General features: G+C 71.0%; 52 protein-coding genes and 2 riboswitches (1 of these 54 cut by a window edge). Of the genes, 39 read left to right on the top strand and 13 right to left on the bottom strand.

Going from position 1 to position 56,812, the window contains the following annotated elements; all coding sequences use genetic code 11:
- On the bottom strand, positions 1–157 hold the start of the coding sequence (locus tag AB0B72_RS32960) for an aspartate aminotransferase family protein (protein ID WP_367743227.1). The gene continues 1,217 nt to the left of window position 1, outside the view; the window shows 157 of its 1,374 coding nt (coding positions 1–157); it begins with the start codon at positions 155–157; its stop codon lies off the left edge, out of view.
- Positions 158–264: 107 nt separating this feature from the next.
- On the opposite strand from AB0B72_RS32960, the gene AB0B72_RS32955 reads away from it, so the two are divergent.
- Complete coding sequence (locus AB0B72_RS32955) at positions 265–996, top strand: hypothetical protein (RefSeq protein ID WP_367743224.1); 732 nt, start codon at positions 265–267, stop codon at positions 994–996.
- A gap of 24 nt (positions 997–1,020) precedes the next feature.
- Here AB0B72_RS32955 and AB0B72_RS32950 read toward each other — a convergent pair whose 3' ends face one another.
- Entirely contained in the window at positions 1,021–4,260 is a 3,240-nt protein-coding gene (locus tag AB0B72_RS32950) for an amidase family protein (RefSeq protein WP_367743223.1), read from the bottom strand.
- A 182-nt stretch (positions 4,261–4,442) separates the two neighbouring features.
- On the bottom strand, positions 4,443–5,315 hold the full coding sequence (locus AB0B72_RS32945) for an SDR family oxidoreductase (protein WP_367743221.1): 873 nt from the start codon (positions 5,313–5,315) through the stop codon (positions 4,443–4,445).
- A 118-nt stretch (positions 5,316–5,433) separates the two neighbouring features.
- On the opposite strand from AB0B72_RS32945, the gene AB0B72_RS32940 reads away from it, so the two are divergent.
- Both AB0B72_RS32940 and AB0B72_RS32935 read left to right on the top strand, forming a co-directional pair.
- The gene (locus tag AB0B72_RS32940) at positions 5,434–5,835 is read left to right on the top strand and encodes a winged helix-turn-helix transcriptional regulator (RefSeq protein WP_367743220.1); all 402 of its coding nucleotides are present in this window, start codon (positions 5,434–5,436) and stop codon (positions 5,833–5,835) included.
- Positions 5,836–6,378: 543 nt separating this feature from the next.
- Entirely contained in the window at positions 6,379–8,358 is a 1,980-nt protein-coding gene (locus AB0B72_RS32935) for an alpha-L-fucosidase (RefSeq protein ID WP_367743219.1), read from the top strand.
- Between the two features lie 103 nt (positions 8,359–8,461).
- Here AB0B72_RS32935 and AB0B72_RS32930 read toward each other — a convergent pair whose 3' ends face one another.
- Positions 8,462–9,055: a TetR/AcrR family transcriptional regulator gene (locus AB0B72_RS32930; RefSeq protein ID WP_367743218.1), complete on the bottom strand. Its 594-nt coding sequence runs from the start codon at positions 9,053–9,055 to the stop codon at positions 8,462–8,464.
- An 84-nt stretch (positions 9,056–9,139) separates the two neighbouring features.
- Between AB0B72_RS32930 and AB0B72_RS32925 the strand changes: the two genes are divergently transcribed.
- From AB0B72_RS32925 to AB0B72_RS32910, 4 genes are all read left to right on the top strand, one after another.
- Positions 9,140–10,189 carry an aldo/keto reductase gene (locus AB0B72_RS32925; RefSeq protein WP_367743217.1) on the top strand — a complete coding sequence of 350 codons (1,050 nt, stop codon included), beginning with the start codon at positions 9,140–9,142 and terminating at the stop codon, positions 10,187–10,189.
- 4 nt (positions 10,190–10,193) lie between these two features.
- The gene (locus AB0B72_RS32920; RefSeq protein ID WP_367743216.1) at positions 10,194–11,066 is read left to right on the top strand and encodes an NAD-dependent epimerase/dehydratase family protein; all 873 of its coding nucleotides are present in this window, start codon (positions 10,194–10,196) and stop codon (positions 11,064–11,066) included.
- 306 nt (positions 11,067–11,372) lie between these two features.
- On the top strand, positions 11,373–11,771 hold the full coding sequence (locus tag AB0B72_RS32915; protein WP_367743215.1) for a hypothetical protein: 399 nt from the start codon (positions 11,373–11,375) through the stop codon (positions 11,769–11,771).
- Between the two features lie 318 nt (positions 11,772–12,089).
- Positions 12,090–12,866, top strand: a complete 777-nt coding sequence (locus AB0B72_RS32910) for a trypsin-like serine protease (protein WP_367743214.1) — start codon at positions 12,090–12,092, stop codon at positions 12,864–12,866.
- 3 nt (positions 12,867–12,869) lie between these two features.
- Here AB0B72_RS32910 and AB0B72_RS32905 read toward each other — a convergent pair whose 3' ends face one another.
- Positions 12,870–13,343 carry a MarR family winged helix-turn-helix transcriptional regulator gene (locus AB0B72_RS32905; RefSeq protein ID WP_367743212.1) on the bottom strand — a complete coding sequence of 158 codons (474 nt, stop codon included), beginning with the start codon at positions 13,341–13,343 and terminating at the stop codon, positions 12,870–12,872.
- Between the two features lie 136 nt (positions 13,344–13,479).
- On the opposite strand from AB0B72_RS32905, the gene AB0B72_RS32900 reads away from it, so the two are divergent.
- Together AB0B72_RS32900 and AB0B72_RS32895 are read left to right on the top strand one after the other, a co-directional pair.
- Positions 13,480–14,250 (top strand): pirin family protein, encoded by a 771-nt coding sequence (locus AB0B72_RS32900; protein ID WP_367743211.1) that lies wholly within the window; start codon positions 13,480–13,482, stop codon positions 14,248–14,250.
- Positions 14,251–14,515: 265 nt separating this feature from the next.
- A complete protein-coding gene (locus tag AB0B72_RS32895; RefSeq protein WP_367743210.1) occupies positions 14,516–15,241 on the top strand; it encodes a GNAT family N-acetyltransferase in 726 nt (241 codons plus the stop codon).
- 25 nt (positions 15,242–15,266) lie between these two features.
- Here AB0B72_RS32895 and AB0B72_RS32890 read toward each other — a convergent pair whose 3' ends face one another.
- Complete coding sequence (locus AB0B72_RS32890) at positions 15,267–16,382, bottom strand: alpha/beta hydrolase (RefSeq protein WP_367743209.1); 1,116 nt, start codon at positions 16,380–16,382, stop codon at positions 15,267–15,269.
- Between the two features lie 339 nt (positions 16,383–16,721).
- Here AB0B72_RS32890 and AB0B72_RS32885 point away from each other — a divergent pair, with 339 nt between their 5' ends.
- The 5 genes from AB0B72_RS32885 to AB0B72_RS32865 all read left to right on the top strand — a co-directional run bounded on the left by AB0B72_RS32885 (position 16,722) and on the right by AB0B72_RS32865 (position 23,181).
- The gene (locus AB0B72_RS32885) at positions 16,722–16,925 is read left to right on the top strand and encodes a hypothetical protein (RefSeq protein ID WP_367743208.1); all 204 of its coding nucleotides are present in this window, start codon (positions 16,722–16,724) and stop codon (positions 16,923–16,925) included.
- Positions 16,926–17,102: 177 nt separating this feature from the next.
- Entirely contained in the window at positions 17,103–18,707 is a 1,605-nt protein-coding gene (locus AB0B72_RS32880; protein WP_367743207.1) for an ABC-F family ATP-binding cassette domain-containing protein, read from the top strand.
- A 127-nt stretch (positions 18,708–18,834) separates the two neighbouring features.
- Positions 18,835–19,611, top strand: coding sequence for a hypothetical protein (locus AB0B72_RS32875; RefSeq protein WP_367743206.1), 777 nt, complete (start codon positions 18,835–18,837; stop codon positions 19,609–19,611).
- 73 nt (positions 19,612–19,684) lie between these two features.
- Positions 19,685–20,788, top strand: a complete 1,104-nt coding sequence (locus AB0B72_RS32870) for a trans-acting enoyl reductase family protein (RefSeq protein WP_367743205.1) — start codon at positions 19,685–19,687, stop codon at positions 20,786–20,788.
- A 167-nt stretch (positions 20,789–20,955) separates the two neighbouring features.
- Complete coding sequence (locus AB0B72_RS32865; RefSeq protein WP_367743204.1) at positions 20,956–23,181, top strand: sigma factor; 2,226 nt, start codon at positions 20,956–20,958, stop codon at positions 23,179–23,181.
- Positions 23,182–23,237: 56 nt separating this feature from the next.
- On the opposite strand, the gene AB0B72_RS32860 is transcribed toward AB0B72_RS32865, so the two are convergent.
- Complete coding sequence (locus AB0B72_RS32860; RefSeq protein ID WP_367743203.1) at positions 23,238–23,687, bottom strand: iron chaperone; 450 nt, start codon at positions 23,685–23,687, stop codon at positions 23,238–23,240.
- 155 nt (positions 23,688–23,842) lie between these two features.
- Here AB0B72_RS32860 and AB0B72_RS32855 point away from each other — a divergent pair, with 155 nt between their 5' ends.
- Positions 23,843–24,451: a TetR/AcrR family transcriptional regulator gene (locus tag AB0B72_RS32855; RefSeq protein WP_367743202.1), complete on the top strand. Its 609-nt coding sequence runs from the start codon at positions 23,843–23,845 to the stop codon at positions 24,449–24,451.
- 181 nt (positions 24,452–24,632) lie between these two features.
- On the top strand, positions 24,633–25,895 hold the full coding sequence (locus AB0B72_RS32850; protein ID WP_367743201.1) for an NlpC/P60 family protein: 1,263 nt from the start codon (positions 24,633–24,635) through the stop codon (positions 25,893–25,895).
- 3 nt (positions 25,896–25,898) lie between these two features.
- Here AB0B72_RS32850 and AB0B72_RS32845 read toward each other — a convergent pair whose 3' ends face one another.
- The gene (locus AB0B72_RS32845) at positions 25,899–26,429 is read right to left on the bottom strand and encodes an inorganic diphosphatase (protein ID WP_367743200.1); all 531 of its coding nucleotides are present in this window, start codon (positions 26,427–26,429) and stop codon (positions 25,899–25,901) included.
- Positions 26,430–26,515: 86 nt separating this feature from the next.
- Here AB0B72_RS32845 and dacB point away from each other — a divergent pair, with 86 nt between their 5' ends.
- The 11 genes from dacB (at position 26,516) to AB0B72_RS32790 (ending at position 36,339) form a co-directional block, all read left to right on the top strand.
- Entirely contained in the window at positions 26,516–27,910 is a 1,395-nt protein-coding gene (dacB, locus tag AB0B72_RS32840; RefSeq protein ID WP_367743199.1) for a D-alanyl-D-alanine carboxypeptidase/D-alanyl-D-alanine-endopeptidase, read from the top strand.
- A 59-nt stretch (positions 27,911–27,969) separates the two neighbouring features.
- The gene (locus AB0B72_RS32835) at positions 27,970–29,019 is read left to right on the top strand and encodes a zinc-dependent metalloprotease (RefSeq protein ID WP_367743197.1); all 1,050 of its coding nucleotides are present in this window, start codon (positions 27,970–27,972) and stop codon (positions 29,017–29,019) included.
- Positions 29,020–29,063: 44 nt separating this feature from the next.
- Positions 29,064–30,050: a tRNA lysidine(34) synthetase TilS gene (tilS, locus tag AB0B72_RS32830; protein WP_367743196.1), complete on the top strand. Its 987-nt coding sequence runs from the start codon at positions 29,064–29,066 to the stop codon at positions 30,048–30,050.
- Positions 30,051–30,062: 12 nt separating this feature from the next.
- On the top strand, positions 30,063–30,620 hold the full coding sequence (gene hpt, locus AB0B72_RS32825; protein ID WP_367743195.1) for a hypoxanthine phosphoribosyltransferase: 558 nt from the start codon (positions 30,063–30,065) through the stop codon (positions 30,618–30,620).
- Positions 30,621–30,887: 267 nt separating this feature from the next.
- Positions 30,888–32,897, top strand: coding sequence for an ATP-dependent zinc metalloprotease FtsH (gene ftsH / locus AB0B72_RS32820; RefSeq protein WP_367743194.1), 2,010 nt, complete (start codon positions 30,888–30,890; stop codon positions 32,895–32,897).
- A gap of 5 nt (positions 32,898–32,902) precedes the next feature.
- Positions 32,903–33,484 (top strand): GTP cyclohydrolase I FolE, encoded by a 582-nt coding sequence (gene folE / locus AB0B72_RS32815; RefSeq protein ID WP_367743193.1) that lies wholly within the window; start codon positions 32,903–32,905, stop codon positions 33,482–33,484.
- 160 nt (positions 33,485–33,644) lie between these two features.
- Positions 33,645–34,517, top strand: coding sequence for a dihydropteroate synthase (gene folP, locus AB0B72_RS32810; RefSeq protein ID WP_367743192.1), 873 nt, complete (start codon positions 33,645–33,647; stop codon positions 34,515–34,517).
- Between the two features lie 23 nt (positions 34,518–34,540).
- Positions 34,541–34,969 carry a nuclear transport factor 2 family protein gene (locus AB0B72_RS32805; protein ID WP_367743191.1) on the top strand — a complete coding sequence of 143 codons (429 nt, stop codon included), beginning with the start codon at positions 34,541–34,543 and terminating at the stop codon, positions 34,967–34,969.
- Positions 34,966–35,373 (top strand): dihydroneopterin aldolase, encoded by a 408-nt coding sequence (gene folB / locus AB0B72_RS32800; protein WP_367743190.1) that lies wholly within the window; start codon positions 34,966–34,968, stop codon positions 35,371–35,373. Before AB0B72_RS32805 ends, folB begins: the two co-directional genes overlap by 4 nt.
- Positions 35,370–35,870: a 2-amino-4-hydroxy-6-hydroxymethyldihydropteridine diphosphokinase gene (gene folK, locus AB0B72_RS32795; RefSeq protein WP_367743189.1), complete on the top strand. Its 501-nt coding sequence runs from the start codon at positions 35,370–35,372 to the stop codon at positions 35,868–35,870. The genes folB and folK overlap by 4 nt, the downstream gene beginning before the upstream one ends.
- A gap of 19 nt (positions 35,871–35,889) precedes the next feature.
- Positions 35,890–36,339 (top strand): DUF3180 domain-containing protein, encoded by a 450-nt coding sequence (locus AB0B72_RS32790; protein WP_367743187.1) that lies wholly within the window; start codon positions 35,890–35,892, stop codon positions 36,337–36,339.
- A 6-nt stretch (positions 36,340–36,345) separates the two neighbouring features.
- Here AB0B72_RS32790 and AB0B72_RS32785 read toward each other — a convergent pair whose 3' ends face one another.
- A complete protein-coding gene (locus AB0B72_RS32785; RefSeq protein WP_367743264.1) occupies positions 36,346–37,527 on the bottom strand; it encodes an NADH-quinone oxidoreductase subunit D in 1,182 nt (393 codons plus the stop codon).
- A 115-nt stretch (positions 37,528–37,642) separates the two neighbouring features.
- Complete coding sequence (locus tag AB0B72_RS32780) at positions 37,643–38,878, bottom strand: aminotransferase class V-fold PLP-dependent enzyme (RefSeq protein WP_367743186.1); 1,236 nt, start codon at positions 38,876–38,878, stop codon at positions 37,643–37,645.
- Positions 38,879–39,099: 221 nt separating this feature from the next.
- Positions 39,100–39,215: riboswitch (SAM riboswitch) on the bottom strand.
- Between the two features lie 110 nt (positions 39,216–39,325).
- Here AB0B72_RS32780 and AB0B72_RS32775 point away from each other — a divergent pair.
- Positions 39,326–40,525, top strand: a complete 1,200-nt coding sequence (locus AB0B72_RS32775; RefSeq protein ID WP_367743185.1) for a cytochrome P450 — start codon at positions 39,326–39,328, stop codon at positions 40,523–40,525.
- 4 nt (positions 40,526–40,529) lie between these two features.
- Here AB0B72_RS32775 and AB0B72_RS32770 read toward each other — a convergent pair whose 3' ends face one another.
- Positions 40,530–41,525, bottom strand: coding sequence for an SAM-dependent methyltransferase (locus AB0B72_RS32770; protein WP_367743184.1), 996 nt, complete (start codon positions 41,523–41,525; stop codon positions 40,530–40,532).
- 155 nt (positions 41,526–41,680) lie between these two features.
- On the opposite strand from AB0B72_RS32770, the gene AB0B72_RS32765 reads away from it, so the two are divergent.
- The 6 genes from AB0B72_RS32765 to lysX all read left to right on the top strand — a co-directional run bounded on the left by AB0B72_RS32765 (position 41,681) and on the right by lysX (position 50,199).
- On the top strand, positions 41,681–42,571 hold the full coding sequence (locus AB0B72_RS32765; protein ID WP_367743183.1) for a Rossmann-like and DUF2520 domain-containing protein: 891 nt from the start codon (positions 41,681–41,683) through the stop codon (positions 42,569–42,571).
- Positions 42,562–43,410 carry a pantoate--beta-alanine ligase gene (gene panC, locus AB0B72_RS32760; RefSeq protein WP_367743182.1) on the top strand — a complete coding sequence of 283 codons (849 nt, stop codon included), beginning with the start codon at positions 42,562–42,564 and terminating at the stop codon, positions 43,408–43,410. The genes AB0B72_RS32765 and panC overlap by 10 nt, the downstream gene beginning before the upstream one ends.
- A gap of 163 nt (positions 43,411–43,573) precedes the next feature.
- Positions 43,574–46,171, top strand: coding sequence for an L-aspartate oxidase (locus AB0B72_RS32755; protein WP_367743181.1), 2,598 nt, complete (start codon positions 43,574–43,576; stop codon positions 46,169–46,171).
- Between the two features lie 7 nt (positions 46,172–46,178).
- On the top strand, positions 46,179–46,961 hold the full coding sequence (locus tag AB0B72_RS32750) for a type III pantothenate kinase (protein ID WP_367743180.1): 783 nt from the start codon (positions 46,179–46,181) through the stop codon (positions 46,959–46,961).
- Positions 46,962–47,022: 61 nt separating this feature from the next.
- The gene (gene lysS / locus AB0B72_RS32745) at positions 47,023–48,699 is read left to right on the top strand and encodes a lysine--tRNA ligase (protein WP_367743178.1); all 1,677 of its coding nucleotides are present in this window, start codon (positions 47,023–47,025) and stop codon (positions 48,697–48,699) included.
- Positions 48,700–48,720: 21 nt separating this feature from the next.
- Positions 48,721–50,199: a bifunctional lysylphosphatidylglycerol synthetase/lysine--tRNA ligase LysX gene (gene lysX / locus AB0B72_RS32740; RefSeq protein ID WP_367743177.1), complete on the top strand. Its 1,479-nt coding sequence runs from the start codon at positions 48,721–48,723 to the stop codon at positions 50,197–50,199.
- 42 nt (positions 50,200–50,241) lie between these two features.
- Here lysX and AB0B72_RS32735 read toward each other — a convergent pair whose 3' ends face one another.
- Positions 50,242–51,192, bottom strand: a complete 951-nt coding sequence (locus AB0B72_RS32735) for an NADP-dependent oxidoreductase (protein ID WP_367743176.1) — start codon at positions 51,190–51,192, stop codon at positions 50,242–50,244.
- 108 nt (positions 51,193–51,300) lie between these two features.
- On the opposite strand from AB0B72_RS32735, the gene AB0B72_RS32730 reads away from it, so the two are divergent.
- Complete coding sequence (locus tag AB0B72_RS32730; protein ID WP_367743175.1) at positions 51,301–51,702, top strand: winged helix-turn-helix transcriptional regulator; 402 nt, start codon at positions 51,301–51,303, stop codon at positions 51,700–51,702.
- A 108-nt stretch (positions 51,703–51,810) separates the two neighbouring features.
- Complete coding sequence (locus AB0B72_RS32725; RefSeq protein ID WP_367743174.1) at positions 51,811–52,059, top strand: LuxR C-terminal-related transcriptional regulator; 249 nt, start codon at positions 51,811–51,813, stop codon at positions 52,057–52,059.
- A gap of 118 nt (positions 52,060–52,177) precedes the next feature.
- On the opposite strand, the gene AB0B72_RS32720 is transcribed toward AB0B72_RS32725, so the two are convergent.
- Positions 52,178–53,218: an NlpC/P60 family protein gene (locus AB0B72_RS32720; RefSeq protein ID WP_367743173.1), complete on the bottom strand. Its 1,041-nt coding sequence runs from the start codon at positions 53,216–53,218 to the stop codon at positions 52,178–52,180.
- A gap of 79 nt (positions 53,219–53,297) precedes the next feature.
- Positions 53,298–53,457, bottom strand: a riboswitch (cyclic di-AMP (ydaO/yuaA leader).
- Between the two features lie 381 nt (positions 53,458–53,838).
- Here AB0B72_RS32720 and AB0B72_RS32715 point away from each other — a divergent pair.
- From AB0B72_RS32715 to AB0B72_RS32705, 3 genes are all read left to right on the top strand, one after another.
- On the top strand, positions 53,839–54,393 hold the full coding sequence (locus AB0B72_RS32715; RefSeq protein ID WP_367743263.1) for an amino-acid N-acetyltransferase: 555 nt from the start codon (positions 53,839–53,841) through the stop codon (positions 54,391–54,393).
- A 114-nt stretch (positions 54,394–54,507) separates the two neighbouring features.
- Entirely contained in the window at positions 54,508–55,857 is a 1,350-nt protein-coding gene (locus AB0B72_RS32710) for an RDD family protein (protein ID WP_367743172.1), read from the top strand.
- Between the two features lie 165 nt (positions 55,858–56,022).
- On the top strand, positions 56,023–56,673 hold the full coding sequence (locus AB0B72_RS32705; RefSeq protein ID WP_367743171.1) for an RDD family protein: 651 nt from the start codon (positions 56,023–56,025) through the stop codon (positions 56,671–56,673).
- Positions 56,674–56,812: the final 139 nt, after the last annotated feature.

The following is a 56,812-nucleotide window of genomic DNA, read 5'->3' as shown; positions in this document are numbered from 1 at the left end:
TCAGCACCTGCTCCGGTGGCATGGGGGTGGAGGGCAACGGGCCGGAGAACGCGTCGGCCAACCCGCCCTGGTCGCTCGACGCTCCGACCGGCCGGTCAGGCAACGACCGCCGGTAGTCGGATGCACAGTCGGCGGCCAAACGGAACAAACGACTCATATCCTCCACCGGGGCACCTTATCCCGGAGGTCCTCGGCCGCCATCTCGACCAGGGGCGAGCGCGCACCAGGCGCCGTTCACGTCGTCGATCCGCGAGGATGATCTGTATGGGAACGGAGGCGGCGGGGGCGTTCGCCGCACTGCTGGACCGTTCGCTCGTCCAGATGGCGGAGGCGTCAGCGGACGCCCGGACCTACGATCGCAAGGCCATTTACACGGTCGCCGACGTGTGGGACAACAACACCTTCCCCTTGTTCCGCGCGATGGCCGCACGTACATCGTGGGGCCGTGAGCGGCGGGCACGTGCCGCTCTGAAGTGGATGGCCGATCTCGGCGCGGAGCGGCGGACGTGGATGGTGGAGCAGTCCGCGATCGCCGGGTACCGGCTTGAGCCGTTGCTGCCACCACAGGTGAAACGCGACCGCGGCCCGCGCGAGCCGTCTCGCCGGAGACGCCCGCGGCGACAGCCGGAGCCGCTGGAGGACGTCGCGTTGGTGGCCGCGACGATCCTTCACGGAGTGATGATGGAGATCCGCATGGTGCGCCACGCCGCCTATGCCGGGCGGACAGATGTCCGGCCCCTGTGCCTGGCGCTTGCCGGTGCGGGGGAGGCCATCTTGGCCGCGAGCACTCATGGCCGCGCGAGCCGGCGTGAAGCGGCCTTCCGTCACATGGTCGAGCACTGGGTGCGGGAGGGGGAGCTTGAGCGGGCTCCCTGGTTCGCGGGCCGCCTGCGTGGTCTCGCCGACGCGACCGGCGGCGCCACTCGTGAGTGGGTCGGATCGCTGATCCCGCCGCTGGAAGGGGGCGGCGAGCGGGAAGGGGCCCGCGCCGGGTGACGGCGCGGGCCCTGGAGGATGGGGTCAGCGGCGGGATTCGAGGAGACGGTCGCCGGGGTTGCACAGCTCCCCGGTGAAGAACGTGCTGCCGGGCACGCACCGCCACATGCTCGGGTTGGTGTAACTGGGCGCGAGGCGGACGTTCGTCGCCTGCTCCAGGGCGTAGCCGTCGGCGAGGAGGGTGGACTCGCTGAAGGCCGTGCCGACGAGGGTGACGCCGACAGGGTTGTGGCCCGAGGAGCTGGCGGTCGCGCCGTACCCGGCGGGGAGCGTCAGCGCCGGATAGCCGGCGCGGTCGGCGTAACCGATGAGCGGGCTGCCGCCCGGCACCATGACGGCGTCGAAGTCGTCCGACTTGTCGTCCGGCGTCCCGTTGGTGAGGACGTTGTCGATGAGCGCCCGGCTCGACGACCTGCCCGCATCGAGGTCGGCCTTGTACGCCGCGCCGGTGGCGGGGTCGGACAGGTCGACGGCCTGGGCGGCGAGAAGCTGGCCCTGCTGGTACTTCAGCCCTTCCACGGGGTTGGCGTTGTTGTAGTCGATGACGGCCTGGAGCGACCGGGCTCCCGGACCGCGCCGGATGCCGGACAGGTAGATGTTCAGGTCGCGCTTGAACTCGCTCGGCACGATGCTCGCCGGGTCGGGGTTCGGCGTGCCGATCGTCACCTGCGTCGCCGTGGTCCCGAGCGCCTGCAGGGCCGTCACCGCCGCGGCGTACGGCACTGCCGCGTTGTCCACGATGGCGATCTTCTTGCCCTTGAGCGCGGTCGGGGACAGACCCGCCGTGTAGTCCTTGACGGGCGCTCCCGCCGTCGCAGGGTCGGCCTTGTCCGGTCCGGCGATCACCGTGAGCGCGCTCGCGGCGTCGTAGACGGTGCGGCTGATCGGCCCGGGAGCGTCCTGCGACCGGGCGACCGGAAGGACTCCGGTGCGGCTGACCAGGCCGACCGTCGGCTTCAGGCCGACGACGCCGGCCGCGTCTGCGGGGGCGACGAGCTGGGCCGAGTCGGTCGACGTCTCCATGCCGACGGTGAACGCCGCCAGCCCGGAGGCCGTCGCCGCCGCCGAACCGGCGGACGAACCGGCCGGGGTCTTGTCGGTGTCGGACGGCAGGAGCACCTGACCGGCGAGTGAGGAGTATCCCTTCGGCATGTTCGCGTCGAAGACGCCGTTCAGCTCGGAGATGTTCGTCTTGCCGAGGATGATGGCTCCGGCCGCCTTGAGCTTGGCCGCCACCGTCGAGTCGCGGCCCGGCTGGAGGTCCTGCAGGGCGATCGAGCCACCCGTCGTCGCCAGCGATTCGACGTCGAACCCGTCGTTGAGCAGGACGGGCAGGCCGTACAAGGGACCGCGCGGATGCTTGTTGTCCTTCTTGTTCCGATCCTTGTCGAGCGCGCGGGCCTCCTTGACGGCGTCCGGATTGATCGAGCGGACCGCCTGGGTGGCCGGCCCCTCGGCGTTGGTCAGCGCGATCCGGTAGAGGTAGGCCTTGACGAGGTCCTCCGAGCTCAGCGTGCCGGCGGCGAGCCGGGCGCTGAGGCTCTGAGCCGACTCGGTCTCCAGCGAGAACGGCAGCGGCCGGGGGGCTTGGCCGATCATGTGCATGATCGTGTCGTAGTCGGGGTTGCAGTGGCCGCGCCCGGCGAAGGGCTCGGCGGGGACCGTCTTCGCGCAGCGGTACATGCTCGGGTTCACCGAACCGGCCGTCTGGCGCAGGTGGGTGGCCTGCTCGATGACGTACCCGACGCCGATCAGGTTGTACTCGTCGTACGCGTTGCCGTGGACCTGCACGTTGACCGCGCGGCGGGTCGTGGCGGCGTATCCCATGGGGATCGTGATCGAGGGGTATCCGGCCTGCGGCGCGTTGGGAACGCTGCCGAGGATCGCGATCACGGGGTCCGCCGGCTGGGCCGGGTCGGAGTTGGTGTAGGTCATCATGTCGTCGATGGCCTTGTGCCAGGCGGCCTTGCGTACGGGCAGGTTCGCCCGGTACGCGGTCTCGTTGGCCCCGCCGGGGGTGATGTCGGCGAGCCCCGCGCTGACGTGGTTGGCGTTGCCGAACTTCAGGGCCTGCTGGGCGTTGGCCTGGTTGTCGGTGATCTCCTGGGCCAGCGACTGGATCGGCGCCTGCGGGCCGAGGCGCTTGTAGTACTCGTCGATGGTCTTGTGCTGCTCGTATCCGGCGGGCAGCGCCGGCAGGGTGCCGATGGTCGTCGTCGGCCGCGGCACCATGATCGCGCCCGCGGCGGTCAGCGCGTCGTACGCGGCCTTGAGCGGGCTGCCGTCGGTGAGCGTGCCGTTGAAGCCGATCTTCTTGCCCTTGACGAAGCCGGTGTCGAGGGCCGCCATGTAGTCCGGCACCTGCGCGGGCGGCGTGGGGATGACGCCGGTGGCGAGGTAGTCGGGCCCGAAGATCGCGCTGTACTCCGCGTCGCTGCCCGGGTCGGGCCCGGCGATCGATGCGAGCGTCATCGCGGCGTCCGAGACGCTGCGGACCATCGGGCCCGCCGTGTCCTGCGACGCGCTGATCGGCGCGATGCCGTAGCCCGGCACGAGCCCGACGGTCGGCCGCAGGCCGACGAGGCTCTGCGTGCTCGACGGGCTGATGATCGAGCCCGACGTCTCCGTGCCGATGCCCAGTGTGGACATGGCCGCCGCCATGGCGGCGCCGGTTCCGGACGACGAGCCGCTGGGGTTCTGGTCGGCGTCGATGCCGTTGATGACCTGTCCGGTGAGGTTGCTGAAACCGGACGGCTGGTTGCCGAAGCTGTTGGCGAACTCCGACAGGCCCAGCTTGCCGAGGATCACGACCCCGTGCTCGCGCAGCTTCTTCGTGATGCCCGCGTCCGTCGCCGGATACGACTTGCGCAGCGAGTAGTTGCCGGCCGAGGTGTACATGCCGGCGACGTCGACGAGGTCCTTCATGAGGATCGGCAGCCCGTGCGCCGGCCCGAGGACGTGCCCGGCCGCCCGCTGCCGGTCGGCCTGCGCCGCTTCCTTCAGCGCGTCCGCGTTGAGCTGCGTCACGGCGTTCAGCCCCGGGCCGCGCTTGTTCAGCGCCGCGATCCGGTCGAGGTAGGCCTGGGTCAGCTCGACGGAGGTGAGCTGGCCCTTGGCCATCATGGCCTCGGCCTGGGCGCCGGTCAGGGTTTCCAGATCCAGTACGGGAGGCCGATGGGGCTTGGCCAGGGCCACCGCCGGCGTCAGGGGGATGGTGAGAGAAACGGTGAAAAGAGCAGTGAGGGTGAATCGGACTTTGTGCACCAAGCGCTCCTTGTGGAACCCGGTAATGCACGCGACCGTATAGACGATCAGTTACAGGGAGATGTCCGTGATGTTCCTAGCCCGATATTGGGCACACAGGGGGTCCGAATCCCGATGTGGGCTGCTCGTCCCGTGATGGGCGTCTCCGTTCGCCTTTGTGTGAGCGTTGAGGGCCGGACGCCTCAGGATGACGCGGACGTCAGCGCCTCGGCGATCGAGTCCGCGATGGGGGTCGTCGGGCGGCCGATGAGTCGCGACAGGTCGCCCGGTGTCGCGGACAGCGCTCCCCGGCCGATGGCCTCGTCCACGTCCACGAGGATCTCGGCGAAGGCGGCGGGGACGCCCGCGCCGGTGAGGATCGCCTTGCGTTCGGCGGCGGTGACGGAGGTGTGGACGACGGTCCTTCCGGTCTGCCGCGTGACCTCCTCGGCGAACTCCTCGAACGACCACGCCGAGTCGCCGCCCAGCTCGTACGCCGTGTTCAGATGCCCGTCCTCACGCATGACCACGGCGGCGGCCGCGGCGTAGTCCCTGCGCGGAGCGGTGGCGATGCGGCTTCCCGGGGCGACGTTGGTGACGACGGCGCCACGCTCGACGATGCCGGCCAGGTCGCCGAGGTACATCTCCGAGTACCAGTTGTCGCGCAGGAAGGTGTAGGGCAGGCCGGAGTCGAGGATCAGCTGCTCGGTCGCGCGGTGCTCGTCGCCCAGCAGGAAGTCCGCCTTGGGGCCGCCGAAGATGCCGACGTACGCGAGCTGGGCCACGCCCGCCGCCTTCGCCGCGTCGATGACCGCGGAGTGCTGCGCCGTGCGCCGGCCGATGTCGGTGCCGGAGACGAGCAGCACGCGGTCGCCGGCCCGGAACGCCCCGGCGAACGTGTCCGGCTGGTCGTAGTCGGCGATGTGCACCTGAACGCCCCGCGCCGCCAGGTCGGCGGCCTTCTCCTTGTCGCGCGCGACGGCCGTGATCTCGCCCGCCGGCACCCCGGCGGCCAGCAGCTCCGCGATGACGATACGGCCGAGCTGTCCGGTGGCCCCGGTGATGATGATGCTCATAGGTGTCCCTATCCCGTTGACGTGATGACGTGTGTCAGGAGCGCGGGTCGCGCCGGAGCTCACCGTACGAGCGGTACATCCCTTCCCGTAAGTACCTACTTTTGAGTAAGGTACTGGCGTGGACGTAAGGGTGAGCCCGGAAGCCGGGATGCGGGAGCTGTGGCCGGACGTCAGCCGTGCGGGGTGCCCGTCACGGGTGGTGCTGGAACATGTGACCAGCCGCTGGGGCGTGCTGGTCCTGATCGCGTTGCTGGGGCGCTCGTACCGTTTCAGCGAGCTGCGCCGCAAGGTCGGCGGCGTGAGCGAGAAGATGCTCGCGCAGACTCTCCAGGCACTCGAACGCGACGGCTTCGTCCACCGCGACGCCAAGCCCGTCATCCCCCCGCGCGTCGACTACTCGCTGACGCCCATGGGCCACGAGGTCGCGGGGCGCGTATGGGAGCTGACCCGGTGGGTCGAAAGCAGCCTCGACGAGGTCTTCGAGGCGCGGGACGCCTACGACGCGGCGCGGGAGTCCTGAGCCTGAGCCGCCGTCCGCTCCCGCGACCCGCGGATGCGCCGAACACAGTTGATCGGATGACTTAACCGGTTGATACGTGTATTTCAGGCATAGACCGGGCGGACGGGTAGCGATGCCTCGGTACGGCGAGAGGCCGTACGCGGTTGATCTTCGCCTGCCGCGCTGGGTGCGCCGGGCGGAAGTGTCCAGAATGAAACTTTCATCACGACCTCATCCCGGTAGGTGTGACCGCCGCAGGGGAGAGGCGTGGGGCTCTGACAGGGGCGGGGAGGCGATGAGGCCGACCTTGACGGGGCCTGCCGGGTCGTATTTGCTTTCGCCGCATCGCCAATTCGATGACTTCACCCGATGAGACCTCCCTTCCGGCCGACGAGGAATGTTATCGATAACAATGATCGGATCAGTGGGGACCGCGGACCATCCGGTCCTCGACGATCCGTGGACATGTGCGCACGACATCCACTCAGCGCACGGCCGGCGAGGCCGGCCGCGCCGGCGGTGCAGTGACCTAGAAGGATTCCCCCCAGTCTCGAAAGGTTCTCCATGTCGGCATCCTCGTACCAGTTCAGCCGCCGTACACTGCTCGCCGGGGCCGGAGGCGTCGCGGCCGCCGGCCTGCTGGGAGTCCGCACCGCCTGGGCGACCGAAGGCCCGCAGAGCTACAGCGCGAGCTGGACGTCGGTCGATCAGCACCCGCCGGCCGCCGAGTGGTTCCAGGATGCCAAGTTCGGCATCTACTACCACTGGGGAGTGTTCAGCGTCCCCGCGTACGCCAACGAGTGGTACCCCCGCAACATGTACAACAACGGCTCGAACGAGAACAATCACCACAAGAGCGTCTACGGTGATCCCTCGGTGTGGCCGTATCACAACTTCATCAACGGCGCGCGGGACAAGGCCGGCAACTGGGTGCAGTTCGCGCCCAAGCTGAAGTCCGCCGGCGGCAACTTCGACCCCAACGAGTGGGCGCAGCTCTTCGTCGACGCGGGCGCCAAGTTCGCCGGCCCGGTGGCCGAGCACCACGACGGCTACTCGATGTGGAACAGCTCGGCGAACGAGTGGAACTCCGTCGCCACGGGCCCCAGGCTCGACCTGCTGCGGCTGCACGCCGACGCCATCCGGGCCAAGGGCCTGAAGCTGCTGGCCTCCCTGCACCACGCGTACAACTTCACCGGCTTCTACGAATGGGTGCCGGCGCAGTCGACCGCCACGCTCAGGAAGCTGTACGGCCAGCTCGGCGCCGCCGCGCACCAGCAACTGTGGTACGACAAGCTCCGCGAGGTGATCGACGGCTACCAGCCCGACATCATCTGGCAGGACTTCAACCTGTCCCAGCTGCCCGAATCGCGGCGGCTGGACTTCCTGTCGTACTACTACAACCGCGCGGTCGCCTGGAACAAGGACGTCGTCGCCACCTACAAGGACGGCTTCAACACCAGGGGCGAGGTCGTCGACTACGAGCGCGGCGGGCCGGCCGGCATCCAGACCCCCTACTGGCTGACCGACGACAGCATCTCCAGTTCGAGCTGGTGCTACACCGTCGGCATCGGCTACTACTCGCTCAACGCCATGTTGCACTCGCTGATCGACCGGGTCAGCAAGAACGGCACCATGCTGCTGAACATCGCCCCCATGGCCGACGGCACCATCCCCTCCGGGCAGCGGACGGTGCTGCTGGGCATCGGCGACTACCTCAAGCGCTTCGGCGAGTCCATCTACTCCACCCGGGCCTGGTCGGTCTTCGGTGAGGGCCCCACGCAGATGGGCGGCGGCTCCTTCACCACGCCGCGGGCAGGCACCAACACCGACATCCGGTTCACCCGCAACAAGGCCGGCACGGTGCTGTACGCGACCGTGATGGGCTGGCCGGGCAGCACGCTGAACATCACGACCCTGGGCTCAGGCCGGATCAATCTGGGCACGCTGGCCTCGGTGCAGCTGCTGGGCTCCTCCGCGGGGCAGTACATCGACCTGCCCACCCGCACGCAGGACGGTTCCGCTCTGCACATCACGATGCCCTCGTCCAACGCCCCGTTCAGCGCCCCGGCGTACGTGGTCAAGCTGACCTTCAACGGGCAGATCCCCACCCTGGGCGGGAGCACCGTCCCGACGGGCTGGGCGCGGATACTCAACGCCGCCACCGGCCTCGCCCTGGACAGCGGCGGGAACGTCGCCTCGGCGTCGCCGCTCAAGCAGTGGAACTACGACGGCAGCACCAACCTGCAGTGGCAGCTGGTGAGCCTGGGCAGCGGCTGGTACCGCATCGTCAACCGCACCAACGGCATGGTCGCCGACAGCTGGGGCAACACCGCCAACGGGGCCAACTGCCTGCAGACGACCTGGAACGGCGGCAACAACCAGCAGTGGCGGCTCAACAGCATGGGCAACGGCCGCTACCAGATCATCAACCGCGGCACCGGCACCGCGCTGGACGGCGCCGGCCTCACCACGGTCGGCTCCGCCGTGCAGATGTGGGCTCCGAACGCCAGCACCAACAACCAGTGGACCATCGCCAACGCCTGACCGGCTCCGCCGTCCGGCCCGCCATGGACGGCGGGCCGGGCGGTCATGACGGCGGGCCGCGAGCCAGGGGTGACCGGCGCCCCGGCCGGCGGAAAGAGGCCTGTCACCGCTCCCGGTGAGGGCGGAAGCCGTCGAAGAGCAGTGCCAGCGCGCTCGATTGCAGGCCGGCGGACCACTGGTTGCGTTCGGCGGCCATGCAGACGGCGCTCAGCAGGGCGAGGACCTCGGGCATGTCGAGGTCGTCGCGTACGGTGCCGGACCGCTGGGCGCGGGTGAGCAGGGCTCTGATGGCGTCGCGCATCTCGCGGCGGATGCCGGACAGGCCGGTCTTGTGGTCGACGCCCGCGTCGGCCAGCCCGTCCGCCAGGGCCTTCTTCTGCTTGGCGTTGTCCACGATGCGGGTGAGAAACAGGAAGAAGGCCGCCCCCGGGTCGTCCGAGGCGCCCAGCGCGTCCGCCTCGGCGATGAGCCTGCGCATGCGTTCGATGATGATGGCCTGGTAGAGCGCCTCCTGTGTGGGGAAGTGCCGGTAGATCGTGCCGAGGCCCACCCCCGCCTGCTGGGCGATCGCGCGCATCGAGGCCGACAGGCCGTCGCGGGCCAGGACCACCTCGGCCGCTTCCAGCACGCGGACCTGATTGCGCCGGGCGTCGGCACGCAACGGCTTGGCGTCGCCGCTCATCGTCGTCCCTTCCATCGGGCATTGACATACGGAACACCTGTTCCGTATGTTCACCGGAACGCTTGTTCCGATTATATCTGGAATGGAAGGACATTCTCGATGGACTACCGGACGCTGGGCCGCTCGGGCCTGCGGGTCTCCGCGGCCTGCCTGGGGACGATGAACTTCGGCACCGGAGGCGGCGTGGGCAGTTGTGACGAGCCCGAGGCCAGGCGCGTCGTCGACGCCTTCCTCGACCTCGGGCACAACTTCGTCGACACCGCCGACGTCTACACCGGCGGTCAGTCGGAAGAGATCCTGGGCCGCGCCATCAGCGGCAAAAGGGCCTCGGTCGTGCTCGCCACCAAGGCGTTCCTTCCCGCAGGCCCCGGCCCGAACGACCGCGGGCTGTCGCGCGCCCACCTGACGAGGGCGCTTGAGGCCAGCCTGCGCAGGCTCGGCACCGACTACATCGATCTCTACCAGTGCCACCAGTGGGACCCGCACACTCCTGTCGAGGAGACCCTCGCCACGCTTGACGGATTCGTGCGCGCGGGCAAGGTCCGCTACATCGGCTGCTCCAACTTCACGGCCAGTCAGATCGTGGAATCCCGCTGGGCCGCCGAGCGTCTCGGTGTTACCCCCTTCATCAGCCTCCAGCCGCAGTACTCGCTGGTGGCCAGGGCCGTCGAGGCGGAGATCCTGCCCGCCTGCCGGCGGCACGGCCTGGGGACGATGGTCTGGTCGCCACTGGCCGGTGGGGTGCTCACCGGACGATACGCCCAGGTCGCCGCCCCGGACGCCGACAGCAGGATGGGCCGGCTGCTGGCCTCGCCCGCGCCGATGGCCCGCGCCTGGGCCGGCGGGCTGCTCAACGAGCGCGCGCTGCGCATCGCCGGCGAGGTCGGCAAGGTCGCGACCGACCTCGGCACGACCCCCACCGCCGTCGCCATCGCCTGGGTGCGTCAGCGGCCGGGGGTCACCTCCGTCATCATCGGCCCGCGCAACCTGGACCAGCTGCACGGCAACCTGGCCGGATTCGCCCTCGACCTTCCGCCGCAGGCGACGGGCCCTCTCGACGACGTCTCCTGGTCTCCCGCCGTCACCCCGGTCACCGGTATGACAGCGCAGCCCTCCTTGTCCGCGAGCTCGCCGGAGCCGCGAAGATAGGGGAATGTCCGAAATCATCTGTGTCACCGGAGCCGCCGGCATGGTGGGCGGCGCGGTCGTCGGCGAGCTGCTCGACCATGGCCACCGTGTCGTCGCCACCGACGTCGTCCCGCACCCGGCGACGCTGCCCGCCCAGTGGTCGCGGCCCGACTTCCAGTACACGCGGGCCGACCTCACCGACTACGGCGATGTGGTCGAGGTGCTGACCGGAGCCGACGCGGTCGTCCACATCGCCAACATCCCCGCTCCGACGCTGGTCCCGCCCGCCCGTACGCTGGCCGCCAACACGACGATGAACGGCAACGTGTTCCTGGCCGCCGCGACTCTGGGGCTGCGACGGGTGGTCTACGCGTCCAGTGAGACGACGCTCGGCCTGGAGTTCGACGTCCCACCCCGCTACGTGCCGCTGGACGAGGACCACTACCCTCACCCCACCACGACGTACGCGTTGTCGAAGGTGCTCACCGAGACCATGGCGGAGCACATCTCGGGCTGGAGCGGCATCCCGTTCGTCGGGCTGCGCCTGTCCAACGTCATCACGCCCGCCGGCTACGAGCGCTTCCCCTCGTTCTGGGACGACCCGTCACTGCGCAAGTTCAACCTCTGGAGCTACGTGGACGTGCGCGACTGCGCGCTGGCCGCCCGGCTCGCGCTGGACGCCGACGTCACCGGTCATGACAGCGTCATCATCGCGGCGGCCGACACGGTCATGACGACCCCCTCGGCCCGGCTCATGGCCGAGGTCTTCCCCGACGTGAAGATCACAAAGGAGCTCGGCGAGTTCGAGGCCCTGATGAGCGTCGACAGGGCCAGGGCCGTGCTCGGCTTCGAGCCCCGGCACACCTGGCGCGACCACGTCGCGGCCCCGCCCGCCTGACCGGTGGCCCTTCCGGCCGCACCCGTCTCAGGACGCCGGGGGGCCGGCTTGCCCGCCCGATGCTGATGACCTTGTCGGCGGACGACCTCGCCGGTTCCGTCTGCCGGGCTCCTGAGGGGAGTAGGGCGGCGGTAGATCGAGAACCCCGCCCTCCGACCCGTTCCGGATATATGCCTTCATGCACTGGAATGGAGTCCAGGTCGCGAACCCAATAGTCGGTCAACTCGTCTAGACGCGCCGCGATTTCGCTGCCGAAGATGGATTCGAATCGTATTCGCCTTGCGAATGCGGAGAGAGGAGCCGCTTATGTACGGCAAGCGACTGACACTGCCGCTCGGCGCAGCCCTCCTGGCAGCCCTGACCTTCGGGCCAGGTCAGGCATCTCAAGCATCCGCAGCCTCCGGCACCCACACGGCGGCGGTCAGCACCGCGACGACGAACATCGCCCAGCCGCCTCCGGGCCCCGACCGCGGGCGTGACCGTGACCGGTACGGCCGGGAGCACGACCGCTACGGCCGGGGCCACGACCGCTACGGGCGGGAGCACGACCGCTACGGCAGGGAACACGACCGCTACGGCCGGGAGGAGCGCGGACGCGACCGCTACGACAGGGAACGTCACCAGCGTCACGAGAGGATGGGCCGGCATCACCGTCACGAGAGGATGAGCCGGCATCACCGGGAGTTCCGGAGGATGATCGGCTGACATAGCCGGCGAACGCCCGGGGAACGCTGCTCCCAGGGCGGCCGAAAAGAGCCACGCATAATGGCTGGAGCCATTGTGCGTGGCTTTTCTGTCCGCCGGGAATTCGGCCGGGAAATGCTCATGGAGACTGCCGGCGCTATTGCGCGCCCGGCGTATGGGCGGCGATTTCCAGACGTCCCGAAATGTCTCGACGCGCCCCGTCCTGCAACGCCGAGCCGCAGGGCCGCACCTCGCCGCGACCTCGTCCGCCGACAATGATGGAGTAGATCTTTCCGGCGGAAGTGGGTGCCCGGCCCCAAGGGCGATTACAGTTCGTGGATGCGTTTTGTCCCCTTTGTCGTGATTTTGACAGCACTCGTCGCGGCTGTCGCCTCTCCCGCGTGGGCCATCACCAACGGCTCCCTGGACGGAGTGGACCACCCGGAGGTGGGGGCCCTCATCGCCGACAAGCCGCTGGGCGACGGCACCTGGTCGTACTGCACCGGCACCCTCATCTCGCCGACCGTCTTCCTGACCGCGGCCCATTGCGGGGAGCGGGGGCAGAAGACCGCGCGGGTGTCGTTCTCCAGCCACTACGGGCCGGGGGACGCCGTCTACACGGGACGCTACGTGCCCGACGAGCGATACGACGACAAGGCGGATCCGTACGACATGGCTGTGGTCGTCTTCGACGCGGCCGTGCCCGGAATCAAGCCCGCCACCTTGCCCGCCGAGGGCATGCTCGACAGGCTCAAGGCCGACGGCAGCCTGGAGACGGCGCGGTTCACCCCCGTCGGGTACGGCGCGCAGGCCCCGACGAAGAGCAGGCACGGATGGAAGTTCACCTACACCGACACCCGTAACCAGGCCTCCATCTCCTTCGAGTCCCTGTCGCGTGGATGGCTCAAGCTGTCGGTCAACCCCTTCAAGGGCGACGGCGGGACCTGCTACGGAGACTCCGGCGGCCCCAACTTCCTCGGCGGGCCCGCCTCCGACGTGCTCGTGGCCACCACGATCAGCGGCGACGACGACGCCTGCAAGGCGACCAACTACGACTACCGCCTGGACACCCCCGCCGCGCGGCACTTCCTCGGCAGGTTCGTCACGCTTCCCTGAGCGTCACGCGGGCGGCTCTTCACCGGGGTCGAGCCGGTCGAGCACCCGCGCCGACAGCCGTTCCAGCGTCGCGACCTGCTCGGCGTCGAGGCCGTCGAAGAACAGCCGCCGTACGGTTTCCACGTGGCCGGGCGCGGCGGCGACGATGGCGTCGCGGCCGGCGTCCGTGAGCACGACGAAGGCCCCGCGGCCGTCGTCGGCGCACTCCTCGCGCACGACCAGGCCTCGGCGCTGCATCCGGGTCAGATGGTGCGACAGGCGGCTCTGCTCCCACTGCAGGTCCCGCTGGAGCTCGAAGGGCCGCAGGCGCCCGTCCGGGGTGTCGGTGAGCTGCACCAGCACGTCGTAGTCCGCGAGGGACAGGCCCGAGTCGGCCTGCAGCTGACGGTTGAGCCGGGCCGTGAGCCGCGCCTGCATCCGCAGATACGACCGCCATGCGCGCTGCTCGTCGTCGTCGAGCCATCGAGGGCCGGTCATGCCCCGAGTCTACCCAGGTGAATGACGCATCATCTAATTCGGGAATGAATGACATGTCATGTAGGTTGGGCGAGTCGTACACGGGCGCCACCGAACTCCGGATCCGCGCCCCGGTCGTTTCCGGAAGGGGCATCTCATGACCACGCGCCAGCTCTCTCCCAGCGTGGACGTCCGCCGCGCCGACGAGCGCTTCAAGACCGACATCGGCTGGCTCGACTCCAAGCACTCCTTCTCGTTCGGGGGCCACTACGACGCCGCCAACACCCACCACGGGTTGCTGCTGGTGAACAACGACGACATCGTCAACGCGGGCACCGGGTTCGAGACCCATCCCCACAGGGACATGGAGATCGTCACGTGGGTGCTGCGGGGCTCCCTGGTCCACCAGGACTCCGAGGGGCACAACGGGGTCATCTACCCCGGTCTCGCCCAGCGGATGAGCGCCGGGACCGGCATCCTGCACTCGGAGAAGAACGACTCCTGGCGGCTCCAGGGCGGCGCCGCCCACAAGGACCCGGTGCACTTCGTGCAGATGTGGGTGGTTCCCGACGAGGCCGGCATCGACCCCGGCTACGAGCAGCTGGAGATCGAGGGCGAGCTGCTGTCGGGCGGCCTGGTCCCGGTCGCGTCCGGTATGGCCAAGCACGAGGGCGCCGCGGCCATCCACATCAAAAACCGCTACGCCGCGCTGTACGCCGCCCGGCTCCAGCCGGGCCAGAGCGTGGAGCTGCCCGAGGCGCCGTTCCTGCACCTGTTCGTCCCCCGTGGGGCGGTCACCCTCGAAGGCGCCGGCACGCTGAGCGCCGGTGACGCCGTGCGCTTCACCGCGACCGGCGGGCAGAAGGTCACCGCGACCGAGGCCGCCGAGATCCTCGTGTGGGAGATGCACGCCACCATCGCCGCCTGACGACGCGCGAAAAATCTGGCAGGTGGGGAACAACGAGACGGGGTGTGTGGTTACATCTCACGTGGCCGGTGTGCAGGTGTCCCCGGGCCTCACCTAATTTAGCCTTCGTGGACTACCGTTCGGCTGGAGCCACGTTGTGCCTTTCGCCGAGAGGCGACCCGGCACCGGCCTGCGTGAAAGACCCCGTCAGGAGCACGCTCCTGACGGGGTCTTTCATTGGAAAACGGTTTGCCCCTCGCGCCACGGCCGGGCCACCCTTCCAGGGATGAACGAGGAACGACAGGTCAGAGCCGGCCCGGACGGCGTCCCGGCGATCACCTTCATCGAGGACGTCCGCGACGGCCTCCCATGGGCCGACCTGGTCGAGGTGATCGGCCCCGCACCCGCCGACGTGATCTTCTCCGAGCTGCGGGGCTGGGCGGTCTCCGCACCCCCGGCGCTGGGGGAGGAGCTGGTCCGCCGGGGCGCCCGCCTCGTCCGGCACGCCCACGAGATGGCCTGCGACCTGCGCGCCGTCCCCATCGCGGCGGGCGAGCCCCCGGAGGGGTTCAGGTTCGTGCCCTGCGACCGGCCCGCCGAGCAGGTGTTCCCGGCGTGGCGGGCCGCCTACCCGCCCGGCCATCCCGACCACCATCCCCGCGACGAGGCGAAGGCCCTCCACGAGGAGCTGGCCCCGCTGCTCGGCGGAAGGATCATCGGGCGGCTGCTTCCGTGCAGTGTGCTCGCCGTGGACCGCGGCGACGAGGTGGTGGCGGGCGTGCTGATCACCGACAGGGACGGCACGCCCTGGGTGCCCGAGGTCTTCCGCCACCCGGCCCGCTCACCGCGCGGTCTCGGCGGGCTCCTGCTCGCCGGCGCGCAGGCGCGAGCGGTGGCGGACGGGCTGACCACGCTGGGCCTGGCCGTCACCGAGGGGAACCCGGCCAGGCGCCTCTACGAGCGGCTCGGCTTCACGGTCGTACGCACCGCGATGACCGTGATCGTGCCGTGAGCCGCCCGACGCGGCGGGACGCGGCCTACAGCGACGACACGAAGGTCTTGAGCGCGCTCTCGTAACGGGCCTGGTCGACGTTCCAGGATCCGGTGTGCCCGCCGCCGTCGGTGCGCACCAGGGTGACCAGATCGGGCCTGGCCTTGGCGAACTCCAGCGCCGGGCCCACCGGCACGGTCGCGTCCGACGAGTCGACGAAGATCAGGGCGGGGGTCTTGAAATCGCGCGCGTGCCGTACCTGGTCGAGGTCGTCGAAGGACAGGCCGGTGCGCCGCTCGATCACCCATTCGCCCACCGTGACCAGGAAGTGCGGCACGCCCATCTGCTCCGCGCCGAGGGCGATGGGCGCTCTCCAGTCCATTACGGGGCTGTCCAGGATCATGCCCTTGACCGGGGCGTCCGGCACCTTCCGCACGGTCATGGGGACGATCCCGCCGCCCATCGACCAGCCGTAGAGGACCACGCCGGTGGCGCCGTTCGCCTTGGCGTAGGTGATGGCCGCCGCGACGTCCTCCCACTCGGTGGCGCCGAGGTGGAACTTCCCGTCAGGGCTCGCGGGCGCGCCCTCGTCGTTGCGGTAGGTGATGCCGAGCACCGGCATCCCCAGCTTGTGGAAGACGGGCAGCACGCGCAGCGCCTCGGCCGGGTTCGCGTTCCGTCCGTGTACGGCGATCACCCACGTCGGCGAGGTGCCCTCGGTCCGCCACGCCGGGAGGTCGCCGAGCGATGAGGGGATCTTCACGTCCGTGTACGGCACCCCCGCGGCCGACGGGTTCCCGTGCCCCCACAGCCACCGGTCCAGATAGGCGTGCAGGCCGGGGCGCAGGTCGCCCCGCACCACCTTCGTGACCTTCCTGGTCACGGTGCCGGCCCCGGTGGCGACCGCCGGGCCGAGGAGCGCGTTCCCGTCCTCCCAGGTCAGGCCGTACGTGCCGGGGGCGGCGGTGTCCGAGCCGCCCTTGAGTGTGACCTGGTCCCCGTTCACGGCCGTGACGGTGAGGGGGTAGTCAGAGGCATGGACCGGGTCGATGACGAGCCCGGAGTAGTACCACCCCGCGCCGCCCACCGCGATCAGTCCGAGGGACGCGATGACCGCGACCGACCACACGAGACGGCGCCGCCAGGGGGAGTTCTCACGCATGGCCCAGAATCTAATACTGGTAAATCACCTTTTAGCAGCTTGAGAACCACCTCGTCGGTGAGGATCCGCAGGTTGTGCGCCCGGCCCGCTCCCGGACGGGCGAGTGCCGCAACGGGGAATCAACGACTCATCGCGCTGACTCGCTCGCTCCAGCCGAGGAGCGCAGCCGCGGTCGCGGAACGATCAGGACCTGTGAATCGGTCCCTCAGCCTGTACCATCTGCTTGCGTGACGTCCGGGCAGAGTCCGGCGCCCGCGCTACCCCGCGACAGAAGGAACCTGGGGTCTGCGTGCGCACCGCTGTCCGACTCACCCTGAGGATGGAGAGGGGGTGAGCCGTATGACCGGAACCCTCCTGAACGCCGGTGACGAGGTCACTGTCGTCGTCAAGTCCGCCAAGCCGTTCGGGCTCTTCGTCGAGTCTGATTCCGGTGTGCAAGGGCTCGTTCGCGGTGGCGGTGCCGCGGTCGGCGCGACGGTCCGTGTGCGCGTGATCGAGTTCGACGCGGCGGAGTCGCGATTCAGCGCGATGCTCGTCGACTGACGAGTCGGCCCGGTCGGCTTCACGGGCCGGCCGGGCCGCCTTCGCTGACCGAACGCACGGGGGCCACTGCGGTCCCCGCTCCGCGCGGGACATCACGTTTATCCAGTGGCCAGATCTTCGTTCCCGTCCCTACGCTGGCCGAATGTCCATCGCCGTCGACTTTGCTATGTGGGTTCCATGATAAACGTGAGCCATCTGACCTATGTCCTGCCTGATGGCAGGCCGCTTCTGAACGACGTCTCGTTCCGGATCGGCGAGGGGGTCAAGGCCGCGCTCGTCGGGCCCAACGGGGCGGGCAAGACGACGTTGATGCGCCTGGTCGCGGGTGATCTCCAGCCGGTGGAGGGCTCGGTCGCCCACTCCGGCGGCCTGGGAGTCATGCGGCAGTTCATCGGCAGCATCCGCGACCGCCGTACGGTCCACGACCTGCTGCTGAGCGTCGCGCCCCCCGGCGTCAGGCAGGCGGCGGCCCGGCTGAACGACGCCGAGATGGCGATGATGGAGCGCGACGACGAGAAGGCCCAGATGCGGTACGCGCAGGCCATCACCGACTACACCGACGCCGGCGGCTACGACATCGAGGTGCTCTGGGACACCTGTACGACGGCCGCCCTGGGAGCGCCGTACGACAACGTGAAGTATCGCGAGGTCAACACGCTGTCCGGGGGTGAGCAGAAGCGGCTCGTGCTTGAGGCGCTGCTGCGCGGCCCGGACCAGACGCTCCTGCTGGACGAGCCCGACAACTACCTCGACGTGCCCGGGAAGATCTGGCTGGAACAGGCGCTGCGGGAGACGCAGAAGACCGTGCTGCTGGTCTCCCACGACAGGCAGCTGCTGGCGAACGCGGCCGACCGGATCGTCACCGTCGAGTCCGGGAACATCTGGATCCACGGCGGCGGCTTCGCCACCTACACGCAGGCGCGCAAGGAGCGCAACGAACGCCTCGACGAGCTGCGCCGCCGGTGGGACGAAGAACACGCCAAGATCAAGCGGCTGGTCGTCATGCTCAAGCAGAAGGCGGCCTACAACGACGGGATGGCCGCGCCCTACCACGCGGCCGTGACGCGGCTGCGCAAGTTCGAGGAGGCCGGGCCGCCGGAGCTCGCGCCGAAGGACCAGCTCATCAGCATGCGCCTGCGCGGCGGCCGCACCGGCAAGCGGGCCGTGATCTGCGAGGGCCTGGAGCTGACCGGCCTGATGAAGCCGTTCGACCTGGAGATCTGGTACGGCGAGCGGGTCGCCGTGCTCGGCTCGAACGGGTCGGGCAAGTCGCACTTCCTGCGGCTGGTCGCGGGGGATGACGTACGGCACACCGGGACGGCCAGGCTGGGGGCGCGGGTGGTGCCGGGGCACTTCGCCCAGACCCACGCCCATCCCGAGCTGTTCAAGCGGACGCCCTGCGAGATCGTCATGAGCGAGCACGCCCGGCTCAAGAACGAGGCGATGAAGGCCCTGGCCCGCTACGAGCTGGCCGGGAACACCGCCGAGCAGCGATTCGAGACGCTGTCGGGAGGCCAGCAGGCGCGGCTGCAGATCCTGCTGCTGGAGTTGTCGGGCGCGACGCTGCTGCTGCTCGACGAGCCGACCGACAACCTCGACCTGGCCAGCGCCGAGGCGCTGCAGCAGGGCCTGGACGCCTTCGACGGCACCGTTCTCGCGGTGACCCACGACCGCTGGTTCGCCGCGGACTTCGACCGCTATCTCGTCTTCGGGGCGGACGGCCGCGTCTACGAGGCGCCCGAGCCGGTCTGGGACGAGGGCCGCGTGGCCCGTCAGCGATGAATCCGAATTGAGGCGAAAAAGCCTTTCGGTGACGATGGGAGAGTAAAAATAGCGCACGAGGCGCGCGTGTCATAGCTCAGCCGTCCCATTCAGCGGTTATGACGGCTAAGTGACGCGACGTTGCCAAATGACGATCGCCCTCGCCCTCGCCGTATCGGTGATGGCGGCGTGCGCGAGCGAAGACAAGGAGCCGGGCCTCCGGCCACTCGCCCTCAAGGAGCAGGCATCCGGGGTCGTGCGCTCCGGCGCCGACTATGTGGTGACCTGGGCGGGCGTGCTCACCAACCCGAACCGGTGGCATTTCGGCGAGAACGCGGTCGCCGTGATCAGCGCCGTGGACGCCGCCGGCAAGGAGGTGGTCCACATGGAGCAGCCGCTCGACGCGGTGCCCCCCGGGCGGCCGCTGGCCTTCAGCGGCCAGGCCGTCACGGGGGCCAAGCCGGTCAAGGTGAAGATCGAGCACCGGCCGGCGTCCTGGCGGGAGGCGTCGCGGATCCCGTCGGCCTTCCTGCGTTTCCCGGTGTCCGACGTGCTCACCGAGCGGCTGCCGAACGGCTCCTACCTGGTCACCGGCTACGTCCTCGACCCGTTCCGCAAGGCGGTGGGCAACCTCGCGGTGACCGCCCTGCTCAGGGACGCCGGTGGGAAGCTGCTCGGCGGCGCCACCTCCTACGTCGAGGACGTGCGGGCGAACGTCAGGCGCCGCTTCGTCATCACGGTGGACGGCGTGAACGGGGGCAAGGTCGCCAGGACCGACATCGAGGCCGGGACGTGGGGGACGACGGCCAAGCCGTACGAGGACCTGGTGAAGGGCGGGGCCGCTCCCATGCACACCGTCCTGCCGACGACCGAGCCGTTCATGAAGGACCGCGGCTATCAACCGGCCACCGACCGCCGGCAGTGAGCGGCCGGGCGGCGGCGCCCAAGCCGCCGCCCCGCTGCCGATCTTGACCTCCGAGGCAGGTTACCGTAACGGGATGACGACTCCCAGGATCGTGCTCTTCGGGGCCACCGGGTTCACCGGACGGCTCACGGCCGAGGCGCTCGTCACAGGCGGAGCCCGGCCGCTGCTCGCCGGCCGCGACCCGGAGAAGCTGGCCGGCCTCGCCGAGTCGCTGGGCGGCGGCCTGCCGACCGCGGTCGCCGACGTGAGCCGTCCCGAGTCGGTACGCAGGATCGTCGCGCCGGGCGACGTGCTGGTCTCCACCGTCGGGCCGTTCCTGCGATGGGGGGAGGCCGCCGTCACCGCCGCCACCGAGGCCGGGGCCGTCTACCTGGACAGCACGGGTGAGCCCACGTTCATCAAGCGGATCTTCCAGCGGTACGGCCCGGCGGCGGCGGCCCGCGGGAGCGCCCTGATCACGGCTTTCGGGTACGACTACGTGCCCGGCAACCTGGCCGCCTCCCTCGCCCTGCGCAAGGCCGGCCCCGAGGCGGCGCGCGTCGACATCGGATACTTCGTGCGGGGCGACATGGCCCGCCGCTCGAGCGCCGGGACTCGCGCGTCCGCGCTCGGCATGGTGCTGGAGCCGATGTACGGCTTCCGTGAGGGGCGCATCACCCGGGAGCACGGCCGGACCCGCCCCTTCGCCGTGGACGGCCGCCGGAGGCAGGGCCTGTCGATGGGGGCGTCGGAGCACTTCACACTGCCGCCGGTCCATCAGGGCCTGCGCGAGGTCAACGTGTACCTCGGCTGGCTGGGCGGGCTGACCAGGGCGGCGGGGGTGGTGGCTCGGGCGACGCCGGTGCTCGCCGCGCTCCCCGGCGTCAGGCGGGCGACCGAGGCGCTGGCCGACCGGGTGCTCCGGTCGGGCACCCGCACCCCACCTCCCGGCTCGGGCATCTCCTCGCAGACCATCGCCGAGGCGTACGACGGGGGAGGCCGCCTGCTGGCCTCCGTACGGCTGGACGGGGGCGACCCGTACGACTTCACCGCGCGAGTCCTGGCGTGGGCGGCGACGACCGCGCTGGCGGACGGCGTGCGTGGCGCGGGGGCGCTCGGGCCGGTCGACGCGTTCGGCCTCGACGGCCTGCTCCAGGGGTGTGCCACCGCGGGCCTCGCGCCCCGCGACGCCCGCTGAATATGGCGAAATAACCTTCATAGGCGTTTGTTTACGATAAGCCGGTATTCGTGGATCTATCTCCTGGATATGTGCTGAGGTCGTACCCGTAAATGTTCTCGATGTAGTTACGTGACTTCGCGGGAAACGGTAGAGCAGGTAGTTACCAAGCATTTACCCTCAGTTACATGGACAACGGCGTTCTGGTCGAGGCGTTGCGGGCCCGCGATCCCGGGGCGCTGGCGGCGCTCTACGACACCCACGCGGAGAGCGTCTACCGGTACTGCCGGGCGATGCTGGCGAACCCCGACAGCGCCCAGGTGGCGCTGCGCGACACGCTGATCGCCGCCGAGGCCCTCGTCGGATCTCTCGCCGAGCCCGGTCGCTTCCGGCCGTGGCTGTACGCCCTGGCCCGTGGGGAGTGCCTGCGCCGCCGGCTGCCCGGCGAGCCGCCGCGTGCCGACGGGACGCCCGCGCCGCCCGCCACGGCGCCCATCCCCGATCTCTCCACGGCCGACCCCGCCACCCCCGCCGACAGCACCGACGCCGAGCTGCGGGCGGTGGCGCAGAGCACCGTGGCGGGGCTCGCCCCGGATGACCGGGAGGTCCTGGAGCTCACGGCGCGGCACCACATGTCGGCGGCCGACGTCGCCGGGGTGCTGGGGACGGGGCAGCGCTACGCCGAAGGCCTGGTCGAAGCCGCCACCGACCGTCTGCGGGGCGCACTCACGGTCGAGATCCTCGCCAGGCGGAGCGCGCACGGCTGCGAGCGGGTGGCGCGGATGCTCGAAGGGCACTCCGATGACATCCCGCAGGACGTGCGGGCCGAGCTGATCAAGCACGCGGCGCGATGCGAGACCTGCTCCCCGCACCGGGTGAGGCAGGTCTCCCCGGCCAAGGTCTTCGGCCTGCTGCCGCCGGTGGTGCTGCCGGACACGCTGCGGGTCCGCGTGCTCAGCAGCTTCATCGACCCGGAGCTCGTCCCCTACCGCCGGTTCGTCGCCAGGCGGGTCGGGCCGCTCGACGCCTCGGGATTCCCGAGAGCGCGGGTCCGCCGCGAGGGCCGCCTCGCCCAGGCCGTGGCCGGCGCGGTGGCGACGGTGGCCGCCGTCGCCGCGATCGCGCTCGCGTTCGCCCAGTTCTCCGGTGACGTGCGTGAACAGGCCGATGGAGCCTCACGCGGGCTGCCGCTCTCCATCAGGCCTCCCGCCGGCACGGTGAGCGCTCCGTCGGTGTCGACCCCGGCCGGCCTCGACTCGATCAACGGCCGCTCTCCGCTGCCGCCAGCCTCCCGCGTCCCGGCCTCCCCCGATCTGGTCGAGCCGGTCGTGCCCGCTCTGCCGGACCGGCCGGCCCCGGTGCCGAACCCCCCACCACGTCCCCAACCGTCGCGATCGGTCACTCAGCCGCCCCCGGCGACGGTGCCTCCGTCCTCCGGCGGCCCCAGCGCCGAGCCGTCGGCCACGCCGACCTCCGGGGCGACGGGCGAGCCGTCGGGAGGGCCGTCGGGAGAGCCGACCTCGCTGCCGAGCGGAGACCCGGAGCCGTCGCCGAGCCGGCCCCCGGGCGGGCCGCCCCCCGCGCACTGGCCGGGACATCACTCCCGGCCGCCGCGTCAGGGGCTGCCCCCCGGGCACGAGCACCAGCACCGGCCGCGCAGGTGGCCGGAGCCCGGCGCTTCCGGCGCCCCGCAGCCCCCCACGCAGCAACCCCCCACACACCAGCCCTCCGCCCCGCCGTCCGCAGGTCATGGTGGCGGGCACGCGGGCGGGTGGGGAGGCCATGTCAGGGAACGGCGAGGGGGTGCGGGACGCCAGGGGCACGGCTCCGAGGGGCGACGCGAGCGCGGGTGGGGAGGCCACACCGCCGAAGGCGAGCGGCAGCGGTCCGGCCGCCGAGCCGCCGGCCGGGAGCACGGGTCCGATCGTGAGCCGGGAGGCCGCACGGCCGAGGGCGACCGCCGGGAGCCGGGAGGCCGCACCGGGGAGGGTGGCAACCGACGGTCGGGAGGCCGTACGCGGGAGGGCGGGTCCGAAGGCCGTGCTCCGGAAGGCCGAAACGAGCGGGGGTTCGAGCGGCGCCACACCCGGTCGGCCGTCGGCGCCTCCAGCGGCTTCCCCGGCCGCGCCGGCCGCAGGTCCGAGGGCGGATCGCAGCCTGGCCGCAGGTCCGAGGGCGCGTCGGGGTCCGGTCGTGAATCTGGCGGCGGGTCGCAGCCCGGCCGTGTATCTGGCGGCGGGTCGCGGCCCGGCCGGTGGTCCGAGGGCGCGCCGGGGTCCGGTCGCGACCGCGATTCGAGGTCCGGTCGTGAGCCCGATGGCGGGTCGCAGTCCCATCGCCCCGATGGACTACCGGCTGCCCGGCCTCCGGGCCGCGTGGCGGGGGCCCGGCGAGGCGTTCGCCTACCTGGTTGAACAGGTACGCGGACACAGCAGTCGACCGGCACACGGCCCGGCGGGAGGCGCGGGCCTCAGCTCACCGCCTGCTTCACGAGCGCATCGATCCGCGCCTCCACCTCGGGGGTCACCTCGGTCAGGGCGAACCCGGCCGCCCACATCGTGCCCTCGTCCAGACGCGCCTGGTCGCTGAACCCGAGCGTCGCGTACCGCGCCTTGAACTTCTCCGCGCTCTGGAAGAAGCAGACGATCTTTCCGTCAAGCGCGTAGGCGGGCATCCCGTACCAGAGCTTCGGCGCCAGGACCGGGGCGCCGGCCATGATGACGGCATGGACGCGCTCGGCCATGATCCGGTCCGAGTCCCGCATCTCGGCGATCTTGGTGAGTACGTCCCGCTCCGCCTCCGCCGCCTTCTCCGCCGCCTTGCCCGGGCGCGCGCTGCGGCGCGCCGCCGTCTTCATCTCCTGCGCGTGGTCCTTCATCGCGGCCCGCTCCTCGGCCGTGAACCCCTCGTATGTGCTCATGGCGGTTCTCCCCTTGTGGATCTGATGTGGCGCACTTGTGGGCGCGTCAACGGCGACACCCCCTCCATCGGCACGCATCGTGCCGATGGAAGCCCAATAGTGCACGCGGCCTCGGCGGCTGTCAACGGCACGCTGCGTGCCGATAGGCTGGTGTCATGACCGACACGCCGGCCACGCCACGGCGCCGAGGCGCCGCGCGTACGGAAGAGCTGCTGCGAGTGACCCTCGATCTGGCCGCGGAGGCCGGTTACGCGGGCCTGAGCGTCGAGGCGGTGGCCAGGCGGGCCGGGGTCGGGAAGCACACGATCTACCGGCGCTGGCCGTCCATGGCGGCGCTCCTGCTCGACGCGCTCAGCTTCGTGTGGGTCAGCGACCTGGACTATCGCGACGCCGGCGGCGTCCGCGCGGATCTGCGCGAACAGTTCCTGCGCTCGAGCCGCGCCCTGTCCAGCCCGCCGATCGGCCCCGTCTACCGCGCGGTGATCGCCGAGGCGCAGGCCGATTCCACGCTGCGGGCGACCCTGCACGAACGATTCCTGGTCACCGTCGAGCGAAGCACCCTCGACCGGATCACCCGCGCCCAGCGCGCCGGTGAACTGGTCGCGGAGACGAATCTGGAGTTCGCCGCCGAGGTGCTGTGCGGCACTCTGTACTACCGCCACCTCCTGTCGACCCGCCCCGTCGACGAGAGCGCGGTCGACGGGCTGCTGGACATGTTCATGGCCGCGTACGGCACGTCCCGGCCCGGAGACGTACCTGACTGAACCCGGCCGCACAGGGCCATCCCCGGGCAATCTCCGGCTAGAGATCTCCCCGTTTGGAGTCCCTTTTGTTCAGGGCGTACTGGGACGATCCACCACATAGGCCGATTACTGTGCGTGTCTTCAATGTGTACGGAGAGTAGCCATTGGGAACTGAGGGGAGGGGATCAGGGAAGGGGATGGAATGCCACTCCTCAGAGCATCCGGGCTGGTCGCCGGGCTCGGTTCGGGTCTGGTGCTCACGCTCGGGGGACCGGCGTGCGCTGACCCGAAACCGTCGGTAGGGGACGTTTCGAGCGCGCGGCAGGAGGCCCAGGATCGGGCGCAGGAGCTGGACAGGGCCGAGGCGCGGCTCGCCGACGCGCAGGCCCGCCAGGACGAGCTGGCCGCCGACGCCGAGCGGCTGGTCGAGGCGTACAACGGGGAGCTCGTCCGGCTGGAGACGGCGCGGGCGGACTACGAGCGTGCGGCGCAGCGGGCCCGTGAAGCCGCCGAGCAGTACGACACGGTGCGCGACGAGCTGGCGGAGCAGGCGGCCGCCCAGTACGGCGGAGTGAGGCTGAACTCCGACGCCGCGGCCGTGCTGGGCGGGTGGGGCGACGTCGGAAGCTTTCTGCGGAGGGCGGGTGTGCTTGCCCAGATGGGGGAGGAGCAGGCCGCGACCCTGCGACGGCTCCGCGACACCCAGAAGGTGTACGAGATCCTGCGGGACCAGGCGGCCCAGGCCTACAACGCGCAGGTCCAGACGGCCGAGCAGGTACGGCTCGCGCGGGACGCGGCCCGGGGGGCCGTCGACCGGCAGCTGAGCCAGACGCGGGAGATCGAGCGGCAGAGGGCCGAGATCTCGGCGAGGCTTGACGCGGCCCGGTCCCTCGTGGACCAGCTCCAGGCCCGGGACCAGACGCGAGAACAGTCCCGGGACGGAGCCCGAGAACAGAACCGGGCGCACGCCAGGGAGCAGGCGCGAAAACGGGCCAGGCAGCAGGCGCGGAGACAGAGCCGCCAGCGGATCGGGATCCGCCGCGCAGGAGCCGCCCGCACGAGCATGGCCATCCCCTCCTGGGCGGGCCGCCTGGCCACGGGCCCCGGCGGGCAGGCGGCCCAGTGGGCACTCAAACAGCTCGGCAAACCGTACGTGTGGGCGGCGGCCGGCCCGTCCGGATTCGACTGCTCGGGGCTGACGATGCGCGCCTGGCAGCGAGCGGGGATCGCGCTGGATCACTGGACCGGCACTCAGTGGAGCTCCGGCCGGCACGTCTCCGTCAAGGAGTTGCACAGCGGTGATCTGGTGTTCTACGGACGCCTGAGCCGTAACCCCGGCACCATCCACCACGTCGGCATCTACATCGGCCGCGGCCTGATGGTCCACGCCCCCCAGACGGGGGACGTGGTGCGCATCTCGACGATCTGGCGCCGCGACCTCATCGGCGCCACCCGGCCCGGGTAGGGCTCAGTGCTCCTCTTCCCCAGTCTCCTGGGCATGCTCGATCGACGCTTCCTCGTCGTCCCGGGCCCGCTTGATCGAGTTGAGGATCTCGGCTTCGGCCTCCGTACGGCCCACCCAGTTGGCGCCCTCGACCGACTTGCCGGGCTCCAGGTCCTTGTAGACCTCGAAGAAGTGCTGGATCTCCAGCCGGTCGAACTCGCCGACGTGGTGGATGTCGCGGATGTGCTCCATCCTGGGGTCGGTGGCGGGGACGCACAGCACCTTGTCGTCGCCGCCCTTCTCGTCCGTCATCCGGAACATGCCGACGGCGCGGCACTTGATCAGGCAGCCGGGGAAGGTCGGCTCCTGGAGCAGCACGAGGGCGTCGAGCGGGTCACCGTCCTCACCGAGGGTGTTCTCGATGAACCCGTAGTCGGCGGGGTACTGGGTCGAGGTGAACAGCAGCCGGTCCAGCCGGATGCGACCGGTCTTGTGGTCCACCTCGTACTTGTTCCGTTGTCCCTTGGGAATCTCAACGACAACGTCGAACTCCACTCGTTCCTCCGCTCGAGCCCCCGGGTGTCCCGGGCTGGCGTTAATGTCTCGTAAGCGTGTTCCGGCCGGCGCGAAATGAGGGTGACGTGGTGCGACGAGAGCGGTGGATGGTGCTGGCCACCCTCGCCCTGTTGCAGATCTTCGTCGTCGTCGCGGGCGGCTACGTCATCCTCCACGACGCCGCCAGGACGCCGGCTCCGATCGCGTCTCCGGAACCGACCCCGACCCCCATCGTCACCGCGGGCCCGGTTCTGGCCGCGGCGGAGGACGGGGCTCTTCCCGCCAAGGGTACTTTGACCGCGCTGCTCGCCGACGCCATGAAGGCCCCGGCCCTCGGAGGGCGGGTGGCGGGCGTCGTCCTCGACGCGCGGACCGGGGGCGCGCTGTTCGACGGCGGCTCCGGCACGCCGATCAAGCCCGCCTCCACGACGAAGGTCGTCACGGCCGTGGCGGTGCTCGCCTCGGCCGGCCCCGACGCCCGTCTCGCCACGCGCGTGGTCAAGGGGAAGGGGCCGGGCGACATCGTCCTCGTCGGAGGCGGCGACCCCACCCTCGCCGGGCCCAAGGCGGGGGCCGACGCCGAGTGGTCGAAGGACACCGTCTACCCGCGGCCGGCGTCGCTCGCCCAGCTCGCCTCCCGTACGGCGAAGGCGCTCAAAGCGGCGAACGTCACATCGGTGAATCTGGCCTACGACTCCTCGCTGTTCTCCGGCCCGGTGACCGCTCCCGGCTGGAAGCCGACGTACATCCCCGAGGGCAGCGTCGCCCCTGTCGCGGCGCTGACGATGGACGAGGGACGGTCGGCCGGCGGGGGACGGTTCGCCGACCCGCCCAGGTCGACCGCCGACGCCTTCGCCGCCCTTCTCAAGAGGTACGGCGTCAAGGTGGGCAAGGACATCGCCGCGGGCGACGCGCCGGGCGGGGCCCAGGAGCTGGCCCGGGTGGAGTCGCCGCCCCTTTACGCCCTCGTCGAGCGGATGCTCACCCTGAGCGACAACGACCTGGCGGAGGCGCTGTCGCGCCAGGTGGCGATCAAGGCGGGTCTTCCGCACACCTTCCTCGGGGAGGCGGAGGCCGTGCAGCGCGTCCTGCGCGGCCTCAAGGCGGACCAGGGCATCGAGGTCCACGACGGCAGCGGCCTGTCCACCCGCAACCGCATCACGCCCGCCGCGCTCGCCCGCCTGCTGGCCGTGGCGGCCTCCCCCGAGCACCCCGAACTGCACTCGCTGATCAGCGGCCTGCCGGTGGCCGGGTTCACCGGCACGTTGCACAACCGGTACGACAAAGGCGATTCACAGGCCGGCGCCGGATTGGTCCGCGCCAAGACGGGCACGCTCACGGGCGTGAACACCCTGGCGGGCATCGCGTACACGAACGACGGGCGACTGCTTTCCTTCGCATTCATGGCCGACGACGTGGCCGACCCCACAGGGGCGATGGCCGCGCTCGACAAGATGGCCACGATCGTCTCGCAGAGCTGACCGTGGTCCTCCCGCGCTCACTCGCGCGGCGGATGCGCGGAGAACGTACGGTGGTGGGTATGCAGGTGATCGACTGGGATCTGGCCGTCGCGACCGGTGTCCGCCTCGTGCGGCCCGGGCCGCAGGTGAGCCGAGAGGAGGCCAGGCATGCGGTCGCCGAGCTCAGGCGCCTTTCTCAGGACGCCGAGGCGCACGTGCGCGATTTCACACGCATCGACTCGGCGCCCCCCGAGGCCGCGACCGTCGTGGACCGCCCCGGGTGGATCCGCGCCAACGTCGACGGGTTCCGCATCGTGCTGGAGCCCCTGACGCAGAAGATGTCCAACATGCCGGCGATCGTGGGCGCCGTGGGCTCCCGCATCACCGGTCTCGAGGTCGGCGCCGTGCTGGCCTTCCTCGCCTCCCGGGTGCTGGGGCAGTACGAGCTGTTCCTCCCGCCCGACCCGTCGGGGAACCTCCCGATGGGCCGGCTGACTCTGGTCGCCCCCAACATCGTCCACGCCGAGCGCGAGCTTTCCGTGGACCCCCGCGACTTCCGGCTGTGGGTGTGCCTGCACGAGGAGACCCACCGCGTGCAGTTCACCGGCGTGCCCTGGCTGCGGGGGTACGTCCAGTCCCAGATGACCGAGTTCCTGCTCGCCTCCGAGATGGACCTGACGACGCTGCTCGAACGCCTGCGCGCCGCCTCCGACGCGGTCGCCGACGCTTTCAGGGGCGGTGAGGGCAACCTCATCGAGGCCATCCAGACCCCCGAGCAGAAGGCCGTGCTCGACCGGGTCACCGCCGTGATGACGCTGGTCGAGGGGCACGGCGACTACGTCATGGACGCCGTCGGCCCGTCGGTCGTGCCGTCGGTGGCCGACATCCGGTCGAAGTTCCAGCGCCGCCGGGAGGGCGGGTCCCGCATGGACCAGCTCATCCGCCGCCTCCTGGGCATCGAGCTCAAGATGAAGCAGTACGCCGAGGGCTCCCGATTCGTCCGGACGGTGGTGGACGAGGCGGGGATGGAGGCGTTCAACAAGGTGTGGACCTCCCCGGAGACCCTGCCCGACCGCCTGGAGATCGCCGACCCCCACGCCTGGATGTCCCGGGTCCTCACCGCCGCCTAGCCGCGCGTACCGGCCGGGCGGCGTGAGCGGCCACAATGGGCGCCATGGGCCCGCATCCCGCCGTCGCCGACGTCCGCCGCGCCGTACGGCTGTCGCTCGCGGACGTGCCCGCCGGCGCGCTGGTGCTGGTGGCGTGCAGCGGCGGCGCCGACTCCCTCGCCCTCGCCGCCGCCACGGGGTTCGCCGCGCCCCGCCTCGGGTTGCGTGCCGGGCTGCTCACGGTGGATCACGGCCTCCAGGAGGGATCCCCCGAGCGTGCCCGCGATCTCGTACGGCTCGCCCCCGAGCTGGGCCTGGACCCGGCCGAGGCGCTGACGGTCACGGTGGGAACCGCCGGCGGCCCGGAGGCGGCCGCCAGGGACGCACGCTACGCGGCCCTGTCCGAGGCCGCCGGGAGACTGGGGGCGGCCGCGGTGCTGCTCGGCCACACGATGGACGACCAGGCGGAGACCGTGCTGCTGCGCCTGGCGCGCGGCAGCGGCACCCGGTCCCTGTCCGGCATGCCGGAGGCGACCGGCGTCTACCGCCGCCCCCTGCTCGGCCTCCCCCGCGCCAGAACGCGCGAGGCCTGCGCGGCGCTCGGCCTGCGGCCCTGGGACGACCCCCACAACGCCGACCCCGCGTACGGCCGGGTGCGGGTGCGGCACGAGGTGCTCCCCGTCCTGCGGACGGCGCTGGGACCGGGCGTGGCCGAGGCGCTCGCCCGCACGGCCCGTCTGTGCCGGGACGACGCGGACGCCCTCGACGAGTGGGCGGCGGCGGTCCACGCGACGTCGCGCGGGCCGGGCGGCGAGCTGGCGGTGGGGCCGCTCGAAGGAGTGCCGGGCGCCGTGCGGCGGCGGGTGATCCAGCGGGCGGCCGTGGAGGCGGGCTCACCCGCGCCGGCGCTGGCGGCCGTCCACATCGAGGCCGTCGAGCGGCTGGTCACGGCGTGGCACGGGCAGAAGGCCGTGTGCCTACCCGGGGGGGTGGGGGTGACGAGGCGCTGTGGCACCCTGGTGTTCGCCGTGGACAACCTCTCGCTCTCGTAAGGAAAACCCCAGGTGGATGCAGCCGACATGGGTCAGGACCTCTCCAGCGTCCTCATCCCGGAACCCGAGCTCCAAGCGAAGATCAAGGAGCTTGCCGGCCAGATCGACGCCGACTACGCGGGCAAGGAGCTGCTGATCGTCGGCGTGCTCAAGGGCGCGGTGATGGTCATGGCCGACCTCGCCCGTGCCCTGCACGTCCCGGTGCAGATGGACTGGATGGCCGTGTCGTCCTACGGCGCGGGGACCAAGTCCTCCGGCGTGGTCCGGGTGCTCAAGGACCTCGACACCGACATCGCCGGCCGGCACGTGCTCGTCGTCGAGGACATCATCGACTCCGGGCTGACGCTGTCGTGGCTCATGAACAATCTCAAGTCGCGCAACCCGGCCTCGGTGGAAATCTGCACGCTCCTGCGCAAGCCGGACGCCGTGAAGGTGCCCCTTGAGGTGCGGTACGTCGGTTTCGACATCCCGAACGAGTTCGTGATCGGATTCGGGCTCGATTACGCGGAACGGTACCGCAACCTCCCCTTCATTGGGACCCTTGCGCCACATGTGTACGGAGGGGAGTAAGCCCTGAGCGAAGTGCCCCCGGCAATCTTGGGTTATTCGCTCCCTGGTCGGGGAACACGGACTTGCCTGACGTACGTTGGAAGGGCAAAGCCGGAGCCGCGCGGGCAGTTACCCCCTGCGGCGGCCGGGTGTACCTTCGGATATCCGTGGGCCGCCGAAAGGTGACCGGCGGATAACTGAAGGAGCGGTAAGGGATGCCGCGACCCCGGGTTCTCCCGGGGCAGGCCTTGGTCAGAAAGGGACGGGCCCGCCGGGGTTCCGCAACGGATGGATCTCAAGCGATTTACACGTGGCCCACTGCTGTGGATCCTGGGCATCGTTTTGCTTCTCCTGCTCGTGAGCACGATGTTCAGCGGAGACGGCAACTACACCACCGCCGACACCTCAACGGTCGTCCAGCAGATCCAGCAGGGCAATGTCAAGAACGCGACCGTGGTCGACAAGGACCAGCGGATCGAGCTCACCCTTAACAGCCCCATCGAGGTCGCGGGCAAGTCGACCGACCGCATCCAGGCGCCCTGGGTCGAGGGTCAGGGCGTCCAGCTGACGCAGGCGCTCGCGACGGCGAAGCCGTCCAAGGGCTGGACCGTCGAGGTCCCCCGGGAGAACTTCCTGGTCAGCCTGCTGGTGAGCTTCCTGCCCATCATCATCATCGTCCTGATCTTCCTGTTCATCATGAACCAGATGCAGGGCGGCGGCTCCCGGGTGATGAACTTCGGCAAGTCGCGCGCGAAGCTGATCACCAAGGACACCCCGAAGACCACCTTCGCCGACGTGGCCGGCGCCGACGAGGCGATCGAGGAGCTCCAGGAGATCAAGGACTTCCTCCAGGCGCCGGCGAAGTTCCAGGCCATCGGCGCCAAGATCCCCAAGGGCGTGCTCCTGTACGGCCCGCCCGGCACCGGTAAGACGCTGCTCGCCAGGGCCGTCGCCGGCGAGGCCGGCGTGCCGTTCTACTCCATCTCCGGCTCCGACTTCGTCGAGATGTTCGTCGGCGTCGGCGCCTCCCGGGTCCGCGACCTGTTCGAGCAGGCCAAGGCGAACGCCCCCGCGATCGTCTTCATCGACGAGATCGACGCCGTCGGCCGCCACCGCGGCGCCGGCCTCGGCGGCGGCCACGACGAGCGCGAGCAGACGCTGAACCAGCTGCTCGTCGAGATGGACGGCTTCGACGTGAAGGGCGGCGTGATCCTCATCGCCGCCACCAACCGGCCCGACATCCTCGACCCCGCCCTGCTGCGCCCCGGCCGCTTCGACCGGCAGGTCGTCATCGACCGGCCCGACCTGGAGGGCCGCAAGGGCATCCTCAAGGTGCACGGCCGCGGCAAGCCGTTCGACGGCGACGTCGACCTCGACGTCATCGCCAGGCGCACCCCCGGCTTCACCGGCGCCGACCTCGCGAACGTGATCAACGAGGCGGCCCTGCTGACCGCCCGGCAGGACGAGAAGCTCATCACGATGGCGACGCTCGAGGAGTCGATCGACCGCGTGATGGCCGGTCCCGAGCGCAAGTCGCGCGTCATGTCGGACCAGGAGAAGAAGATCATCGCTTACCACGAGGGCGGGCACGCCCTGGTGGCCCACGCGCTTCCCAACTCCGACCCGGTCCACAAGATCACGATCCTGTCGCGCGGCCGCGCCCTCGGCTACACGATGACGCTGCCGATGGAGGACAAGTTCCTCGCGACCCGGTCCGAGATGATGGACCAGCTCGCCATGCTGCTCGGCGGGCGCACGGCTGAGGAGCTCGTCTTCCACGAGCCCACCACCGGCGCGTCCAACGACATCGAGAAGGCGACCACGATCGCCCGCCGCATGGTCACCGAGTACGGCATGAGCGAGAAGCTCGGCGCGCGCAAGTTCGGCAGCGGCAACGGCGAGGTCTTCCTCGGCCGCGAGATGGGCCACGAGCGCGACTACTCCGAGCAGATCGCCTCGGCGATCGACGACGAGGTCCGCCGCCTGATCGAGAGCGCGCACGACCAGGCGTGGGAGATCCTCGTCCAGTACCGGGACGTCCTGGACAACCTCGTGCTGGAGCTCATGGAGAAGGAGACGCTGTCCCGTGAGCAGGTTCTGCGGATCTTCTCGCCGATCGTGCAGCGGGAGAAGCGGCCCTCCTACGCCGGATACGGCAAGCGCCTCCCGTCCGACCGTCCCCCGGTGATCACGCCGAAGGAGCGGGCGAACGGCAACGGCTCGGCGCTGCCCGCCGGCGGCGCGGCTCCCTGGGGAGCGAAGGACCAGGCGACGACCCAGCAGCGGGACGAGGCCTGACAGCTGTGGACCCGCACACGGGGTTCGACCATGGCCGGATCGAGAAGGCCATCCGGGAGATCCTGATCGCGATCGGGGAGGACCCCGATCGCGACGGGCTCCGGGATACTCCGGCCAGGGTCGCCCGATCGTTCGCCGAGCAGTTCGCCGGGCTGGGGCAGCGGCCCGAGGACGCGCTGACCACGATGTTCGACGCCGACCACGACGAGATGGTGCTGGTGAAGGACATCGAGGTCATGTCCACCTGCGAGCATCACCTGCTGCCGTTCCACGGCGTCGCGCACATCGGCTACACGCCCAACGACAAGGGCCAGATCACCGGCCTGTCCAAGCTGGCCAGGCTGGTGGACGTCTACGCCCGCCGCCCCCAGGTGCAGGAGCGGATGACCTCGCAGATCGCCGACGGCCTGATGCGGGTGCTGGAGCCGCGCGGGGTGATCGTCGTGATCGAGGCCGAGCACATGTGCATGACCATGCGCGGCGTACGGAAGCCGGGAGCCAAGACGATCACGTCGGCCGTGCGCGGCGACTTCCGGACCAGCGAGGCCACGCGTGCCGAGGCCATGTCGCTCATCCTCCACAGCTGAGCCGGCACCGCCCGGTGCGTGATTCGTTATGGTGCGGGGCCGGACCCACCGGACTGGTCCCGTCACACCAGCACCTAGGCTTGACGGCGAGCGGAGCGAGTGAGCCGGTGTACGCGGCGCCTGTGGTCATTCGCCGACGAGCCGCGGGCGAGGAGGACGCATGACCACACGCGGCGTGCCCGGGATGCCCGAGCTCGGGCGCTGCCTGGTCATGGGCGTGGTCAACGTGACCCCGGACTCGTTCTCCGACGGGGGCCGGTGGTTCGACGCCGACGCGGCGATCCGGCACGGTCTCGACCTCGTGACCGAGGGAGCCGACATCGTCGACGTGGGCGGTGAGTCGACCCGGCCTGGCGCTCCCCGCGTCTCGCTGGAGGAGGAGCTGCGCCGGGTCGTGCCGGTGATCCGCGTCCTCACCGAGGAGGGCGTGACGGTCAGCGTCGACACCATGCGCGCCGAGGTGGCCGAGGTGGCCGTCGAGGCCGGGGCCCGGCTGGTCAACGACGTCAGCGGCGGCCTGGCCGATCCCGTGATGCCCAGGGTGGTGGCCGCGACCGGCGTGCCGTACGTCGTGATGCACTGGCGGGGGCACAGCCGCGACATGGACAGCAGGGCGGTCTACGCCGACGTCCTCACCGAGGTGTCCGAGGAGCTGCGCAAGCGGGTCGACTCGGTCCTCGCCGAAGGGGTGACGGAGGAGCAGATCGTGCTCGATCCGGGGCTGGGGTTCTCCAAGCACGCGGAGCACAACTGGGCGCTGCTGGCCGGGATCGGAGAGCTGAACGGGCTCGGCCACCCTTTGATCATCGGCGCGTCGAGGAAGCGATTCCTCGGCCGCCTTCTGGCCGACGCGGATGGGACGCCGAGGCCGTTCGACCGCAGCGATGACGCCACTCTCGCCGTCACCGCCCTCGCGGCGCAGGCCGGCGCCTGGTGCGTGCGGGTGCACAAGGTCGGCCCCAACGCCGACGCCGTGCGAGTCGCCGCCGCCTGGACGGCAGCCGCTGGACCACACGCCGACGAGGGCCGGTGACCGACATGCCGACAGGGACGCCAATGAAGGACATCGAGGAGCTCAACCAGGCGTTCTACAACGCCATCGAGAGCGGTGACCTCGACAAGATGTCGGAGATCTGGGTCGAGGACGGCGGTGGCCGGGTCGCGACGTGCGTGCATCCCGGCTGGCCGATGCTCACCGGACGGTCCGAGGTGCTGCGCTCGTGGGCGCTGATCATGGCGAACACGCCGTACATCCAGTTCGTGCTGACCGACGTGCAGACGACGGTGATCGGCGACGTGGCGATCCTCACCTGCGCCGAGAACATCCTCACCGCCGCCGACACCGACGAGCCGGGATTCGCCGCCGGCCGGGTCGTCGCCTCCAACACCTACGTCCGGACGCCGACCGGATGGCGGCTGTGGCTCTACCACGGCTCTCCGGTGCTGCAGAGCGACGACGACGAGGAGGAGGAGCAGGAGCAGTGACGACGACGCCCCCCGTGGGAACGGCCGGCGTGGGAACGGCCGGCGGGGACACCGTACGGCTGGCCGGGCTGAGGGCCCGGGGACGGCACGGCTGCCTGCCCGCGGAGCGCGAGCTGGGGCAGGAGTTCGTCGTCGACGTGACCCTGTTCCTCGACACCGCGCCCGCCGCGGCGGCCGACGACCTGCGGAAGACGGTCGACTACGGCGCCCTCGCCATGGAGCTCGCGCGCATCGTGGAGGGCGAGCCGGTGAACCTCATCGAGACGCTCGCCGGCCGGTTGGCGGACGCCTGCCTCGCCCACGACCTGGTGGAGGAGGCGGAGGTCAGCGTGCACAAGCCGGCGGCGCCCATCCCGCTGCCGTTCGACGACGTGGTGGTCACCATCAGAAGGGGTCGTCCATGAGGGTCGTGCTCGCGCTGGGCAGCAACCTCGGCCGCCGGATCGAATACCTCCAGGGCGCCCTCGACGCCCTCTTCGACGCTCCGGGGCTGACGTTCGTGGCGGTGTCCCCCGTCTACGAGACCGACCCGGTCGGCGGGCCCACCCAGGCGGCGTACCTCAACGCCGTGGTGATCGGCGAGGGCATGCTTGACCCGCGAACCCTTCTCGACCGGGCACAGGGCATCGAGAACGCCTTCGGCCGCACTCGGGAGGAGCGGTGGGGGCCGAGGACGCTCGACGTCGACCTCATCGCGGTGGGCGGGCTCACGTCCGACGACCCGGAGCTGACGCTGCCGCATCCCCGCGCGCATGAGCGGGCGTTCGTGCTGATCCCCTGGGCGCAGGCCGACCCGGGCGCCGTCCTCCCCGGGCGGGGGTCGGTGGCGGCCCTGCTGGCCGGAGTGGACGGCGGCGGCGTACGGCTGCGCACCGACCTGTCGCTCGTCCCCCCTTCGTGATCGCGGTCGAGGAGCCTGAGTGAAGCCCAGCAATCCCGGCGTGCTCGTCGGCCTGGTCGTCGTCTTCGCGCTCATCACGTGGGGCGTGCTGCAGAAGACCTACTCGACCCTGCCGGCCCTCCCGTGGACGGCGATCCCGACGACGCTGTTGCTCGCCCTGGGCGAGGGGTACTCCGGCTGGCTGACCAGGGCGCGGATCCTGCGCAGGCCGGACACCAAGCCGGTGGAGCCGCTCGCCGTCGCCCGGCTCGCCGCGCTGGCCAAGGCGACCGCGCACGCGGGGGCGGTGTTCGCCGGGGTGTTCGCCGGCTTCGTGCTGCACGTGATCAACATGCTCGGCCTGCCGAACCCCCGCCATGACGCGCTGGTGGCCGGTGGTTCCTTCGTCTCGTGCGTGGCCCTGATCTGCGCCGCGCTGTTCCTCGAGTACTGCTGCCGCGTCCCGGGGGAGCCGGACGGGGAGGACTGACCGGCGCTACTTGTCGATGTCGCCCACCACGAAGAACATCGAGCCGAGGATCGCCACCATGTCCGAGACCAGGTGGCCGGGCAGCATCTCGCGCAGCACCTGGATGTTGTTGTAGGACGCGCTGCGCAGCTTGAGCCGCCAGGGCGTCTTCTCGCCGCGTGAGACGAGGTAGTAGCCGTTGAGGCCGAGCGGGTTCTCCGTCCAGGCGTAGGTGTGTCCCTCGGGCGCCTTGAGGACCTTGGGCAGCCGCTGGTTGATCGGGCCGGGCGGCAGCCCGCGCAGCCGCTCCACGCAGGCGTCGGCCAGGTCGAGGGAGACCTTGACCTGCTCCAGCAGCACCTGGAACCGGGCATGGCAGTCACCGGCCGAGCGGGTCACCACCTTCACGGGCAACTCGCCGTAGGCCAGATAGGGCTCGTCGCGCCGCAGGTCCAGATCCACTCCGGAGGCCCTGGCGATCGGCCCGCTCACGCCGTACTGCATGATCGTCTCGCGGTCGAGCACGCCGACGCCACGGGTGCGCGCGAGGAAGATCTCGTTGCCGGCGATCAGGCCCTCGATGTCGGGCAGGCGCCTGCGCACGTCGGCGACCGCGCCGGCGACCCGGTCGAGCCAGCCGTACGGCAGGTCCTCCTTGAGGCCGCCCACCCGGTTGAACATGTAGTGCATCCGGCCGCCGGAGATCTCCTCCATCACGTGCTGCAACGTCTCGCGCTCGCGGAAGGCGTAGAAGACCGGGGTGATGGCGCCGAGCTCCAGGGGATAGGAGCCGAGGAACATCAGATGGCTGAGGACCCGGTTGAGCTCGGCGAGCAGCGTCCTGGCCCACACCGCCCGTACGGGGACCTCCATCCCCAGCATGCGCTCCACGGCGAGGACGACGCCGAGCTCGTTGGCGAACGCCGACAGCCAGTCGTGCCGGTTCGCGAGCACCACGATCTGCCGGTAGTCGCGCACCTCGAACAGCTTCTCCGCGCCGCGGTGCATGTAGCCGACGATCGGCTCGGCGGCGGAGATGCGCTCCCCGTCGAGCACGAGCCGCAGCCGCAGCACGCCGTGCGTGGAGGGGTGCTGCGGCCCGATGTTGAGGATCATGTCCTCGGTGGCCAGCTCCCTGGGGTGGACGGCCGCCGCCCCGGCGCCGAGCCCGACCACCTGCTCCCGCCGGGCGCCCTCCTGACCGCTCATGCCGTCCGTGCCGTCCATGCCTTCATGCTTTCACGCCCGTACGGCGGAGCGAATGGACGGCAGAGCGGCGATGGGGCGTCGTCGAGCCCAAGAGGTCGGGCTCAGGAGGTCGGGCTCAGGAGACGGCGATGTGGCGGAGGGCCTCGATGAGGCGGTCGACGTGCTCGTCGGTCGAGCCGATGCCGATCGAGGCGCGGACCGCGCCGACCGTGCCGTCCGCGCAGCCGCCGTCGTCGGTCCCCAGCAGGTGGCGGACGAGCGGGTGGGCGCAGAACTTGCCGTCGCGGACGCCGATGCCGTGCTCGGACGACAGCAGCTCGGCGACCTCGCGGGCCGTCCTGCCCTCGACCGTGAACGACACGATGCCGACCCGGGGGTGGTCGGGGCCCCACAGCGACAGCTCCCGTACGCCGCCGATCGCGGCGAGCCCGGCGCGCAGGCGGGCGATCAGCCGCTCCTCCTCGCGTACGAGCGGCGTCCAGCCGGTGGCGGACAGGGCGTCGCAGGCGGCGGCCAGGGCGATCGCGCCGAGGACGTTGGGCGTGCCCGCCTCGTGCCGGGCCTCGACGTCGTCGCTCCACTCGGCGACCTCGCCGACGGCCTTCACGGCTCCGCCGCCCCGCAGGTACGGCTCCGCCTCCGCGAGCCAGTCCGGCCGCCCGATCAGGGCGCCGGCCCCGAAGGGGGCGTACAGCTTGTGCCCGGAGAAGGCGACGTAGTCGAGGTCGAGCGCGGTCAGGTTCAGCCGCCGGTGCGGCACGAGCTGCGCGGCGTCGACGGCGATCCTCGCCCCGTGCCGGTGGGCGATGTGGGCCAGCCCGGCGATGGGCCACAGCTCGCCCGTGACGTTGGACGCCGCCGTGACGACCAGGAGGGCCGGTCCGCCGATGGCGGCGAGGGCCTCGTCGGCCGCCCGGATCGCCTCGCCGGGGAAGGCGGGCGGGGCCAGCCGTACGGCGCGGGGCCAGGGCAGCAGCGAGGCGTGGTGCTCGCTGTCGAACACGACGACGGTGGTGCCCTCGGGGAGGCTGCGGGCCAGCAGGTTCATCGCGTCGGTGGTGTTGCGGGTGAAGATGAGGGCATCGTCCGGGCGGGAGCCCGCGAAGGCCCGTACGGTGTGCCTCGCCTGCTCATAGCGGGCGGTCGTGAGCTGGGATGCGTAGCCCGCCCCCCGGTGGACGCTGGAGTAGGCCGGGAGCGCGGCGGAGACGGCGGCGTTCACCGGCTCCAGACAGGGCGCGCTGGCGGCGTAGTCGAAGTTCGCATACGGCACCAGCCGGCCGCCCTTGATCGGGACCTCCAGGTCGGCCCCCACAACGGCCGGAATCGGACGGCCGGTGGTCCGCGGCACGGATCCGGCCCCGGCGTGAGAACCGGTGTGAGAACCGCTGTGAGAACCGCTGTGAGAACCGCTGTGAGCCGCTGTGCGGGTCACGTTGCGGGACGCGGTCCCGGCATGGCCGGGGGCGGCGGGGGAGGTCCCGGCGGGAAGCGTGGTGGGGGTGGCAGCGGACAACGTCACTCCTCGGAGTCATGGACTCCGGTTATGACGTCGTAGGCGTCGTACGGCGGAGCCCGCGCTTGCCCGGCACACCTCGTGCCGGACCCGGTCTTCACCCGGGGCACCCCGCCGCGAGCGCGAGGGTTGCCGGCCAGCGAGCCGGGGCTTGACGCTGGCACTCATAACCTGAGCCGCACTATAACCCGATGCGGTGACGGATTGCCAAACCCGCAGGCCGGCAGCGCCTCCCGGCCCACGGGCACGCATCCGCCCCGTTCGCTGCGTAGGGTGTGCTTTGTGAAGTTTGATCCCTGGAATCCCGAGTTCGTCGCGCATCCGTACGACGTCTACCGCGAGCTCCGGGACAGCGGCCCGGTCTCGTTCTTCGAGCCGACCGGCCAGTGGCTGATCCCCCACCACGCCGACGCCAACGCGCTGCTGCGCGACCGGCGGCTGGGCCGCTCCTACCTCCATGTGGCCTCGCACGAGGAGTTCGGCAGGCAGGCGGAGCCGGACTTCCAGGAGCCGTTCTGGCGGGTGACCCGGGCGGGCATGCTCGACGTCGAGCCGCCGGTCCACACCCGGCTGCGCCGGCTGGTGTCCAAGGCGTTCACCCCGCGCATGGTGGAGTCGCTCCGGCCCCGGGTGCGCGCGATCGCCGCCGGGCTGGTCGACGCGTTCGTCGAGCGCGGCGGCGGAGACCTGCTCGCCGACGTGGCCGAGCCCCTTCCGGTGACCGTGATCGCCGAGATGCTGGGCGTTCCCGAGAGCGATCGTCATCTGCTGCGGCCCTGGTCGGCCGACATCTGCGGGATGTACGAGCTCAACCCCTCACTGGAGGCCCAGCACACGGCGGTGCGCGCCGCGTCGGAGTTCTCCGATTACCTGCGGGGACTGGCGCGGGAACGCCGCGACGCTCCGGGTGACGACATGATCTCGGCCATGGCGCAGGTCGTGGACGACGGCGACCGGCTGACCGAGGACGAGCTGATCGGCACCTGCGTGCTGCTGCTCAACGCGGGTCACGAGGCCACGGTCAACGTCACCGGCAACGGCTGGTGGTCGCTCTTCCGCAACCCCGGGGAGCTCGACCGGCTCCGCGCCGATCCGGGCCTGCTGCCCACGGCCGTCGAGGAGCTCATGCGGTGGGACACCCCGCTGCAGATGTTCGAACGGTGGGTGCTGGAGGACATCGAGGTCGGAGACGTGACCATCCCCCGCGGAGCCGAGGTCGCGCTGCTGTTCGGCTCGGCCAACCGGGACGCGGAGGTCTTCCCCGATCCTGACCGTCTCGACGTCGGGCGGGCCGACAACCCGCACATCTCGTTCGGCGCGGGGATCCACTTCTGCCTCGGCGCGCCGCTCGCGCGGGTGGAGCTGGTGGAGTCGTTCGGCGCTCTGCTCAAGGCCGCCCCCAAGCTCGCGCTCGCCGCCGAGCCCGTCTGGAAGCCCAACTATGTCATCCGCGGCCTGGAGTCCCTGCACGTCACGGTCTGACCCCTCAGGCGTTCCCGGTCCGCGCCGGAAGCCCGCGCGACTGGCTGAGCCAGCCGAAGCCGCCGAGCCCGGCGGGGGCGATCAGCTCGGCCTCCTCCGACGCCCTGCCGAGCGCCCGCAGGTACGCGACGGGATCGGTGCGAGCCAGGTCGAGCGGCGGCCGGTCGCCGCGGACGCCCAGCTCCGTGAGGGCCTCCCGCTGGGTGGTCAGCCGGGTGACGGTCGCCCCGGCCCGCTCGCCGGCCGCCGCGCAGGCGTCGAGCGCCACGTGCGCGGTGATGTCGCACGTCCCGTCCGGTACGGCGGGCACCATCGAGCCGCCCCGGTAGCCGGCCAGGCTGCCCAGGCACGGCCGGGCGCCCGCCTGGTGGGCGTAGTCCGCCGCCACCGCCGTGCCCCGCGAGAGCCGTCCGATCACCGACGCCCAGGCCTCGTCGCGGGGGCGGCCGATCTCGGCCCGGCAGCCCGCGGAAGGCAGCGGCCACCAGCGCCGCAGCCAGGCGAGGTCCTCCGGCCCGGGGGCCGGCCCGAGCCGCTCCTCGCCGGTGCGGGGATCGACGAGCACCATGCGCGGGCCCGAGGGGGTCAGCTCGACGACGTCCACGGGAACGTTGTCGAGCCACTCGTTGGCGATCACCAGGCCGGTGACGTCGCCGGGGACGATGGAGGCCCACTCGATCTCGGCGTCCAGTCCCTCCGGCCGCGGGGACAGGTCGACGGCGGTGACGCGCAGCCGGGCCGCGAGCGCGGGCGGGGCCGCGGCCAGCAGGCGGGCGGCCAGCAGGCCGTCCCCGCTGCCCACGTCCACGAGGTCCACGGTGGCCGGGGTGCCGAGCGCGTCGTCGGTCCGCTGGAGGAGCCGGAGCACGGCCCCGGCGAAGACGGCCGACGCGTGCACCGAGGTCCGGAAATGTCGGGCGGGTCGTTCCCGCAGGTAGAAGCCCTCGTCGCCGTAGAGAGCGCGGTGCGTGGCGTCGCGCCAGGTGGCCCACACAGTCACTGACGTTACCGAAGCCGGTGCCCGGTGACGAAAAGTAGTCACTTTCGTACTGTTTGCACAACATAAGCCAACAAGAAACGGGACAAAATTCGACCGTCGGGCCGAGGCCGGGCAGGCGATCGCGCCGCCGCTACTCTGGGCCGAGGGGAGGCGTCATGGAGACAAGTGACCGCCCGGCGCGGCTCGCCGTGGGAGTGCTCGGAGCGGGACGTGTCGGTTCCGTGCTGGGCGCGGCGCTCATGCTGGCCGGCCACCGGGTGGTGGCCGCCAGCGGCGTTTCCGACGCGTCCAGGCGGCGTGCCGCCGAGCGCCTCGGCGTCGAGCAGAGCCGGCCCGAGGACGTGATCCGGCGGTCCCAGCTCGTGCTGCTCACCGTGCCGGACGACGTGCTGCCCGGCCTGGTGGCCGGTCTCGCCGCCACCGGCGCCGACCTGCGGGGCAAGCTGCTCGTCCACGCGAGCGGCGCGTACGGCCTGGCCGTGCTGGATCCCGCGGCCGAGGCGGGCGCGATCCCGCTCGCGCTCCATCCCGTGATGACGTTCACGGGCAGGGACGACGACCTGACCAAGCTCACCGGATGCTCCTTCGGCGTGACCGCCCCCCTGCTGCTCCGCCCGGTGGCGGAGGCCCTCGTGATCGAGATGGGCGGGGAGCCCGTGTGGATCGCCGACCACGACCGCGCGCTCTACCACGCCGCGATCGCGGGGGCCGCCAACCACATGGTGACGCTCATCGCCGAGTCGCAGGAGCTGCTGGCCAAGATCGGCGTCGAGCATCCGGGCAGGATGCTCGGCCCGCTGCTCGGGGCCGCGCTCGACAACGTCCTGCGGCTGGGCATCGCCGGGCTGACCGGCCCCGTCGTACGCGGCGACGCGGGAACGGTGCGCAAGCACGTCGACGCGCTCATCCTCGCCGCCCCCGAGGCGGCCGACGCCTACGTCGCCCTCGCTAGGCTCACCGCGGACCGGGCGCTGGCGGCCGGGCTGCTCAAGCCCGAGGCCGCCGAGCGCCTCCTGGACGCGCTGGGAGGCAACATATGGACGTGATCGTCGCCGGGGACCGCGCGGAGCTCGCCAAGGCGCGGGAGTCCCTCGGCGGGGGGAGCATCGCGCTCGTCCCCACGATGGGGGCGCTCCACGAGGGCCACAGGTCGCTGATCCGGCTCGCCCGCGAGCACGCCGACCACGTGGTGGTCAGCGTCTTTGTCAACCCGCTGCAGTTCGGCCCCGCCGAGGACTTCTCGCGCTACCCCCGCACCTTCGACGCCGACCTGGAAGCGTGCGCGGAGGAGGGCGTCGAGATCGTCTTCGCGCCTTCCGCCGAGGACATGTACCCGCCGGACCGCCAGGTGTCGATCTCCGCGGGGGGTATGGGCACGGTCGTCGAGGGGGCCTTCAGGCCCGGTCACTTCGACGGGGTGCTGACCGTGGTGCTCAAGCTGCTCAACCTGGTCCGGCCCGACGTCGCGATCTTCGGGCAGAAGGACGCCCAGCAGCTCGCCCTGATCCGGCGGATGGCCGCCGACCTGAACGTGCCGGTCTCGATCGTGGCCGCGCCCACGTTCCGGGAGCCCGACGGGCTGGCCCTGTCGAGCCGCAACCGCTACCTGTCCGCCGCGGACCGCGCCACCGCGCTCGCCCTGTCCCGGGCCCTGCGCGCGGGGGCGGCGCGGGAGACGCCGGGGGAGATCCTCGCGGCGGCGCGAGCCGTGCTGGACGAGGCGGCGCGGCTGGACCCGCCGCTGCTGCTGGACTACGTCGTCCTCGCCGACCCGGCGACGTTCGCCCCGGTCGCGGAGGACCACAGCGGGGAGGCCGTCCTGGCGGTCGCCGCCCGGGTGGGATCCACCCGCCTGATCGACAACGCCGTCCTGCGCCTGTCCTGATCCACGCTTCATCCGCGCGCCCTGCCCTGCCCTGCCCTGACCCTGTACGACCGACGCCACTCCCGCCCCTCCTGGAGGTAAAGGCGGGGGTGGGGATTACGCATGCCCATGGGGGCGTTATCGTCATATTGACGAAAGGGGTTCCCTCATGGTGGCGATTCCGATGAGACTCACCGCCCCCCCTCCGGGGTGGAGCGTGCGCGCGGACGCGGTGGTGGTCGGCTCCGGCATCGCCGGCCTGACCGTGGCCCTGCGCCATGTCGAGCTCGTGCCAGAGGCGCGGGTGCTGGTCGTCACCAAGGACGTGCTGTCCGCCGGGTCCACCCGCTGGGCCCAGGGCGGGATCGCCGCCGTCCTCGACCCCGAGGACACCCCGGACGAGCACCTGAGGGACACGCTGCTCGCGGGAGTCGGCCTCTGCGACGCCGAAGCCGTTCGCATCCTGGTGACCGAGGGCCCGGACGCGCTGAAGCGGCTCATCGGCCACGGCGCGGAGTTCGACCGCGGCACCGACGGGGAGCTGCAGCTCACCCGTGAGGGCGGTCACCGGCGCAACCGCATCGTCCACGCGGGCGGCGACGCCACCGGCGCCGAGGTCCAGCGCGCGCTCGTCGAGGCGGTGCTGGCCGAGCCGCGCATCGAGGTCATCGAGCACGCCCTCGTCCTCGACCTGCTGCTCGACGCCGGAGGCCACGCCTGCGGGGTCACGCTGCACGTGATGGGCGAAGGCGCGCGGGACGGCGTGGGCGCCGTCCACGCGGGAGCCGTGGTCCTCGCCAGCGGCGGCATGGGCCATGTCTACGCCGCGACCACCAACCCGGTCGTCTCCACCGGAGACGGCGTCGCCCTGGCGCTCAGGGCCGGCGCCGTGGTCAGGGACATCGAGTTCGTCCAGTTCCACCCGACCGTCCTGTGGCTGGGCGAGGGCTCGACCGGCCAGCAGCCCCTCGTCTCCGAGGCCGTACGGGGCGAGGGGGCGGTGCTCGTGGACGCGGCGGGCGACCGTTTCATGCGCGGCGTGCACGAGCTGGCCGACCTCGCGCCGCGCGACGTGGTCGCCAAGGCGATCATGCGGAAGATGCAGGAGACCGGGACGGACCATGTCTTCCTGGATGCCCGGCACTTCGGCGAGGACAGGTGGCGTGCGAGGTTCCCGACCATCTTCTCCGTCTGCCGTGAGCACGGCATCGACCCCGTCACCGAGCCGATCCCCGTCGCGCCCGCCGCCCACCACGCGAGCGGCGGCGTCCGCACCGACCTGTACGGCCGGACCAACGTGCCCGGCCTGTACGCCTGCGGAGAGGTCGCCTGCACCGGCGTGCACGGCGCCAACCGGCTGGCGTCCAACTCGCTGCTCGAAGGACTCGTCTTCGGCGAGCGCATCGCGTCCGACCTTGCGGGCCGGGATCTGACTCCCGGCGAGCCGGTGGAGCGCGGCGACCGCGCCGCCGGGCTGGTGGACCCCCGCACCCGCTCCCGCCTCCAGACCCACATGAGCCGGGGCGCCGGGGTGCTGCGCAGCGACCTCAGCCTGGCCGAGGTCGCCCGGGCTCTGTCGGCCGCCCGGTGGACGCCGGTCACGGTCGAGCCGTGCACCGAGTCCTGGGAGGCCACCAACCTGCTGACCGTGGCGTCGGCCCTGGTCGCGGCGGCGGCCGAGCGTGAGGAGACCCGCGGCTCCCACTGGCGTGAGGACCACCCCGAGCGCGACGACGACCATTGGCGGCTGCACATCGACATCGCTCTCAGCGCGGAAGGACTGGTCATGCGGCACGAGGCCCACGAGGCTCAAGGGGACGCCACCCCCGAGACGGCCGCCGCGCCGTCCGGCACGGCCCCTCTGCCCCTTTCGTCCGCCGCGGAGACGGACGAGAAGATCGGAGAACTGCCGGCGCCGCTGGCCGAGGAGCTCGCGGGGCTCGGCCTCGACCCTGCGGACCTCCTGCGGCTGGTGCGCACCACCCTCGACGAGGACCTCGCCGGGGGCCTGGACGTGACCTCGGCGGCGACGATTCCCGCGGGCCAGGTGGCCGTGGCCGACGTGGTCGCCCGCGCGGAGGGTGTGGTCGCCGGTCTGCCGGTCGCGGAGGCCGTCTTCCGCCAGGCCGGTCAGGAGATCGCGATCGACAGGCACGCCGGGGACGGCGACCGCGTACGCCCCGGCGACGTCCTGATGACGGTCCGGGGCTCCACCCGCGACCTGCTCACGCTGGAGCGGACGGCCCTCAACTTCCTCACCCACCTGTCCGGCGTGGCCACCGCCGCCCGCCGGTGGGCGGACGCCGTCGAGGGCACGGGGGCGCGGGTCCGCGACACCCGCAAGACGCTCCCCGGCCTGCGCGCCCTGGAGAAGTACGCGGTCCGCATGGGCGGCGGGGTCAACCACCGGATGGGGCTCCACGACGCCGCGCTGATCAAGGACAACCACGTCGTCGCCGCCGGAGGCGTCGCCGAGGCGTTCCGTGCCGTACGGGACGCCTTTCCCGGGCTGCCCATCGAGGTCGAGGTGGACCGCATCGACCAGATCGAGCCGGTGCTCGCCGAGGGGGCGGAGGAGATCCTGCTCGACAACTTCACCGTGGAACAGCTCGCCGAGGCCGTACGGCTGGTCGCGGGCCGGGCCCGGCTGGAGTCCAGCGGCGGGCTCACCTTGGAGACGGCGCGTGCGGTGGCGGAGACCGGTGTCGACTATCTGGCGGTGGGCGCACTGACGCACTCGGTCGCGGCGCTCGACATAGCTCTAGATCTTCGTGGTGCATAATCGGGGGATGCTGCTCGCCATCGACGTCAGCAACACCCACACGGTGCTTGGCCTGTTCGAAGGCGAAGAGGTCATCGAGCACTGGCGGATCGCCACCGACTCCCGGCGCACCGCGGACGAGATCGCGGTCGTGCTCCAAGGGCTGCTCGGGCAGTCGCCGATCCTCAAGGACGCCGACATCAGCGGCATCGCCATCTGCTCCACGGTCCCCTCGGTGCTCAACGAGATGCGGGAGATGTCCCGGCGCTACTACGGAGACGTCACCGCCGTGGTGGTCGAGCCGGGCGTGCGCACCGGCGTGCCGGTCCGGATGGACAATCCCAAGGAGGTCGGCAGCGACCGCATCGTCAACGCCCTCGCCGCCGCCACCTTGTACGGCGGGCCGTGCGTGATCGTGGACTTCGGCACGGCGACCTCGTTCGACGCGGTGTCGGCGCGCGGGGAGTACGTGGGCGCGGTGACCGCCCCCGGGCTGGAGATCTCGGTCGACGCCCTGGCCAACGCCGGGGCGCAGCTGCACAAGGTCGAGCTGATCCGCCCCCGGTCGGTGATCGCCAAGAACACCGTGGAGGCGCTGCAGTCCGGCATCATCTACGGCTTCGCCGGCCTGGTCGACGGCATCGTCGACCGGATGACGGCCGAGCTGGCCGCCGACCCCGACGACGTCACCGTGGTGGCGACCGGGCCGGGCGCGCCGCTGGTGGTCAGCGAGGCGCGCACCATCGACGTCCACGAGCCGTGGCTCACGCTGATCGGGCTGCGGCTCGTCTACACCCGCAACACGGCCTGAAGCACTCTTCCGAGTACGGGACCATAGAAGACAGGATCCCGTTCAGAGAGGACTGCCGTATATGGACGCCGACTGGGTGGCGCGTTTCGCCGATGAGGTCATCGCTGAGGCCGAACGGCGGGCGCCGGGCAAACCCATCGTGTGCGCGTCCGGCCTGAGCCCCTCGGGCCCGATCCACCTCGGCAACCTCCGGGAGGTCATGACCCCGCACCTTGTCGCGGACGAGATCAGGCGGCGCGGCCACGATTGCGTGCACATCCTCTCCTGGGACGACTTCGACCGGTTCCGCAAGGTCCCCGCGGGGATCGACCCGTCGTGGGCCGAGCACATCGGCAAGCCGCTGACCTCGGTCCCCGCCCCGCCCGGCAGCGCGTACCCGAACTGGGCCGAGCACTTCAAGGCGCCGATGGTCGCCGCCCTCGCCGAGCTGGGCGTCGAGTTCCGGGGGATCGGCCAGACCGAGATGTACACCTCGGGGACGTACCGCGACCAGGTGCTGCTCGCCATGCGCGAGCGGAAGACGATCGACGCGATCCTCGACCAGTACCGGACCAAGGCCAAGGCCAAGGTCGTGGACGCCGAGGAGGCCGCCGCGCTCGAAGGCTCCGGGGCGGCGGGCGAGGACGACGGCTCCGGCGCCGGGGGCTACTACCCCTACAAGCCCTACTGTTCGGCCTGCGACCGCGACGTGACCACGGTGACGTCGTACGACGACGTGACGACCGCCCTGGCCTACACCTGCGCGTGCGGCCACGCCGAGACGGTGCTCCTGTCCGAGCACACCCGGGGCAAGCTGGTGTGGAAGGTCGACTGGCCGATGCGCTGGGCCTTCGAGGGCGTGGTGTTCGAGCCCTCCGGAGTCGACCACAGCTCGCCCGGGTCGTCCTTCGTCGTCGGCGGCCAGATCGTCAGGGACGTCTTCGGCGGCGCCCAGCCGATCGGGCCGATGTACGCGTTCGTCGGCATCAGCGGCATGGCCAAGATGAGCAGCTCCAAGGGCGGCGTGCCGACCCCGGCGGACGCTCTTTCGATCATGGAGCCCGCGCTGCTGCGCTGGCTGTACGCGCGGCGGCGGCCCAACCAGTCGTTCAAGGTCTCCTTCGACCAGGAGATCCAGCGCATGTACGACGAGTGGGACACGCTGTCCAGGAAGATCGCGGACGGCTCCGCCCTCCCGGCCGACCAGGCGGCCCACCGGAGGGCGACGACCACCGCGTCGGCGACCCTGCCGGAGACGCCCAGGCGGCTGCCGTACCGGACCCTCGCCTCGGTGGTGGACATCACCACCGGGCACGAGGAGCAGACGCTGCGGATCCTGCGCGAGTTCGACCACGAGATCGCCGACCTCGGCGAGCTGCGGCCCCGGCTCGACCGGGCCCAGCACTGGGTGACCACCTACGTCCCCGCCGAGGAGCGCACCCAGGTCCGCGAGGAGCCGGACGCCGAGCTGCTCGGCGGCCTCGGCGACACCGAGCGGGAGTCGCTGCGGCTGCTGTCCGCCGGGCTCGACGAGCACTGGTCGCTGGACGGCCTGACCACGCTCCTGTACGGCGTGCCGAAGGTCCAGGCCGGGCTCGACATGGCGGCCAAGGCGGCGACGCCCGAGCTGAAGGCCGCCCAGCGGGCGTTCTTCGTCCTTCTCTACCGGCTGCTGGTCGGCCGTGAGACCGGGCCGCGGCTGCCCACGCTGCTGCTCGCCGTCGGCCGTGATCGAGTGCGTACGCTGCTCGGCGGGTGACGGGCCCTACGCTGTGTGAGTGTGAGCGAGCTTCCTGAGCAGATGCGGGTGCGGCGGGAGAAGCTGGACCGGCTGCGCGCGGAGGGCGTCGACCCCTACCCGGTGACGTTCCCGCGTACGGCTACCGCCGCCGAGCTGCGGGACGCCTACCGGGATCTGGAGCCGGACACCTCGACGGGCGACCGCGTCGGGGTGGCCGGCCGGGTCATGCTCTCCCGCGTCGGCGGCAAGCTGTGCTTCGCGAGGATCCGGGACGGCTCGGGCGACGTCCAGATCATGCTGTCGCTCGACCGGCTGGGCGAGGAGTCGCTGGCGGCGTGGAAGCGCGACGTCGACCTCGGCGACCACGTCGGGATCGAGGGCGAGGTCGTCACCTCCCGCCGCGGAGAGCTGTCGGTCATGGCCGAGCGGTGGCGGATCACCTCCAAGTGCCTGCGGCCGCTGCCCGACAAGCACGCCGGGCTCACCGACCCGGAGGCGCGCGTACGGCTGCGCTACGTCGACCTGATCGTCAACGACGAGGCCAGGAAGATGGCCCGCCTGCGCAGCGCCACCGTGCGGGCCGTCCGCGACTTCTGGCACGCCGAGGGCTACCTGGAGGTCGAGACGCCGATGCTCCAGCCCGTCCACGGCGGCGCGGCGGCCCGGCCGTTCAGGACCCACATCAACGCCTACGACATGGAGCTCTACCTCCGCATCGCCATCGAGCTGTACCTCAAGCGGCTCGTCGTCGGGGGCATCGAGAAGGTCTTCGAGATCAACCGCAACTTCCGCAACGAGGGCGCGGACGCCACCCACAATCCCGAGTTCACCATGCTCGAGGCGTACGGCACCTATCTCGACTACAACGACATGGCCGTCCTCACGCAGCGCATGTACCAGCAGGCCGTGGTGGCCGCGCTCGGCACGACGGTGGTCGTCCACGACGGCGGGGAGGTCGACCTTGGCCTGCCCGAGTGGCCGAGGATCACGTTGTACGGCGCGGTCTCCCGGGCCGTGGGGGAGGAGATCATCCCCGAGACCCCGCTCCACCAGGTCAGGAAATATGCGGACAAGGCGGGGGTGCGCTGGGAGCCCGCGTGGGGCCAGGGCAAGCTCGTCCAGGAGATGTTCGAGGAGCTGGTCGAGCGCACGCTCGTGCAGCCGACGTTCGTCATGGACTACCCGCTGGAGACCTCGCCCCTCACCCGGCAGCACAGGGACAACCCGCTGCTCACCGAGAAGTGGGACCTCATCGGCTTCGGCACCGAGCTCGGCACGGCCTACTCCGAGCTGGTCGATCCCGTCGAGCAGCGCCGCCGCCTCACCGAGCAGTCGCTCCTGGCCGCCGGCGGCGACCCGGAGGCCATGCGGCTCGACGAGGACTTCCTGCAGGCCCTGGAGTACGCCATGCCCCCCACCGGCGGCGTCGGGATCGGCGTCGACCGCATGATCATGGCCTTCACCGGCAGGAGCATCCGGGAGACCATCCTGTTCCCGCTGGTGCGGCCCACCGGGTGACCCGCCTACGGCACTCGCTGGGCCGGAGCCGTACGGACGGTCTCAGGGCACGAGCACCAGACGGCCGCGCAGGCCGCCACGGCCCATCCGCGCGTATGCCTCGGCCGCCTCGTCCAGCTTGTAGACGTCCGCGACCCGCATCGTGAGACGGCCCGACTCGGCGAGCCCGGACACGGCCGCGAGCTGCGCGCCGTCGGCCCTGATGAAGACCGTGGAGACGCGGACGCCGCGCAGCGGGAGCGGGGCCTGCCCGGCGCCGACCGCGACGAACGAGCCACCCCCGCGTACGGCGTCCAGCGCGGGCAGCCCGACGAGCGCCGCGTCGACCACGCCGTCCACGCCGCCGGGGACGGCCGCTCGCACGGCGGTGCTCAGATCCGTGCCCCGGGGGATGAACCACTCCGCGCCGAAGCCGCGCACCAGGGCCTCGTCCTCCCGTCCCGCGAGAGCCGCGACCCGGATGCCCCGGGCCGCGGCGATCTCCACCAGGTAGCCGCCGAGCGCCCCCGCGGCGCCCGTCACCAGCAGGCTCTCGCCCTCGCGCAGCCCGGCCAGGTCAAGCGCCTGGATCGCCGTCAGCGTGTTGAGCGGCAGCGTCGCGGCCCGCACCGCCGGCACCCCCGCAGGCGCCGGCGCGACGGCGGTCGCGTCGAGGACCACGTAGTCCGCCTGCGCCTTCACCGGCTGCGGCAACCGGTCGGACAGGCCGATCACAGCGTCCCCGAGGCCAGGCGCCGCCACGCGGTCTCCGGAATCCGGCGCCGCCGGCGCGGGGCCCACCCGGTCGACGACGCCCGCGACGTCCCAGCCGAGCCCGTACGACTCCATGGGCTGGACAAGACCGTAGCCGGGCAGGCCGCCGGACGCCGTGAACAGGTCGATCGGCTGGACGGCGGCCGCCAGCACCTTGATCCGCACCTGGCCCGGCCCCGGCTCGGGATCGGGCGTCTCGACGAGCTCCACCGTGCCGGAACGTCCCACGAGCGCGCGCATGTCTCCTCCGCAAGCCCTCATCCGATCGTTGACGGCAGGAGCTTATGGAGAGTTACTCTCCACCAGGAAGAAGGCACCTGGGAGTGCGTAACGAAGGCGAGGGAAAGCATGACGACCCGTACGGCGGCGCAGCGGCGTGAGGAGGCTCGCCTGGCATACAACGCGTACATCGCGGCCTGCCCCTCGCGAAAGCTGCTCGACACGCTGAGCGACAAGTGGGTGAGCCTGGTGCTCTCCGCCCTCGCCGACGGCCCCCGCCGCTACAGCGAGCTGGCCAGGATCGTGGCGGGCGTGAGCCAGAAGATGCTCACCCAGACGCTGCGGGCCATGGAGCGCGACGGTCTCGTCGCCCGCGCGGTGACCCCTTCCGTGCCGGTCCGGGTCGACTACCGGCTCACCCCGCTGGGTGAGGATCTCATGCCTCTCATGAGGGCGATCAAGACCTGGGCGGAGGTTCACATGGAGGCCGTCGAGGCGGCCCGGGAGGCCTACGACCGCGCCGGGAGCTGAGGGACGGAGGCGTGGTGGGGATCTCCCTACCTTGACGACCTTCACAACCGGCGTTTACCGTCCTGGCAGGGTGGGCCGACCAATCATCGTCATGGGGGAGGGCAGACGATGGGTGTTTCCGAGGTCGCGGCCCGAGGTGAGGATCTCGCCTCGGACCTTGACCGCGCCTGTCTCACCGACGAGGACCTGTTGCTCCTCGCCGAGCTCGCCAAGGGCGTGACCGCCGACCGCGTGGGCCGCAGCCTCGACGTGAGCGGGCGCACCGTGCGGCGGCGGCTGCGCGGCATCTGCGACCGGATCGGCGTGGAGACCGCCATCGAGGCCGTCGCGTGGGCGGCTCGCCGCCGGCTCATCTAGGCCGGGCCCGGCTCAGCCAGGCCGGCCCGGCACACCTGTGCCGGGCCGGTTCATCTGTGTCGGTTGAGCCAGGCCGGCCCGGTTCGTCTGGGCCGGCGGAGCATGCCGCGCGGCGGGCTCAGTCGGCGATCCGCACGCCTCCCGCGAAGGGCCGGTTGCCGATCTTCGCGACGCGGACGACGTCCCCGGTCTGCGGCGCGTGGACCATGTAGCCGCCGCCGATGTAGATGCCCACGTGGTGCAGGTTGGAGTAGAAGAACACCAGGTCGCCCGGCCGGAGCTGGTCGCGGGGGATGTGCGTCCCCGCGGTCCACTGGTCGCCCGTGTAGTGCGGGAGGCTGATCCCCACCTGCTGGTAGGCCGCCATCACCAGGCCGGAGCAGTCGAACGACCCGGGGCCGGCCGCGCCCCACACGTACGGCTTCATCTGCTGGCTGAGCGCCCACCGCGCCGCCTCGGCGGCCTTGCCCTGCCCGACGATCGGGAACGACACCCGGGTGGCGCTGCCGCCGCTGATGGTGCCGGCGACTTTGCTGTAGAGATTGCTCTCGGCCTTCTTGACCAGCTTGGTGATCTTGTCGCGGCGGTCGTTGAGGCTGGCGAGGAGCTTCTTGACCTCACCCTGGCGGGCGGTCGCGCTCGCCTTGGCCCGCTCGGCGGCGTCCCGGGCCTTGGAGACCTCGGCGAGCTGCTGTCCCTGCTGCATCTCCAGGGCGTACGTCGTCGAGGCCTGGTCCAGGTACTGCTCGGGGTCGGTCGTGCCGACCAGCGCCAGGGCCGATCCCAGGCCACCGGTCATGTAGGAGTCCTGCGCGAGGAGGCTGGCCCGCTGGCGGCGGATCTCCAGCTCGGCCGCGCTCTTGTCGAGAGTCTTCTTGGCCAGCGCGGCCGACCGCTCGGCCGCGCTGAGGCGGACGCGCTCACCGTTGTACTGCTCGCTGAGGGTCTCGATCTCGGTGTGCAGCCGCTCGACCTCGGCCGCGAGCTGCTTGAGGCTCGGCTTGGGGTCGGCGGTCGCGGCGACCACGGGGGCGCCGAAGCTGATGGCGGTGAGCGCGACGCCGACGAATAACAGCCGGCGGATGGTTCCGGACCCGGACCTGGGGGCTCCGGACCGCCGGTCCCGGGCGTGCCTGCCCGTGGACCGTCCTCCACGCATGCGCAACCAAGCTCCTCTCCAACGTCGTGCCGTACACCACCGGCCGCCGTCTGTGGCGACGCGGGCCACTCGGCGTCCGTACGGCACTCCTGGTGCCTACCGGGTTAGCTGACGGGTTCGGGCCGGAGTAGCCCTACCATTTCGGATTCACCCCTTGGTGATCACAATTCTGATCCCACCGCTGGGTCCCCGGCTCCCCTACGCGCCGGAGCGCGGCGGGGACTCGGCATCCGGCCCGCGCGAAGCGCTCGCGATGACCGGCATCGTCGCTGGACATTAGTGCACCTCGAGTTCGTGCTCAACCAGAACTCCCAACTCCGTCTAGGTTCCACAACCGGGTGATCACGGCACGGTTACGGTGGTTCAGGCGATACACCCCCTTTAACCTGCGTTTAAGCTCCTTTGGGGATTTTTCGACGGGGGTCTTCGCAGGTCCAGGACGGGGCAAAACTCGCCTGCCCGCTTCGTAGTACAGGCCGAGCCGCTCCGTGTCGTCGCGGCTACCGGTGGTTACACCACGACGTTGGGGATGGTGTTTCGGCATGGCCGATAACCCCGCTCCGGGGGCGTACCCCAGGCGCCGCACGTCCTGGCGTGCGGCGCGGCTAGGCTGGCGGACCATGGAGCAGGTCGCCGAGCACACGCCCGCGGACGCCGGCCCCCCGGCCGTGGTCGTACGCCGGGCGAGGACGCCGGACGTCCGGGCGATCCGCCGCCTCGTCGACACCTATTCGGGTGTCGGGCCCCGCCTGCTGGAGAAGAGCACGGTCACGCTGTACGAGGACGTCCAGGAGTTCTGGGTCGCGCAGCTCGGCGAGCAGGTGGTCGGCTGCGGTGCGCTCCACGTGCTGTGGGAGGACCTCGCCGAGATCCGCACCGTCGCCGTCGACCCGTCCGCGCGCGGCAGGGGGATCGGGCACCGGATCGTCGCCGCGCTCATCGACGCCGCCCGCGACTTGGGCGTGACCAAGGTGTTCTGCCTGACCTTCGAGGTCGAGTTCTTCGGCAGGCACGGCTTCGTGCCCATCCAGGGGACGCCGGTGGCTCCCGAGGTGTATGCCGAACTACTGGCCTCCTACGACGAGGGCGTCGCCGAATTCCTTGAATTGGAGCACGTCAAGCCCAACACGTTGGGCAACGAACGGATGCTCCTTCACCTTGACCAGCGATCTTGATCGTGGTGGCGACGCGCCGTAAAGGTGACTGTCGATCCACCTTGTCGCTACTTTTACCATTATCGGCATGCGCCACGCCATGCGGCGCGTGCATCTTCGAAACGAGGTGACACGGTGAGCACCGGACAGCCGCCGTACCCGCAGGATGATTCGGACGGCGCGTCACCGCCGCCGTCGGAACGCGGATACGACCACGACCAGCCTCCCCAGAACTACGATCCCGACGTCACGGTGGTCGGCTACCGCACTCCCACCCAAAACACGGGCACCCAGAACACCGGGCCCCAGCAGGCGCCGTACGGGCAGCAGCCCGCCTACGGCGGCTACGGCCAGGAGCAGCAGTACGGCCAGCAGGCCCAGGGCTACGGTCAGGACCAGCAGTACGGCCAGCAGGCCCAGGGCTACGGCCAGCAGCCTCCGCAGCAGGGCTACGGCCAGCAGCCCGGGTACGGCCAGCAGGCTCAGCAAGGCCAGCCGGAGTACGGCCAGCAGGAGTACGGACAGCCCGGCTACGGCCAGCAGCCCGGGTACGGCCAGCAGGGTCAGCAGCCGGGCTACGGCCAGGCGCAGCCGGAGTACGGGCAGCAGGGCTACGGCCAGCAGCCCGGCTACGGGCAGCAGCAGGGATACGGCCAGCAGCCTCCGCAGCAGGGCTACGGGCAGCAGGGATACGGCCAGCAGCCCGGGTACGGCCAGCAGGCTCAGCAAGGCCAGCCGGACTACGGCCAGCAGCAGGGATACGGGCAGCAGGGGCAGCCGGACTACGGACAGCCCGGCTACGGCCAGCAGGGTTACGGCCAGCAGGCCGGCTACGGGCAGCAGCAGGGATACGGTCAGCAGGCGTACGGCCAGCCGGGCCAGCAGGCGTACGGCCAGCCGGGCTACGGCCAGCAGTCGTACGGCCAGCCGGGGTATGCCCAGCCGTACGGCGCTCAGGGCCCCATCCCGCCCGGGGCTCCCGCCCCGCTCGCCGAGTGGTGGCAGCGCCTGGTGGCCAGGATCATCGACGGCGTGATCGTGGGCATCCCGTTCTTCGTCATCTCGCTGGTCATCACCGCGGCCATCGTGACGCAGCCGAACTTCGACATGCAGACCGGCACCATCACCCAAGGCGGCGGTCTGTTCCTGGCGACCCTGCTGATCGCTATCGTCAGCGGCGTCGTGGCGGTCGCGTACGAGTTCCTGATGCTGAAGGCGCGGGGACAGACGGTCGGGAAGATGGTCATGGGGATCAAGGTCGTCCCCGTGGGCGGCGCCCTCGACGCGTCCGGCCTTCCTGCGCAGACCGCGGTCATGCGCGCCGGCGTGCTCTACGGCCCGCAGCTGCTGCGGTGGATTCCCATCGTGGGGGCGCTGGTGGGCCTCTTCGCGCTGCTGAACGTGCTGTGGCTGCTGTGGGACAAGCCGCTGCGGCAGGCGCTGCACGACAAGGTGGCCAAGACGATCGTGGTCAAGGTCAAGTAGTGACATAAAGCGGAGCCGATGGAACGGACCATCGGCTCCGTTTTTTGTGCCTTCGCTACAACACGCCGTGTCTGTGATGCGACGGGAGGAAAAACCGTAACGAGGGCCTCCCGCCGTGCGATCCTTGACCAACGCATCAACGTACGCAGTCCCGAGAGGTGACCAATGACCGCGGAACCGCCCCCCGGCCAGAATCCTTATGGCTCGGCTCCGCCGCCCCCGCCCGGCGCATATCCGCCCCCCGGCGCTTATGGCTCCCCACAGGGGGGTTATGGCGGCCCGGCGGGCTCTTATGGGGTCCCCCAGGGGGCGCCGCTTCCCCCCGGCGCGCCGGCCCCGCTGGCCGAATGGTGGGAGCGTTTGGTCGCTCGAATCATCGACGGCCTCATCTTCGGGGTCCTGTACATGATTCTGTCCTCCATCCTTTATTCGATCTTCAAGCCCTCCCTGGCTGATCTTCTGCAGAACCCGACCGGCAACGTCTTTTTGCCGGGGTTCCTCGCCGCCCTGATCGCGTTCGGTGCATATGCGGCCTACGACTACGTGCTGCACAGCAAGGACGGCCAGACGATCGGCAAGAAGGTGATGAAGATCCGGCTGGCCGGGCTGGGGGGCGCACCCCTCGATCCGTCCGCCGTGCTCAAGCGCTCGGCGCTCTACCCGGGCCTCATGGTGCTCTACGGGATTCCCCTGATCGGGACGCTCGTGGCCATCTTCGCCTTCGTGACCGGCCTGTTCATCCTCATCGACAAGCCGCTCCAGCAGGGGCTTCACGACAAGTTCGCCGGCACCGTGGTGGTGAAGGCCCCGCGCTAGTCGCGGGCTCGGCCTCCCGCCCGGGGGCGCGAACAAGTGGGGCGGGGGGCGGGGGGGGGCGCCCCCCCCAGGGGGTGGGGTTGGGTTTATAACGGCCACGGGGAAGGCGCGGGGGGGGGAGGCCAAAAAAGAGAGGGGC

The sequence above is a fragment of the Microbispora sp. NPDC049125 genome (assembly GCF_040802045.1).
GTDB lineage: Bacteria > Actinomycetota > Actinomycetes > Streptosporangiales > Streptosporangiaceae > Microbispora.
The sequence above is the reverse complement of the archived record's forward strand: the minus strand, read 5'-3'. Positions and strand labels throughout refer to the sequence as shown.

Coding starts and splice junctions, on each gene's coding strand:
- AB0B72_RS32730 (WP_367743175.1), top strand. CDS start 51,301: ATGACGACCCGTACGGCGGCGCAGCGGCGTGAGGAGGCTCGCCTGGCA.
- lysS (WP_367743178.1), top strand. CDS start 47,023: ATGGACGCCGACTGGGTGGCGCGTTTCGCCGATGAGGTCATCGCTGAG.
- AB0B72_RS32705 (WP_367743171.1), top strand. CDS start 56,023: ATGACCGCGGAACCGCCCCCCGGCCAGAATCCTTATGGCTCGGCTCCG.
- AB0B72_RS32945 (WP_367743221.1), bottom strand. CDS start 5,315: ATGAGCATCATCATCACCGGGGCCACCGGACAGCTCGGCCGTATCGTC.
- tilS (WP_367743196.1), top strand. CDS start 29,064: ATGGGCCCGCATCCCGCCGTCGCCGACGTCCGCCGCGCCGTACGGCTG.
- AB0B72_RS32875 (WP_367743206.1), top strand. CDS start 18,835: ATGACGATCGCCCTCGCCCTCGCCGTATCGGTGATGGCGGCGTGCGCG.
- AB0B72_RS32720 (WP_367743173.1), bottom strand. CDS start 53,218: ATGCGTGGAGGACGGTCCACGGGCAGGCACGCCCGGGACCGGCGGTCC.
- AB0B72_RS32890 (WP_367743209.1), bottom strand. CDS start 16,382: ATGCGTGAGAACTCCCCCTGGCGGCGCCGTCTCGTGTGGTCGGTCGCG.
- AB0B72_RS32880 (WP_367743207.1), top strand. CDS start 17,103: ATGATAAACGTGAGCCATCTGACCTATGTCCTGCCTGATGGCAGGCCG.
- AB0B72_RS32750 (WP_367743180.1), top strand. CDS start 46,179: ATGCTGCTCGCCATCGACGTCAGCAACACCCACACGGTGCTTGGCCTG.
- AB0B72_RS32785 (WP_367743264.1), bottom strand. CDS start 37,527: ATGAGCGGTCAGGAGGGCGCCCGGCGGGAGCAGGTGGTCGGGCTCGGC.
- AB0B72_RS32930 (WP_367743218.1), bottom strand. CDS start 9,055: ATGGAAGGGACGACGATGAGCGGCGACGCCAAGCCGTTGCGTGCCGAC.
- AB0B72_RS32910 (WP_367743214.1), top strand. CDS start 12,090: ATGCGTTTTGTCCCCTTTGTCGTGATTTTGACAGCACTCGTCGCGGCT.
- AB0B72_RS32735 (WP_367743176.1), bottom strand. CDS start 51,192: ATGCGCGCGCTCGTGGGACGTTCCGGCACGGTGGAGCTCGTCGAGACG.
- AB0B72_RS32765 (WP_367743183.1), top strand. CDS start 41,681: ATGGAGACAAGTGACCGCCCGGCGCGGCTCGCCGTGGGAGTGCTCGGA.
- AB0B72_RS32905 (WP_367743212.1), bottom strand. CDS start 13,343: ATGACCGGCCCTCGATGGCTCGACGACGACGAGCAGCGCGCATGGCGG.
- AB0B72_RS32835 (WP_367743197.1), top strand. CDS start 27,970: ATGCAGGTGATCGACTGGGATCTGGCCGTCGCGACCGGTGTCCGCCTC.
- AB0B72_RS32915 (WP_367743215.1), top strand. CDS start 11,373: ATGTACGGCAAGCGACTGACACTGCCGCTCGGCGCAGCCCTCCTGGCA.
- AB0B72_RS32920 (WP_367743216.1), top strand. CDS start 10,194: ATGTCCGAAATCATCTGTGTCACCGGAGCCGCCGGCATGGTGGGCGGC.
- AB0B72_RS32895 (WP_367743210.1), top strand. CDS start 14,516: ATGAACGAGGAACGACAGGTCAGAGCCGGCCCGGACGGCGTCCCGGCG.
- AB0B72_RS32755 (WP_367743181.1), top strand. CDS start 43,574: ATGAGACTCACCGCCCCCCCTCCGGGGTGGAGCGTGCGCGCGGACGCG.
- AB0B72_RS32935 (WP_367743219.1), top strand. CDS start 6,379: ATGTCGGCATCCTCGTACCAGTTCAGCCGCCGTACACTGCTCGCCGGG.
- AB0B72_RS32955 (WP_367743224.1), top strand. CDS start 265: ATGGGAACGGAGGCGGCGGGGGCGTTCGCCGCACTGCTGGACCGTTCG.
- AB0B72_RS32870 (WP_367743205.1), top strand. CDS start 19,685: ATGACGACTCCCAGGATCGTGCTCTTCGGGGCCACCGGGTTCACCGGA.
- AB0B72_RS32725 (WP_367743174.1), top strand. CDS start 51,811: ATGGGTGTTTCCGAGGTCGCGGCCCGAGGTGAGGATCTCGCCTCGGAC.
- AB0B72_RS32850 (WP_367743201.1), top strand. CDS start 24,633: ATGCCACTCCTCAGAGCATCCGGGCTGGTCGCCGGGCTCGGTTCGGGT.
- AB0B72_RS32715 (WP_367743263.1), top strand. CDS start 53,839: ATGGAGCAGGTCGCCGAGCACACGCCCGCGGACGCCGGCCCCCCGGCC.
- AB0B72_RS32805 (WP_367743191.1), top strand. CDS start 34,541: ATGAAGGACATCGAGGAGCTCAACCAGGCGTTCTACAACGCCATCGAG.
- panC (WP_367743182.1), top strand. CDS start 42,562: ATGGACGTGATCGTCGCCGGGGACCGCGCGGAGCTCGCCAAGGCGCGG.
- AB0B72_RS32855 (WP_367743202.1), top strand. CDS start 23,843: ATGACCGACACGCCGGCCACGCCACGGCGCCGAGGCGCCGCGCGTACG.
- ftsH (WP_367743194.1), top strand. CDS start 30,888: ATGGATCTCAAGCGATTTACACGTGGCCCACTGCTGTGGATCCTGGGC.
- AB0B72_RS32925 (WP_367743217.1), top strand. CDS start 9,140: ATGGACTACCGGACGCTGGGCCGCTCGGGCCTGCGGGTCTCCGCGGCC.
- AB0B72_RS32900 (WP_367743211.1), top strand. CDS start 13,480: ATGACCACGCGCCAGCTCTCTCCCAGCGTGGACGTCCGCCGCGCCGAC.
- folP (WP_367743192.1), top strand. CDS start 33,645: ATGACCACACGCGGCGTGCCCGGGATGCCCGAGCTCGGGCGCTGCCTG.
- AB0B72_RS32865 (WP_367743204.1), top strand. CDS start 20,956: ATGGACAACGGCGTTCTGGTCGAGGCGTTGCGGGCCCGCGATCCCGGG.
- AB0B72_RS32885 (WP_367743208.1), top strand. CDS start 16,722: ATGACCGGAACCCTCCTGAACGCCGGTGACGAGGTCACTGTCGTCGTC.
- folK (WP_367743189.1), top strand. CDS start 35,370: ATGAGGGTCGTGCTCGCGCTGGGCAGCAACCTCGGCCGCCGGATCGAA.
- AB0B72_RS32860 (WP_367743203.1), bottom strand. CDS start 23,687: ATGAGCACATACGAGGGGTTCACGGCCGAGGAGCGGGCCGCGATGAAG.